This is a genomic window from Nitratireductor aquimarinus (genome assembly GCF_017255295.1).
Lineage (GTDB): Bacteria > Pseudomonadota > Alphaproteobacteria > Rhizobiales > Rhizobiaceae > Nitratireductor > Nitratireductor aquimarinus.
In genome coordinates, this window is the sequence record NZ_JAFKDE010000005.1 from 54,923 (window position 1) to 111,128 (window position 56,206).

Here is a 56,206-nt window from a genome sequence, read left to right on the forward strand (position 1 = left end):
CTCAGGCAGGCGAGGATGCGCCATTCCGGCACGCGCAGCCCCTGCTCGCGCACATGGGCATGAAAGTCCGTGCTGGCCGCATCGCTGGCGGCAGCGAGCAGATAGAGCAGGTAGTCGCCGACAAACCCGGCATTGCGGTCGATCTCGATTCTGTCTTCGTCTTTCGCCATCATCTCTTCCGGTCACATGGAATTGGGTATCAGAAGCGCCATCGCCGGCAGCGCGATCAGAAGCGCGAGCCGCAACACATCCATGGCCACGAAAGGCAGGATGCCGGCGAAGATGCGCTCCAGCGGAATGTCGGGGGCCACCGTGCGCATGACGAAAACATTCATGCCGATGGGCGGCGTGATGAAGCTCAGCTCGGTCGCGATCACCACGAAGATGCCGAACCAGATCGGATCGAAGCCAAGGCCCGTCACGATCGGGAACAGGATCGGCACGGTCAGCGTGATCATCGAGATGCTCTCGAGCAGGCAGCCCAGCACCAGATAGATCAGCACGATCATGAAGATGACCTGGTACGGGCCGGCACCAAGCGCATTGATCCATGTGCGCAGGTCGCCCGTCAGGCCGGAGAAATTCACATAGTTCAGGAAATAGAGCGCCCCGAACAGAATGAAGAACATCACCGCCGTCGTCTTCGCCGTGTCGAACAGCGTGGACAGCGTGGCGCGCAGGGTCAGCCGACCGCGCATGAAGGTCAGAAGGAACGCACCGCCCGCGCCCATGCCAGCCGCCTCGGTGGCGGTGAAGACACCCATATAAATGCCGCCCAGAACGAACACGAACAGCGCCAGCGCCCAGACCACGCCACGCAGCGCCCGCACACGGTCGATCAGCGGCAGTTTGGGCTGCGTCTCCAGATGTTCGCGATAGACGACGAGCGACAGGCGCACGGCGATGATGTAGCCGATAACGCCGATCAGCCCCGGCAGAAGGCCGGCCAGAAACAGCTTGCCGATGTTCTGCTGTGTCAGGATGCCATAGATGACGAGAATGACCGATGGTGGAATGAGAATGCCGAGCGTTCCGCCCGCCGCAATGGACGAAGCGGCCAGCCGGTCGGAATAGCCATATTTGCGCATGGCCGGCAGCGAGATGCGCGCCATGGTCGCCGTGGTGGCGAGCGACGAGCCGCATACCGACGAAAACCCGCCGCAGGCGACGATGGTGGCCATGGCGAGCCCGCCCTTGCGGTGACGCAGCCAGGCATTCGCCGCCGCATAAAGATCGCCGGCCACGCCGGATTGCACCACGAGATTGCCCATCAGCAGGAACAGCGGCACGACCGAAAGCGTATAGCTGCGGCCGCTGTCGAAGAAGACCTGCCCGAGCATGGCCAGCGCCGGGTGCCAGCCAACGATGGACACGACACCGACAAGCCCCACGGCCGTCATGGCGAAGGCGATGGGCACGCCGGCAAAGATCAGCGCCAGAAGCAGCGCCATTCCGATTGGCCAGGCCATTACACGCCCCCGCCATCGCTTTTGGGCAGTCTGAGCACCGCCATGACAAAGGTGATGATGGCGCTGATGCCGGCAATCACCGCCGTCGCCTTGGCGAACGGCCCGAGCGGCGTACGCAGGTAGACCGTCACCTCGTTATAGCTTTCAAGCTGGGCTCCGTGCTTCCACAGCTGCCAGGAAACGAGCCCCAGAACCACGGAAACCAGAAGCCGACCAAGGTTGAGCTGCACCTTCGCAGCCATGCCCTTGAGGCTCGCCGTAAGCAGATCGACGCTGATATGCCCGTCATCCAGACACACGGCCGGCAATCCCATGAACACAATCGCCATAAGCAGGATTTCGGTGTATTCGGCTGCGCCCGGAAGCGGCGACGAGAGGAGATAGCGGCCAATCACATCGGCCACCGTCACCAGTGTCAGCGCAACCAGAAACGCTCCGCAGAGCACGGCGGTCGCAAGTCGTAACCACCGCCGAGCCCGCATTGCGATCCGCTCGGAGGGGGCGGCCATTATTCAGCCGCCACCGCTTTGATTTCGTCCTTGAGCTTGCCCAGCACCACGTCGAAGTCGAGCGCCTTGGCCTCATAGGCCTTGGCGAGTTCGTCGAACATCGGCCCGGTCTTCTCACGCAGTTCGGTGAGTTCGTCCTCGGTGGCGTCATGGAACTCGACGGTCGACTGGATGACCTCCATGCCCGCCGCGTCGGCCGCGTCCCAGGCCTGACCGGCCATGCGCGAGAACGCCTCGCCGGAAACCTTCTCGATGGCCGCCTTGTCTTCATCCGACAGGCTGTCGAACTTCGCCTTGTTCATCACGAAGAAGAACGAGACATTGTAAAGCCCACCGGGAACCCTCAGCGCCTTGTCGACCAGAGATTCCAGCTTGAAGAAGGGCACGGATTCAACGGGGAAGAAGATGCCGTCGGCGATGCCGCCCGACAGGATTTCATAAGACTGTGGCGACGGGGCCTGGATCGACACCATGTCCATCGCTTCGGCAAGCTTGTTGGTGATATTGCCCGCAACGCGGATCTTCGCGCCCGACAGGTCCGACAGCGGCGAAACCGGCTTGCCCTTGGTGAACAGAAGCCCCGGCCCGTGCCCGAACACGCCCAGCACCTTGGTGCCGCGATGCTCATCGGCCTGCGCCAGATCGCTTTCGTACACCCGCCAGAAGGCAACCGAGAGGCTCTCGGACGTATCGGCCAGGAACGGCATTTCGGCGATTTCCGTCAGGGTGAAGCGGCCCGGCGTATAACCATGCACGCCGAATGTCAGGTCCACCGCGCCATTGGCAGCCAGATCGAAATGCGCCGGCGGCGGCCCGAGCGGCGCGTCGAGGATCTGCACTTCGATCCGTCCGTCACTCGCCTCTTTCAGCTGTTCCGCCCAGGGAACCATCATGTCCTTGACGATGGGGTGAGACGGCGGCAGCCAGTTGGACATGCGCAGAACCGTCTCCTGCGCCATGGCGCTCAGGCTCATGGCAGCCGAGAAAATAGATGCAGATACAAGCGTTTTAAAAATGCGCGTCATCGTTTTCCTCCCGTGACGGCCTCCTCCAACTACGAAGGCTTCCACAAGTTTCAACGCGCTTCAAGCTTAAAAAGATGAAATTTCACTTTTTGAGGCTTGAAGCTTGACAGGCAAAAATATGCGAATTCATATTATTCAGACACTGCGGATGACAGCTCGCCTGCCGATGAGCTGATGGAGGCGCCGCAGAGGGAGGAGATATCGGCGATGAGCGAACTGAAGCTCAGGGTGCGCGCCAGCGAGGCGCTGACCCCGAACATCCGCACACTCGAACTGGAGGCCGCGGACGGCTCGGCCCTGCCCGGCTTTTCCGCCGGTGCGCATATCCGCGTCGTCCTGCCCGATGGCAGCGACCGGCACTATTCGCTCGTTAACGCCGACACCGATCCCGGCGCCACCGACGCGCCCGATCATTACCGTCTCGGCGTGCGCCTCGAAGAGGACAGCAAGGGCGGCTCCCGCTTCATGCATGGGCTGAAAGCAGGCGACATCATCGAAACGTCAGCCCCGCGCAACGACTTCGCGCTGGTCGACGCGGAAGCCCCGGTGCTTCTCATCGCCGGCGGCATCGGCGTCACGCCGCTCATCTCCATGGCCGCCGAACGCAAGGCGAAAGACCGCCCCTTCTCGTTTCACTATGCCGGCCGGTCGCGCACGCTTCTGGCCTTCGTCGACGCGCTTGAGGCCATCGAGACCACCGCACTCACCATTCATTGTGACGACGAGCCCGAGACCTGCATCGACCTGAAGGCGTTGATCGGCAAGGCCCCGGCCGAAGGCCACATCTATGTGTGCGGCCCGCGCGGCATGATCGAGGCAGTGCGCGAAATCGCCCATGCCCGCGGCATCGCGAAAGACCATGTGCACTTCGAACTCTTCGAGGCCCATGAAGCCGAAGCGGGCGACAAATCCTTCGAGGTCGAGATCAGCTCCACGGGACAGGTCTTCACCATCCCGCCGGGCAAGTCCATCATCGAGGTGCTCGAGGAAGAAGGCGTCGACCTGATCTATGATTGCCAGCGCGGCGATTGCGGCATCTGCCAGACCAGCGTTCTGTCCGGCATTCCCGACCACCGCGACGTCATCCTCACCGATGACGAACGCGCAGCAAACGACGTCATGCAGATCTGCGTGTCACGCGCAAAATCCGACCGGCTCGTCCTCGACCTGTAGGAGGCAGGGCGGCGGCCAGCAAGGGAGTAGCAAGCCATGAGCCGTTACGCGAACAACCCGCAAGCCATCAGCAACCTGATCCGGCCAACGGAAGTCCACCGCGACGTTTACATCGATCAGGAAGTGTTCGAGCTGGAGATGAAACATCTCTTCGCCAACACCTGGGTCTTTGTCGGCCACGAAAGCCAGACGCCCAACAAGGGCGACTACTTCACCACCGAGATCGGCACGAAGCCGGTCATCATGGTGCGCCACTCCGACAACGAGATCTACGTCCTGCACAATCGCTGCCCGCACAAGGGCACGAAGATCGCCATCGACCGTTCGGGCAACACCGGCAAGTTCTTCCGCTGCCCCTATCACGCCTGGTCGTTCAAGACGAATGGCTGCCTGCTCGCGATCCCGCTGCGCAAAGGCTACAAGGATACCGGCCTCGAAGAGAGCGAATCCGTGCACGGCCTCGCCTCTGTCGGCGCGGTGAAAAACTATCGCGGCTTCATCTTCGCCCGCCTCAATGCGGAAGGGCCGGACTTCGAGAGCTTCTTCGGCGAGGCGCTGAGTTCCTTCGACAACATGGTCGACCGCTCGCCCGAGGGCCGTCTGGAAGTGGCCGGTCCGCCGCTGCGCTACATGCATCGCTGCAACTGGAAAATGCTGGTCGAGAACCAGACCGACACCTGCCATCCCATGGTCGCGCATGAAAGCTCCGCCGGCACGGCCATCGATCTGTGGGAGAAGATGGACAAGCCCGAGGGCACGCAAAAGCCCATGGCCATGGAAGTGATCGCCCCCTTCATGAGCCCCTATGAGTTCTTCGAGAACATGGGCATCCGCACCTGGCCGAACGGCCACGGCCACACCGGCGTGCATCACTCGATCCACTCCGACTATTCGGCCATCCCCGGTTATTACGAGCAGATGGTCGAGGCCTATGGCGAGGAGCGCGCAAAGGCCATCCTCGGCGAGAACCGGCACAACACGGTCTATTTCCCCAACATCATGATCAAGGGGCCGATCCAGCAATTGCGGCTGTTCACCCCGATCGCCGCCGACAAAACCCTGGTCGAAAGCTACATTTACCGGCTGGTGGGCGCGCCCGACATGCTTCTGGAGCGCACCGCCATGTACAACCGCATGATCAACGCACCCACGTCCATGGTCGGCCATGACGATCTGGAAATGTATGAGCGCGCGCAGGAAGGCCTGCACTCCGATGGCCTCGAATGGGTCAACGTCCAGCGCCTTTATCAGGAAGGCGAGAATTTCGACGAGATCGCCGTCGAGAACGGCACCACGGAACGGCAGATGCGCAACCAGTTCCACGCGTGGGAAAAATACATGACGATGACGATGGAAGGAGACGCGTGATGAAGGCCCCCACCCGCGATGACCTGATCGATTTCGTCTATGAAGAAGCCCGCATGCTGGACGATGGCCGGTTCGACGAGTGGCTCGATCTGTGGACCCATGACAGCTTCTACTGGATGCCGCTCGACTACAATCAGCAGGACGAGAAACACGTTACCTCGCTGCTGCATGAAGACGCCTTCATGCGCAAGCTGCGCGTCGAGCGCTTCAAGGGCGAGCGCACCTTTTCGCAGAAGCCGAAGACCCGCTGCCACCACGTTCTGAACCGCCCCTTCATCGACCTCATGGACGAGGAGAAAGGCGAATACGCGACCCACACCGCGTTTCACTATGTGGAGACGCGGCTCGACGACCAGATCCTGCTCGCCGCCACCGCGCGCCACGAGCTGAAGCTCATCGACGGCAGGCTGAAGATCACCCACAAGCGCGTCGATCTGCTCAATTCCGACGCCGCCTTCGGCAATATCCAGATGTTCCTTTAAAGGCGCAGCAGATGAAATCGCAGATCCCGCCGTTCGACACCGTGTTCGCGGCCTTTGCCGACACCGCCGGGCGCTGGCCGGACCGCCCGTTCCTGCACGTGCTGGAGGAAACGGCCACGGTCTACGACATTCCCGCCGGCGAACTCTCCTATGGCGCAGCCCTCGCCGGGATCGAGCGGTTGAGGAACGCCTATGCTGCCGGGGGCTATCGCGCCGGCATGCGCGTCATGCTCCTGATGGAAAACCGGCCGGGCTTCTTCCTGCACTGGTTCGCCCTCAATGCGCTCGGGCTCTCGGTCGTGCCGGTCAATCCCGACCTGCAATCGGCTGAACTGGAATACATGGCCGGGCACGCGCGCCCGGTTCTGGCCGTGGCCATCGCGAGCCGCGTGGCGGATCTCGAACAGGCGGCTGCCGCCTCCGGCGTCGGCTTTCCGGTCGTCACGCCCGAGGCGGACACCCCGCCGCTCGATCCACGCTTTGCCGGCATGGAGACGCCGCAGGGCGCATCGCTCACCCGCGAAGCGGCGATGCTCTACACCTCCGGCACCACGGGCAAGCCCAAGGGCTGCGTCCTGTCGAACCTCTATTTCCTGCATTCGGGCCGCTGGTACGCGAAGTCGGGCGGGCTCTGCGCCATGAACGAAGATTGCGAGCGCATGATCACGCCGCTGCCGATCTTCCACATGAACGCCATGGCCTATTCGCTGATGGCGATGGTCACGGTCGGCGGCTGCCTCATCGCGCTCGACCGTTTTCACCCGCGCAGCTGGTGGCAGAGCGTGCGTGACAGCCGCGCCACCTGCCTGCATTATCTGGGCGTCATGCCGTCCATTCTGATGAAGGCCGAACCCACGGAACAGGACAGGGCGCACAATGTGCGCTTCGGTTTCGGCGCGGGCATCGATCCCAAGCTGCACGGCCCGTTCGAGGAGCGCTTCGGCATTCCCCTGATCGAGGGCTGGGCGATGACGGAGACGGGGGCCGGCGCGGTCATCGTCGCCAATCACGAGCCCCGCAAGCGCGGCACAAACTGCCTCGGCCAGCCCGGCCCGGACATCGAGGCCCGCGTGGTCGCAGACGATGGCAGCGAGGCAGCCCCCGGCGCGCCCGGCGAACTTCTGGTGCGCCATGCGGGCGAGGATTCGCGTTTCGGCTTCTTCTCCGAATATTACGCCAACCCAGAGGCCACCGCCGAAGCGTGGGAAGGCGGCTGGTTCCACACCGGCGACATCGTCATGCGCGATGCCGATGGCGATTTCTTCTTCGTCGACCGCAAGAAGAACGTGATCCGCCGTTCCGGCGAGAACATCGCCGCCGTGGAAGTGGAATCCTTCCTCATGCAGCATCCCGACATCAAGGCGGCAGCGGTTGCCGCAGCACCTGACGAACTGCGCGGCGACGAGGTCTTCGCCTGTCTCGTGGTCGAGAGCGGCGCGCGCGATGAGGCCCGCGCCCGCGAGATCGCCGAATGGTGTCTGGATCGCGTGGCCTATTACAAGGTTCCCGGCTACATCGCCTTTGTCGACGCCCTGCCCCTGACCTCGACGCAGAAGATCCAGCGCGGCGAACTGAAAACACTGGTCGCCCGGCTTCTCACCGATCCTGGAACGGTCGACACACGCTCCATGAAGAAAAGGCGCGCGGCCTGATGGCGGGCCGCACCTCAAGGCGGATGGGCTATGAGGGCGTGGTGCTCGCCGCGCCCGCCACCGCGCCCTATCAGCGTTTCTCCAAGGAAACGGCGCATTGGTGGATCGCCCGCGCGCTGCGCCAGTCGCTTCAAAGCGCCGGCCTCAGCCCCCGCGATGTCGACGGCTTCTCGGTGGCAAGCTTCACGCTCTTTCCCGATACGGCGGTGGGCCTGACCCAGCATCTCGGCCTCACCCCGCGCTGGCTCGACCACATCCCCATGGGCGGGGCAAGCGGCGTCGTGGCGCTCAGGCGTGCAGCCCGCGCGGTGCAGGCGGGCGACGCCGACATCGTCGCCTGCGTTGCCGGCGACACCAACCATGTGGACAGTTTCCGGCGCATGCTCTCAAGCTTCAGCCGCTTCGCGCAGGACGCCTCATACCCTTACGGAGCAGGCGGACCGAATGCCTGTTTCGCGCTCCTGACCGACCACTATATGAGCGCGTATGGCGCGATCCGCGAGGATTTCGGCCGCATCTGCGTCGCCCAGCGCGACAATGCGCTCCGGAACCCGCATGCGGTGATGAAGAAGCCGCTCACCATGGATCAGTATCTCGGCGCGCGCATGATCTCCGATCCCATCGCGCTGTTCGATTGCGTCATGCCCGTCAGCGGCGCAGAAGCGTTTCTCGTGATGCGTGAGGAGGACGCCCGCGCCGCCGGCCTTCCTTACGCACATATTCGCGGCAGCATCGAACGCCACAACGCCTTCCCCGAAAACCCGATCCAGATGCGCGGCGGCTGGGCCATGGATATCGACGAGCTTTACGCCATGGCAGACGCCAGGCCCGACGACATGGACCTGTTGCAGACCTATGACGACTACCCGGTCATCTCCATGATGCAGTTCGAGGATCTGGGGTTCTGCGGGAAAGGCGAGGGCCCGGCCTTCGTGCGCGAGCGCGATCTCACCATTGCCGGCGACTTTCCGCACAACACGTCGGGCGGTCAGCTTTCAGCCGGACAGGCAGGAGCCGCCGGCGGCTTCATCGGCATGGTCGAGGCCATCCGCCAGGTCACCGGCACCGCCGGCCCCACACAGGTGAAAGGGGCGGCGACTGCCATGGTCTCGGGCTTCGGCATGATCAATTACGACCGTGGCGTCTGCTCCAGCGCCGCCATCATTTCGGGAGCGGGCACATGACCGACGCCATCCTGCCACCGCCGAAGAAAGACCCGCAGAAGCGCACCCGCACACAGACACTGCCTTCGGGCCTCAGGAGCCGCGCGGCGCTGGGGCTCACGGCGGCTGCCGCCGAGGGGCGCTTCATGCTGCAGGTCTGCGGCGAATGCGGCGCGCTGCAATACCCGCCGCGCGACGCCTGCTCCACCTGCCTGTCGACCGACCTGCCATGGCGCGACATCGACCCGGCGGGCGAACTCATCGCCGAAACGACCGTGCGCACCAGCACCAACACCTATTTCCGCGAACGCACCCCATGGCGTGTCGGCACCGTCCGGCTCGACGCCGGCCCCTCCGTCATGTGCCATGTCCATGGCGACGCGCCACGCGGCGGCCGGGTGCGCATCATCAACCGGCTCGACAAGTCGGGCCAGGGCGTTCTCTACGCCCTGCCTCCCGAAGGGACGCCCAACATGGAAGACGATCCGCAACTGCGCGAAATCACCGCCGATCCGAAATTCCGCCGCGTGCTCATCACCGACGCACGCAGCGAAAGCACACCGGCGCTGGCCGAGGCCTTCGCGAAGGCCGGCGCGTCGATCATCTTCATCGGCGAGCCCGAAGGCTGGCGGCCCTATCCGCACCGCACCGCGCTCGAAGCGATCCCCAATGTCCAGATCGTGCCGCTCGACGTCACCGACACCGCGTCGGTCGCCGAGCTTGCCGGCGAGATCGGCGGCAAGACGGACATTCTCGTCAACAATGCTCGCTTCGTGCGCCCCGGCGGCATCATGGACCGTGGAGACACCGTGTTCGCCCGCGACGAGATGGAAGTGAATTATCTCGGCCTGATGCGGCTTGCCCAGTCCTTCGGCCCGGCCATGCGCGGGCGCGGCGCAGACGGCGACAACAGCGCCGCCGCCTGGGTCAACATCCTGTCGGTCTACGCTTATTCCAACATGCCGGCCTTTGGCGCGTTCTCCGCGTCCAATGCCGCCGCCTACTCGCTGTCGCAGTGCCTGCGCGCGGAGATGCGGCCCGGCGGCGTGCGCGTGATGAACGTCTATACGGGCCCGACGGACGACGCCTGGCACCAGCCCCTGCCGCCACCCAAGGTCGCGCCCGCAGCACTTGCCCGGGCCATCGTCTCCGGCCTCAAAGACGGGCTGGAAGACGTGTTCGTCGGCGATGTGGCGAAGGACCTGATCGAGCGCTGGCGCGCCGGCGCAAAAGTGCTGGAGCGCGAGATGAGCGAAACCGACGGAGGCGGCGCATGAACGTCCACGCAACCGACCCATCCGCCCTTCTGGGCAATCTCGCGGAGGCGCTCGCCACCGGCGCCATCGAGGTGGTGGACCTCACCCACACGCTCGATCAGGATTTTCCGGTCATCGTGCTGCCGCCCGAGTTCGGCCAGTGCGCCCGCTTCCGCATGGAAGAAGTGTCCGCCTATGACCATCGCGGCCCGGCGTGGAAATGGCACAACTTCACCTGCAGCGAGCACACCGGCACCCATTTCGATGCGCCCTCGCACTGGATCTCCGGCCGCGACGTGCCCAATGGCAGCGTCGACGAGATTGCCGCCGAGCGCTTTATCGGCCCGGTCTGCGTGATCGACTGTTCTGACGGCGCTGCCGCCGATGAGGATTTCGAACTCACGCCGGAAATCATCGAGGCGTGGGAGGCCGAGCACGGCCGCATTCCCGCCGAGAGCTGGGTTCTGATGCGCACCGACTGGTCGAAGCGCCGCGGCGCGGCCTATCTCAACATGCGCGAGGACGGCGCACATTCCCCCGGCCCCACACCGGCGGCGATTCGGCTTCTGGTGGAGAAACGCGGCATTCGTGGTTTCGGCACAGAAACGGTCGGCACCGATGCCGGTCAGGGATCGCACTACACGCCGCCCTACCCGGCCCATTTTTATCTTCACGGCGCAGGCCGCTACGGGCTGCAATGCCTCAACAATCTCGACCGGCTGCCGCCCACCGGGGCCATGCTGATCGCAACCCCGCTCAAGATCAAGAACGGCACCGGCAGCCCGCTGCGCGTGGTGGCGCTCGTGCCCGGCAGGAACTGACACGATGGACAAAGAGCTGACAGCCGTCATCACCGGCGGCAACAAGGGCATCGGCGCGGACCTCGCCCGGACCATGCTGGATGCGGGCTACCGCGTCGTCTCGGTTGCGCGCCGCGCGCCGGAGTTCTCGCATGAACGTCTGAGCTCGGTCGAAGCCGACCTGCTGGACGACACAGCCGTCAGCGCAGCCGCAGCCGAGATCGCCGGCAGGCACGACGTCACCCATTTCGTGCAGAATGCAGGCCTCATCTGGCCGAACCTCATCGAAGACGCCAGCGCCGAAGACATCACCGGCCTCGCCCAGCTTCACCTGGGTTCCGCCCTCACGCTTTTGAAGGCCTTCCTGCCTGCCATGAAGGAACGCCGCTTCGGCCGTGTTCTCTTCAATGGTTCGCGCGCAGCACTGGGCGCACAGACCCGCACCGCCTATGGCGCATCCAAGGCCGGTATGGTGGGCATGGCGCGCACCTGGGCGCTGGAGCTCGCCCCCCACGGCATCACCGTCAATGTGGTGGCGCCCGGCCCGATCCAGACCGACAATTTCTGGGGCATCATCCCGAAGGGCAGCGAGCGGGAAGCAGAGCTTGCCAAGCGCATTCCCGTTGGCCGGCTCGGCGCGGTGGAAGACGTCACCAACGCCTTCATGTTCTTCGCCGATCCGAAGGCAAGCTTCGTCACCGGGCAGACGCTCTATGTGTGCGGCGGCGCAAGCGTTGGCAGCATGCAGCTCTGACGCACCCTGTCGTCAGAGCGCGGCGGTGACGATGGCATTGGCCGCGCGCAGAAGCGGGTCGTCCACGCGCTCCCCGAGGCAGGCGAAAAGAAGCCGCGTCGCAGCCAGAGCCTCGCAGATCAGCTCCACCTCGCCAGCCGCCTCGGCCTCGCGCGCGGCGTCCGCATGCAGGAGCCCGACCCCCACCCCGCCGGCGATCAGCGTCCGCGTGACCTGCTCCCGGTCAACGCTGATGATGCGCTCGGGGCGAAAATTGTGCCGGCAAAAGAGCGCTTCCGCCGCCTCGCCGCAACATGTGTCCGGGGCCGGGCAGATCCACGGAAAATCCGCCAGCCTGCGCCAGTCGGGACTGTCTTTCGCCACCGCCATTCCCGGCGGGCCCGCAAGATAGATGGCGAACCGCGAAATCTCGACAACGCTCAGATCTTCTTCCGGCTCACCCGTCTCATTGTAGAACCCGGCATCGAGGCTGCCATTGCGAACGCCCTCGGCAATCGAGCGCGATGTGCCGTGCCGCAGCACCACATCCACCTGCGGATAGCGCTCGGCAAACCCCGTCATCAGATGGCCAAGCGCTTCCGTGCCGGAATTGCACCCCATGCCAAGCCGCAGACGTCCGGTCAGGGTGCTCTTGATCCGCGCCGCCTCCTCGAGAAGCGCACGATGCGCGGCCAGCGTCTGCTCGGCCCTTTCCAGCAGGCGTTCGCCGTCGCGCGTCAGATCCATGCCGCGCGGGGTCCGCTCGAACAGCGCAAGCCCCAGCGTATCCTCCATCGCCTTGATGTGAGCGCTGACGGCGGGCTGGCTGAGATGAACCCGCTCCGAGGCGCGCGTGATGCTCCCCTCGCGCGCAACGGCGACAAATGTTCTCAGCTGCTGGATGTCCATCACCGCGCCCCGCACCAGATTGGTCTGCATTCATTCCTATACCAGCCCGAGCACATGCCACCACACAAGATCAAGCGGCAGGAGCACGACAAGGCCGATGACGAACAGGGCAAGACACAGGCGCGCGACGCCCCCCACCGGCAGATTGCCCAGCTGCATCGCCATGACAAGCGGCGGCGCCTGATAGGGCAGGAACACATTGGAGAAGGCGAGAACCTGCGTCATCAGAACCGTTGTCAGCGGCAGTCCCGTCAGCACGGCCAGTTTCTCCGCCATCGGCGTCATGACAGCGGGAACGCCCGGCAGATTGGTGATCATCGCCACCACCGTCGAGATGCCGGTGAGCATCACCACATTCCAGACCGGCCGGTCGACCGAGAAATCCGCATGCCCGCTCAGCCCCGCCACCACCGCCTCGCCAAGCCCGGTGGACGAGATCACCGCGCCAAGTCCCAGAATGCCGGCAACGAAGAAGAGCGATGCGTAATTCACCTCTTCATTGATGCACTTTTTCGATGTCAGCCCTGAAGCAGGCCACAGGCAATAAAGCGCCGCCGCCAGCGCAATCCAGCCCGGCGATATCTGATGAAGCGCATCCGTCAGCCACAGCGCGAGGCACAGCGCCAAAACCAGCGCAAGCCGCTTTTCCGCAGGCGTCATGGCCGTCGCCCGGTCATGCGCCGCCGGCTGGCGTTGCGGATCGCCATCGGGAAACATCTTCAGGATCAGCACCACCAGCACCCCGGTCTTGAGCAGGCCAAGCACGGGAAAATGCGCCAGCAGATAGCCCCAATAGGAAAAGCGCGCGCCATAAAGCGTTTCCGCCATGCCGGCCATGATCATGTTCGGCGCGTTTGCAGGCAGGATCGTGAAGGCCGGCAGAAACGTGCCGAAGGCCGCAGCCGCAATCATCCCCGTGCGCCCGTTCGCGCCCGCGCCATAGCCCATGTGATCGGCAAGCCCGATGACGATGGGCAGAAGCAGCACGATCCGGCCAATGGAAGACGGCATCACGAAGGCCAGCGCCAGGCTGAACGCCGTCACCCCCATGATCACCGTGGAATAGCGCGTTCCAAGCATGCCCGAGAGCGCCGCCGCCATGCGCGCGCCAAGCCCCGTGTAACGGATCGAAGCGCCCAGAATGATCCCGCCGAACAGCAGCCAGAAGGTCGATGAATAAAACCCGGAAAACACCGTCCGGGGCGGCGCGACGCCCGACAGCACCGCCACCAGAAAGAACACAAGCGCGGTCCAGTATTCCGGCGCAGCCGCCGTCGCCCACATGCCGATGCAGAAGACGGCGAGCGCCGCCGCAAGCGCCATCGGAACCGGCAGGGAAGAAGCGGCCAGCAGTCCCACAGCGCCTGCCGCAACCGCGATGCCGATTGATTTCAGCGTATTCCGCGCGGGTCCCCCACCCGGCTGCGCCGCTGCGGGTGATCGCCCGCTCGCCCGCGATAAAGTCTGCTCCGACATGAAATGAACGCGCCTCGTGAAAATACAACGCGGCGACACTGCTCATTTCCGGCCCGCTCAATCCAATTGATTGTTCAGAGGGCCGCCCTCAAGAAAACCGAACGCCCGGTCTCAGCCTATCCGGCAACCCACCGCATCAGCGTCTCCACCGGCCCGCGTTTGAAGGCGCGCGACCAGACAAAGGCGAACACCGCCGAGGCCGCGCAGAAGATCAGCGCCGCCAGAACCGCCGCCCCCGGCGTCTGCCCGCCCAGCATGCCAAGCGCCTCCAGCACACCCATGCCCACCACGATATGCGCGATGTAGAGCGTCAGCGTCTGCCGACCCGCAGGCACCACCGCCCGCATCACCGGAGCCATTGCCGGCCGCTCGGCCAGCGAGAGGCAAAGCCCGATGACCAGGGACGCCACGCCCATCCCCGCCAGCGTGTAGAGCGGCATGGGCGGCACCGGCCCCGTTGCGACCAGATAGGCAAGCTCCGGGTCGATTGCGCCCAGAAGCGGCTGAAGCCGCGCCGCCAGCACTTCCGCCAGAAGAAACGCCGCCAGCCCGCCCAGCGCAAGCGCATTGCGGACGCGCCTTTCGCCAAGATCAAGCCGGCTCAGGATCACGCCGAACAGCAGAAAACCAAGCCACGGAATGACCGGATGCCAGCCATTGAAGAAGAGGTTTCGTACAAAGCCCGCCGGCGTCCAGAAATCGGCATAGCTGTAATCCACCCAGTCGCGCCCGGTATCGTAATCCAGCACAAAGTTCATCCCCACAAAGGCGATGTTGAGCGCCACGATCACCCAGACCAGCGTCCATGTGCGCAATGGAAGAAGGAAGACGCCGAACAGGAAGTAGAACGCGTAGTAATGCAGAATGTCCGCATCGAAGATGAGGCTGTTCAAGAGGCCGACGACCAGCAGAAACAGCGCCCGCCTGATCGTGTCGGAAACCGTGCGCTCCATGCCCCGCGATGCGGCGAGCCCCAGTCCCAGCCCGGCGAGCACCACGAAGGTCGCCGCCGCCCGCCCTTCCAGCAGCAGCGTCATTCCGGCCAGAAGCCCGCCACCGCCTTCAACACCGGCCTCAGCCCCAACCCCAGTCTCGGCCCCCATCACAATCGTGAAATTCACGATCACCATGCCGACAAAGGCCAGAAAGCGCGCAAGGTCGAGCCCTTCGAAACGGGCGCGCGACCGCACATTCCCCACCACAACTGCGTCAGCCATGCCCCGCCACCCCTGCGCCCTGCCGCCACAAACCCATAAGATCCATCACCGCTTTCTCCAGCCTGCCTGAAACCGATGCACTGCCGGAATCCTGTGGCTATCGCCCCGGGTCCCTTGCCTCGCCCACCGCCATTCACCAATATATGAACGGTCGTTCGTTCATTTAGAGATCAAAAGCCGGGACTGCAAGATGGCCGAGAAGACAAAACCCGCCGCACATCCGCGCAGGCTGCAGATCGTGGAGGCCGCGCTGGCCTGCTTTCTGGAAGCCGGCTATCACCAGACAGGCGTGCGCGACATTGCCCGCCGCGCGGGCATCAGCCTTGGCAATCTCTACAATCACTTTTCGGGAAAAGAGGCCGTTCTGGCCGAGATCGCGCGGCTCGAAGCCGATGAGCTTCGGCCATTCTGCACGATTTTGACCGAAGGGCGCGATCCGCACGCAACGCTCAGGCGCTTCGTCAGCGACTACGCCGCCTATGCGTCACGCCCGGAGAATGCGGTGCTTGGTCTGGAAATACTGTCGGAAGCCATCCGCGCGCCCCGGATCGCCGCTCTTTTCTCCGACAATCGCGCAGCGCTTGTGACGGCCCTGGCCGACCTGCTCGCCCGCGGCTCCAAGAGCGGCGCGTTCCGCCCCTTCGACACCCCAAAAGAAACCGCCCGCCTCCTTCTGGATGTCATCGAAGGCCGCGCACTCAGAACCCTGCTGGAAGAAAAACCCCAAGCCGGCAAGGACGCTCTCTGGAGTTTTGTCGAGGGGGCGGTGGGCGTTTAGGCGGGCGGGTAAGCACCTTCAGCGCCCGCCATTCAGCCTGATATCGCAGGACTTGGAGATTCCGAGACAAGACGCATTGTCGCTATGGACGCACCCCGATGCCTTCAACGACGATACGAATGATGTGCCGGATTTCGCCCTCGGCGAACCTCCCTCCGTTGAGGACTGAAAGCATGGACTGCCCGTAGATTCCAAGAAGAACCAGCGCCATGAAATTGGGGTCATCATCCTGGCGAATGACACACTGCTTTTGGCCAAGCATCAGAATATCTCTGACAAGCCGCTGGAATGATGGTCGGTCGGGAGGCGGCTCAAGGGACGGCCGCTCAGCAGGAGCAAGGACCAGCTTCGCAAGCGAAGGATTTGCCAAACACCAATGAGCGCTGTCGAGAAAGACGCTTTCGAGCAAGAGTAACACATCGTCGCCGGCCTCTATTCGATCGCGATACGGCGCATCGTTTGCCTCCACGCGAGCTATGAGCTGCGAGGCGATATCGCCCTTTGACGCGAACAGGTTGTAGACGGTCTTGCGGGTCAAGCCCGCCCGCATTGCAATCTCCTCAACGGAGGTGCTGGAGAAACCCTTTTCCCGAAACGCCGCGTCAGCAGCATCAAGGATGAGGTTTCGGGATCGATCGGTTCGCTTTGGGATTGCCATATTTATACAATTGTATAAATTTATACTCATGTAAACCCTAACGGAGCAGCTGTCATGCTAAAGGGGTTCGGCCCGAATATCTGGATTGCGGACGGCCCAACTGTCACGGCGGCTGCCGGTTTTCGCTATCCCACGCGCATGGTCGTCATCAGGTTGAGCAATAGCGAGCTGCTCCTTTGGTCGCCAACCGCGGCCACCAAAGACCTTCGCACTGCGGTCGAAGCATTGGGCACGGTGCGCTATCTGATCTCTCCCAATTCCCTCCATCACACTTTTCTCGGTGACTGGCAGCAGGCATATCCTGACGCCACTGTCTATGCACCGCCCGGCTTGCGGGAGAAGCGCAAGGATATCAGGCCCGACGCTGCTATTGGCAACACCCCAATCGCGGCGTGGGCAGGTGAGATTGACCACGCGATCATGTGGGGCAATCGGATCACAACGGAAGTTGTTTTCTTTCACCGCCAGAGCGGGACCGCCATTTTCACAGACCTGATCCAACAATTCCCGCGCGGGTGGTTTGAGGGCTGGCGGGCGCTTGTTGCCCGACTGGACCTCATGACAGCCGCCGAACCTACGGTGCCCCGAAAATTTCGAGTCGCCTGGACTGATCGACACGCCGCGCGTGAATCTCTCCGGCGCATTCTCGCGTGGCCCACGGAAAAAGTGATCATAGCCCACGGCCCGCCGGTCACTGATGACGGGCAAGCGTTCCTGCGTCGGGCGTTTCGCTGGTTAGCTGACTAGGGAAAGCCGTCCCTAGGGCTCTATGGCGGAGAGGGAGGGATTCGAACCCCCGATACCCTTGCGAGTATGCCGCATTTCGAGTGCGGTGCTTTCAACCACTCAGCCACCTCTCCGCGAGATGCTGGTCTGCTGTTGCCAGCGCGGCGCACTAGATAACCGGTCATCGCCTCCGACACAAGGGCCAATCTGCGGCATTTTCAACCCGTCAACTTGACCTTGTGGCAAGCTTCCGTTATGGACACGCGTCCTGCGACGTGGGAAAGCCCTGCGCCGCATGGCGTTTAACCCTCAGGACTGACAAAAAGACGGCAGGCCACAAAGTCGTGGACCAAAGCCGGACCGGACACCGAAAGGAAAAAAGATGTTCGCAGTCATTAAAACCGGCGGCAAGCAGTACCGCGTTTCCGCCAATGACCTGCTTCAGGTCGAACTCATCGCCGGCGAGCCCGGTGAGATCATTCAGTTTGCAGACGTTCTCGCCGTTGGCGAGGGCGAAGACGTGGCGTTCGGCGCGCCGCTCGTTGAAGGCGCCAGCGTGGCTGCCGAAGTGGTCGAGCAGGGCCGCGGCAAGAAGGTCATCGCGTTCAAGAAGCGTCGCCGCCAGAATTCGCGCCGCAAGCGCGGTCATCGTCAGCTTCTGACCACCGTGCGGATCTCCGAGATCCTGACGGGCGGTGCGAAGCCGTCGAAGAAGGCAGCCGCCAAGAAGGAAGCCGCGCCGAAGAAGGCCGAAGCAAAGACGGAAGCGCCCGCAGCGGCAGCGCCGCTCTTCACCGCTCCGGCAGGCGAGCCCGACGATCTGACGAAGATCAAGGGCATCGGCCCGGTCGCAGCCGGCCAGCTCGCCGAGCAGGGCATCACCACCTACGCTCAGGTGGCCGCCCTGACCGACGAGGACGTGGTGCGCATCGATGAGGCCATGCCGTTCAGCGCCGACCAGATCAAGGACTGGCGCGAGCAGGCCGCAGAACTGGCGAAATAATCGCCGCAGGGTTGAAATCGGGCGCCTGACGGCGCAATAGGAATACGAGCGCTCTCAAGGGCGCAAAGGAGCAAGCGAAATGGCACACAAAAAAGCTGGTGGTTCGTCGCGCAACGGTCGCGATTCCGAGTCCAAACGCCTTGGTGTGAAGAAGTTCGGCGGCGAGCAGGTTCGCGCCGGCAACATCATCATCCGTCAGCGCGGCACGAAATGGCATCCCGGCACCAATGTCGGCATGGGCAAAGATCATACGATTTTTGCGCTTGAGGCTGGTTCCGTGTCCTTTGCCAAGAAGGCAAACGGCCGAACGTACGTATCTGTAAACCCAATTCTGGAAGCCGCGGAATAGCCGGTCCGCGCACCAAACACCGGCGACCCATCTCGGGGACCGGTGTCTGGACATTCCGGAAATAGGTTCAAAAAGGGGAGATGGGTCGCCATCTCCCCTTTTCTATTGTCCGGAGGAAAAAATGGTCGCCGAAAGTGAAGACATCGAGGGTGAAAGTCCCAGCGTCAGCATAGATTGTCCCGTTCTGGTCACGGAACGCCTCGTCCTGCGCATCCCGCGCGATGACGATGTGACCGAGCTGGTGGAACTCGCCAACAACCGGCATCTGGCCGAAATGCTCGGCCGTCTGCCCAATCCCTATCGCGTTGCCGACGCACACAGTTTTCTGTCCAGCATCCGCGCCGGCGCGATCAGCGGCTGCACCTATGCCATCACCCTGTCCGAAAGCGGCGCCTTCATCGGCTGCGCGGGGCTGGAAAACCGCGCCCACGGTCTTGAGATGGGATACTGGATCGGCGAACCCTACTGGGGGCGCGGCTACGCAACGGAAGCGGCCCACGCCCTGGTGGACCTCGCCTTCCGCGCCACGGATATCGACCGGCTCAATGTTTCCTGCCGCGTCACCAACACCGCCTCGCGCCGCGTCATTCACAAATGCGGTTTCCAGTTTGCCGGTCAGGGCATGATGGATTCCGTGGTGGCCGGCCGGGTGCCCGTCGAGCGCTACCAGCTCGACCGCCGCACCTGGGTCAGCCTCAGGAGCTGGGGCGCATAAGAAATTGAGACGAGAGCAGGCAGGCACGCGCGCCCTGTCTGCTCTCGCACTTCGGCGCGCAATGCTGTAGACGGTTCAGCGCAACGTTACGGAAAGACGGTCCAAAACCATGAAATTTCTCGATCAGGCCAAAGTCTATATCCGCTCCGGCGATGGCGGCGCGGGTTCCGTTTCGTTCCGACGCGAGAAATATATCGAGTTCGGCGGTCCCGATGGCGGCGATGGCGGGCGTGGCGGCGATGTCTGGGTGGAGGCCGTTCAGGGTCTCAACACGCTCATCGACTATCGCTACCAGCAGCATTTCAAGGCCCAGACCGGCGTGCACGGCATGGGCCGCAACCGCACCGGCGCGAAGGGCGGCGACGCCATCCTCAAAGTGCCGGCCGGCACCCAGGTCTTCGAGGAAGACAATGAAACGCTGATCTGCGATCTGACCGAGATCGGCCAGCGCTTCAGGCTGGCCAGCGGCGGCAATGGCGGCTTCGGCAACCAGCACTTCAAATCCTCCACCAACCAGGCGCCGCGCCGGGCCAATCCCGGCCTGCCGGGTGAGGAAGCGTGGATCTGGCTGCGTCTCAAGCTCATCGCCGATGCCGGGCTCGTCGGCCTGCCCAATGCCGGCAAGTCCACCTTCCTGGCCACCGTCACGGCAGCCAAACCGAAGATCGCCGACTATCCGTTCACGACGCTGCACCCCAATCTCGGCGTGGTGCGCATCGACGCGCGCGAATTCGTCATGGCCGACATCCCCGGCCTGATCGAGGGCGCGCATGCGGGCGTCGGCATTGGCGACCGCTTCCTCGGCCATGTGGAGCGCACCCGCGTTCTGCTGCATCTCGTTTCCGCACGCGAGGAAGACCCGGCCGCCGTCTACAAGACCATTCGCGGCGAGCTTTCCGCCTATGGCCACGGCCTCACTGACAAGACCGAGGTGGTCGCGCTCAGCCAGGTGGATCTTCTGGATGAAGACGCCCGCGCCGAGAAGCAGGCCGCCCTTGCAGAGGCCTGCGGAAAGACGCCCCTCCTCCTGTCTTCCGCCACCGGCGAAGGCGTGCAGGAGGTGCTGCGCGCCCTGATGAAGATCATCCAGGACGCCCGCGCCGAAGAAGAAAACGCCGATGCGGTTGATGAGCGCTGGCAGAAATAGGCAGACCATGACCCGCCCCGCGCTCAACAGTCACCGTCGCATCACGGTCAAAATCGGCTCCGCCCTTCTGGTGGACCGCAAAAAGGGTTTGAAGCGCGAATGGCTCTCCGCGCTTGTCGATGACATCGCCAATCTCAATGCCGATGGCGTTGAGGTTCTGGTCGTGTCGTCCGGCGCCATCGCGCTTGGCCGCACCATCCTCGGCATTGAGCGGCGCACGCTGAAGCTGGAAGAAAGCCAGGCTGCGGCTTCCGTGGGACAGATCGCGCTCGCCGGCGCATGGGACGAGGAGCTGCGCAAGCGCGGGCTCAAATCGGGCCAGATCCTCGTCACGCTCGGCGACACGGAAGAGCGCCGCCGCTATCTCAATGTGCGCGCCACCGTCTCCACCCTTCTCAAGATGGGCGTCGTGCCCGTCATCAACGAAAACGACACGGTCGCCACCAGCGAGATCCGCTATGGCGACAATGATCGCCTGGCCGCGCGCGTCGCCACCATGCTTGGCGCTGACCTTCTGGTTCTGCTCTCCGATGTGGACGGGCTCTACACCGCGCCGCCGGCCAGCGATCCCGATGCGCAGTTCATCCCCGTGGTCGACGCCATCACGCCGCAGATCGAGGCCATGGCGGGCGCTGCTGCTTCCGAGCTTTCGCGCGGCGGCATGCGCACCAAGCTCGATGCCGGGCGCATCGCCACGGCGGCTGGCACCTCCATGATCATCGCCTCGGGCACGCGGCTCAATCCGCTGGCCGCGATCGACAGCGACGCCCGCTCCACCCTGTTCAGGGCAAGCACGACACCCGTGCGCGCCTACAAGACATGGATCGCCGGTCAGCTCGAGCCCGCCGGCACAATCGGCGTGGATGCCGGCGCGGTTCTGGCGCTTGCTGCCGGAAACTCGCTTCTACCGGCTGGCGTCACACAGGTTTCGGGCAGTTTCGCCCGTGGCGACACGGTTGCCATTCACGGCCCCGACGGGCGCGAGGTCGCCCGTGGACTGGTTGCCTATGATGCCGCCGATGCCGTAAAAATCGCCGGTCTGAAAAGCGGCGACATTGCCGAGGTGCTCGGATACGAAGCGCGCACCGCCATGGTGCATCGCGATGACCTGGTCACGACGCCGCATGTGCGCCAGAGCCAGCCAGACATGATTGAAAAAGCGGAGGGTTGAATGCTGATGGAAAACAGGCAGGACAGTGCGGACATCGCCGCGCTGATGAACGATCTCGGTGCGCGCGCCCGCGCCGCCGCCGGCCCGTTGTCCATCGCCACGTCAGACCAAAAGAACGCCGCACTGGAAGCCATGGCCGATGCGCTCACGCGCAATGAGGCGGCGATCCTTGAGGCCAACCGCGAAGACATGGCGCGCGGCGAGAAAGCATGCCTGTCGCCGGCCCTCCTCGACCGGCTGAAGCTGGATCCCGCGCGCATCGCCGCCATTGCAGAGGGCATGCGCGCCATCGCCGCACTGAAAGACCCGGTCGGGAGCGTAATCGCCGCATGGGATCGCCCCAACGGTCTCCAGATCGAGCGCGTGCGCACGCCGCTCGGCGTCATCGGCGTCATCTATGAAAGCCGCCCCAACGTGACCGCCGATGCCGGCGCGCTGTGCCTCAAGGCCGGCAATGCGGTGATCCTGCGCGGCGGTTCCGATTCCGCGCGCTCGTCCGCCGCCATCCATGCCTGCCTCGTCGAAGGACTTGAGAAGGCCGGCCTGCCCGCCGACGCCATCCAGCGCGTGCCGGTCACCGACCGCGCCGCCGTTGGCGAAATGCTGAAAGGCCTCGGCGGCAATGTCGACGTCATCGTGCCCCGCGGCGGGCGCAGCCTCGTCGAGCGCGTGCAGAGCGATGCGCGTGTCCCCGTGTTCTCGCATCTGGAAGGCATCTGCCACCTTTACCTCGACCGCTCGGCCGACACCGACATGGCCGTCTCCATCGCCGTCAACGCCAAGATGCGGCGCACCGGCATCTGCGGCGCGGCTGAAACGCTGCTGGTGGATCGCGCTGCGGCCGACCGCCTTCTCACGCCCGTTCTGACCGCGCTGCAAGAAGCCGGTTGCGCCATTCGCGGCGATGAAGAGGTCTGCGCCCGCTTTGCTTCGGCAACACCCGCGACCGAAGAGGACTGGGGCACGGAATATCTCGACGCCATCATTTCGGTGAAGCTGGTCGACGGGGTCGATGAAGCGATCCGCCATATCGGCACATGGTCCTCGCACCACACCGAGGCCATCATCGCGGAAGATGCGGCAGCCGTTGAGCGCTTCTTCAACGAGATCGACTCCGCCATTCTGCTGCACAACGCCTCGACCCAGTTCGCCGATGGCGGCGAGTTCGGCATGGGCGCGGAAATCGGCATTGCCACCGGCAAGATGCATGCGCGCGGACCGGTGGGTGTCGAACAGCTCACCTCGTTCAAATATCGCGTTCGCGGCTCCGGCCAGACCCGGCCCTGAGCGGCCGCTTCGCGATGCAGCAGTCCGACGAGAACAGCACGATCAGCACGCCGACGCCATCGGTGCCGGCGCGCTATCTGCGCATGCCGCATGTGGAACGCGGCATGGCTGTCGGCCTGTTTGGCGGCTCGTTCAACCCGCCCCATGCCGGTCATGCGTTGGTGGCGGAAATCGCCATGCGGCGGTTACGGCTCGACCAGCTCTGGTGGATCGTCACCCCCGGCAATCCGCTGAAGAGCCATCGCGAACTCGCACCTCTTGCCGAACGGATCGCCCTTTCGGAGAAATGCACCACCGACCCGCGCGTGAAGGTCACCGCATTCGAGGCCGGCCACCGCGTCCGCTTCACGGCGGATACGATCAAGCTGGTTCAGGCGCGCAATCACGGCGTGAACTTCGTCTGGATCATGGGGGCGGACAGCCTGCGCGACTTCCATCGCTGGGAGCGCTGGCGCGATATCGCGCAGTCCATGCCCATCGCCGTGATCGACCGTCCGGGCGCAACGCTCGCCTTTCTCTCATCCACCATGGCGAAGACATTCGACCATGCCCGCATAGACGAGGACGACGCGCCGATCCTCGCCAGAAGCAAGCCGCCGGCCTGGACATTCATCCACGGTCCGCGCTCCCCGCTCTCCTCGACCGCAATCAGAAATGCGGCAAAAGGGGCGCAATAACCGCCAAAGCTCGCAAAACATGTGATCGGCGGATGTCTTGAAACTGTAAGGAGACTCTGCCTATCTATTGGATACCGTAGGACATGCGTCCACGGTGAGCTTGTTCTTATTGGAAAGGAAAGACACTGAGAACAGCAACCACGAAGAAGGTCGACACCGTGCCTTCGCCGGCCGAGGCCAGCCGAAACCTGGTTTCCCAGGCCGTTGAAACAGCCCTCACGAGTCTTGAAGACTCGAAGGCGGAAAACATCGTCTCCATCGACATCCAGGGCAAGTCCCCGCTCGCCGATCACATGATCATCGCGTCGGGACGGTCGCATCGACACGTCGCTGCGGTCGCGGATCACCTGATCCGTGCCTTGAAGGAAGCCGGCTGCGGCAATGCAAAGGTCGAAGGCCTTGCAAGCGCCGACTGGGTTCTGGTCGATACGGGCGACATCGTCGTTCATGTCTTCCGTCCGGAAGTTCGGGAATTCTACAACATCGAAAAGATGTGGCAGACGCCCGATCTGGAGCCCGGTCTTGAGCCCGGTCTTGAGGATGAAACGGTTCACTGACCGCCGTCTTTTTTGACGGCGTTTGTGGGCTCCTCCGCCCACCGGGCAGAGAGGCTGGAATGCATATTGGGATTTGCGCCGTGGGCCGGATGAAAGCCGGCCCCGAGAGGGATCTGGCGGACCGTTATCTGGACCGCTTCTCCAAGGGCGGCCCGGCCATCGGGCTTGAATTCTCCGGCGTCAGCGAGATCGCTGAAAGCCGCGCCAAATCCACCGACGAAAGACGGCGCGAAGAGAGCCGCAAGATCGCGCAGATGCGCCCGGAAGGCTCGGCGCTCTTCCTGCTCGACGAACGCGGCAAGAACCTCACCTCCCGGGAACTGAGCCAGGCCATCGCGGATCTGCGTGATGAAGGCCGGCGGCATCTTTCCATCGTCATTGGCGGGCCGGACGGGCACGATCCCGAGTTGCGGCGCATGGCAGACCGGACCATCGCGTTCGGCGCGCAGACATGGCCGCACCAGATCGTTCGGGTGATGCTGGCCGAACAGATCTACCGTGTTTCCACCATTCTTTCAGGCCATCCCTATCATCGGGACTGAACGGCTCCACGAACAATTCGGTGCGCCCGGATGGGCGCTCAGACGGACGCACGGCGATCAGGTAGGCCGGCGCAACCCGCCTGCATTGACAATGGGGAAAACACAACCAAAAATTGTGCGGCAATTCCCGTATGGTTGATGCTTCCTTAAGAAAGCGACGCCTATACTGCCCGAATGCGATTTCCCGACCGCGCGAAAACAGCAGACCAAGGATGATGAAAGCGCACATGCCGCGCCCGCCCTTTTCCAGGATCAGGACAGCAGCAGCCGCTGCGACCTGCCTTTGCGTCCTGACCGCCTACGCCGCGGCGCAGGACGGCATAGAGGTTCTGGAAACGCAGCATGGCAAGACGCAGACCGAATTTCAGGACATCAACCGCGAGATGGCGCTGACCGAGCAGCGCCTCGCCGAAATCGCATCCGAGATCGACGCCATCAAGGATGACAATGCGGCCATCACCGCAGCCCTCATCCAGGCCGCCAAGACCGAGCGCAAGCTCAGCGAAGACATCGACGCCATTTCGCTGCGTCTCACGGAACTGCGCCATCAGGAAGGCTATCTGCGCGAATCGCTGCAATCGCGCCGCGGCGTTCTGGCCGAGGTTCTCGCAGCGCTCCAGCGCATGGGCCTGAACCCGCCACCGGCAATTCTCGTGCGCCCGGAAGATGCGCTCGCCTCCGTGCGCAGCGCCATTCTGCTCGGCGCGGTCGTGCCGGAGCTGCGGGTCGAGACGGAAATCCTCATCGGCGACCTGAAAGACCTCTCGCGCATCGTCACATCCATCGAAAGCGAGCGCGACAAACTTCAAAAAACCGTGACCGAACAGGTCGAGGAAAAGAAACGCCTCTCGCTTCTGCTCGATGAAAAGAAGCGCCTGCAGCAGGATGCCGAAAGCCGCATGGCCACCGAGCAGCGCGAAGCCGAGGCGCTGGCCGCCCGCGCCACCAGCCTGCAGGAGCTGATCGGCTCGCTGGAAACCGAGATCGCATCGCTGCGCAAGGCCGAGGCAGAGCGCGCAAGGCGCCTTAATCAGCCGACTTCGCCGGAACACCGGCTAAGTGCCGGCGCATCCTTTGCCAAGCGCACGGGCGGCGTGGCCCTGCCCGTGTCCGGCCAGTTCGGAGCGCGATTCGGTGAAGATGACGACACCGGGGCGCGCCTTCAGGGCGACATTCTAAGAACACAATCGGGCGCAATCGTTACCGCGCCTGCGGGGGCGACGGTTCTGTACGCGGGACCGTTCCGTTCCTATGGTCAGCTATTGATACTCAACGCCGGCGACGGTTATCATATCGTGCTTGCCGGCTTAGAGAAGGTAAGCGTGACGCTGGGGCAATCCGTTTTGGCGGGCGAACCAATCGGCATGATGGGGGATGCTCGCCTGGCAAGCATCGCAGGACCGGGGACTGAGAACGTCACACCGGAGCTGTATGTGGAGTTCAGGAAGAACGGAAAACCGATCAATCCTAAACCCTGGTGGGCTCCGGGACACTCTGGAAGGACAGGAAATGAAACGTAACTTGTCGCTATTGTTTGCCGGCGCCCTGATGGGCGCATCTGCGGTCTCGCTCCTTCACGGTACGAGTGGCTTCTCTGCGAACGCCGCCGGTTCCGAGACCTACCGGCAGCTCGCGATCTTCGGCGACATCTTCGAGCGTGTGCGCGCCCAGTATGTGACCCCGCCGGATGACAAGAAGCTGGTGGAGAGCGCCATCAACGGCATGCTCACCTCGCTCGACCCGCATTCGTCCTATCTCGACGCGGACGCCGCCAAGGACATGCGCGTGCAGACCAAGGGCGAGTTCGGCGGCCTCGGCATCGAAGTCACCATGGACAGCGAGCTGGTCAAGGTGGTTGCGCCCATCGACGACACGCCCGCCGCACGCGCCGGCGTTCTGGCCGGTGACCTGATCTCCGCCATCGATGGCGAGGAAGTGCGCGGCATGTCGCTCAACGACGCCGTCGACAAGATGCGCGGCGCGGTCAACACGCCCATCGAACTCACCATCATTCGCGAAGGTGCGGACAAGCCCATCGATCTCACCATCGTGCGCGACATCATCAAGGTGAAGGCGGTCAAGTACCGCGTCGAAGAGGATGTCGGCTATCTGAAGATCACCTCCTTCACGGAGAAGACCTTCGATGACCTGATGACCGCCATCGACACGATCAGCGAAGAAGTGCCGGACGATCAGCTCAAGGGCTATGTGCTCGACCTGCGCCTCAATCCGGGCGGCCTGCTTGATCAGGCAGTCAGCGTCTCCGACGCCTTCCTGGATCGCGGCGAGATCGTCTCCACCCGCGGCCGCGAGGCCAATGAGATTGCCCGCTTCGATTCGCGGCCCGGCGATGTTCTGAATGGCAAACCGGTCATCGTGCTCATCAATGGCGGCTCGGCCAGTGCTTCGGAAATCGTTGCCGGCGCGCTGCAGGACCACCGCCGTGCGACGGTTCTGGGTACCCAGTCCTTCGGCAAGGGCTCGGTCCAGACGATCATCCCGCTCGGCGAGAACGGCGCTCTGCGCCTCACCACCGCGCTCTACTACACGCCGTCCGGCGAATCGATCCAGGGCAAGGGCATCACGCCCGACATCAAGGTCGATCAGCCCCTGCCCGAGGAATTACAGGGCCGGGATCTGCGCCGGGGCGAGTCCGACCTGCGCGGTCACATCAAGGGTGAGGAAGAAAGCGACGAGGGTTCCGGCTCCATCGCCTATGTGCCGCCGGAGCCTAAGGACGACATGCAGCTCAAGGCAGCCCTGGAACTGCTGCGCGGCGAGAAAACCGATCCCGCTTTCCCGCCAAATCCCGACAAGGCGGTCATGAACCGCTAGAGCCATCCCTGGAAAAGGGGAAACCGGATTCCACTTTTCGGTCCGATGCTCTAAACATCTTTTGTCACCGCCGGTTTCTCGCAAACCGGCGGTGACATTCTGGCGACACAGACCGCCAGTAACACGAATTTCGCGCATGGCTGCCTTCCGGCCGCCCTACGTTTGGAAAGACAGAATTTTGACGCCGCGTCCGCCTTCTTAGAAGACGAGGACCGGTCTGGTTTCTGGCCTCGGCCATCGTGACGGGTGGGTATGACTTCCGGGAAAAAAGACATCGATCGCCCGCTGGGCCACGACAAGCGCCCGAACAAGCGCCCAGACAAGCCTAAGCGCCAGGGCGCCTTCACCACCGGCCGTATCGTCACCGCTCTCGCCGCCATTGCGGTTCTCGGCACGTCCACGGCTGTCGCATTGCGAGACCGCCCCTTCCGCAGCCCTTCTCCTGTCGCCGTCACGTCACCCGTGGAAGAGACCGTCGCGCGGTCCTCCGGGTCTGACACAGCAACGGCCACGCCCGCATCCGGCGCGCCCGATGCGTCGATCACCCGTCTCCAGCCGGAAGACCCGTCCGAAAACGGCGTCATCATCATTCGCGATCCTTCGGCCATGGGCCAGCATCCGCGTCTGGCGCATCTGCCCGACCGGGCGCTGATCGAGGAGTCCGAGACAGGCCCCCTGCCCGTGCGCGATGCCGGCGGCCGGCGGCCCTTCGATGTTTATGCCCGCTCCTGGTCGGGCACGCGGGGCGCGCGCATCGCCATCATCATCGGCGGGCTGGGCCTTTCGCAGACAACCACGGAATACGCCATCGAGACGCTCCGCCCGGAGATCACCCTGGCGTTCGCACCGGCGGGCAACAGCCTGTCACGCTGGATGCAGCAGGCCCGCAAGGAAGGCCATGAGGTCATTCTGCAGGTGCCCATGGAGCCCTTCGGTTATCCGACGCAGAACCCGGGCCGCAACACGCTCACGCTTGATGCATCCCCCGGCCAGAACATGTCGCGCATGCGCTGGGCGCTTTCCCGCCTCACCAACTATACGGGCGTGATGAACTATATGGGCGGACGCTTCACGGCCGATGACGAAGCCATGGGCGATGTCATGGCGGAGCTTGGCCAGCGCGGTCTGATGTATATCGATGATGGCACATCCGCGCGCAGCGTCGCACAGGATCTCGCCCTTCAGGAGGGCGTGCCTTTTGCCGCGTCCGACGCGCTCATCGATCCGACCGGCAAGAACCGTCGCCCCGAGCGCGCCGAAATCCTCAAGAAACTTGATGAACTCGAGCGCATCGCACGCGCCAGAGGCTACGCCATCGGCACAGGCTCTGCATTCGACGAGACCATCGACGCCGTAGCGTCATGGTCCAATGAAGTCACCGGACGCGGAATCGAGCTCGTTCCCGTCTCGGCCGTCGCCGCCGATCCTCAACCACGATAGAAACGGAAATCGTCCGCATGGCCGAGAAGACAAAGAACGCAGCCGATCTGCCCTATCGCCCCTGCGTGGGCATCATGGTGCTCAACGACAGGGGCCTTGCCTGGGCGGGCCGCCGCATCGTTCAGCCCGACACGGACGAGTTATCCGGCGCAACGCAGCTCTGGCAGATGCCCCAGGGCGGCGTCGACAAAGGCGAAGAGCCTCGCGAGGCGGCCTATCGCGAACTCTATGAAGAGACCGGCATGAAGTCCGTTTCGCTTCTCGCCGAGACGCCCGACTGGATCACCTACGAACTGCCCGAACATCTCCTTGGCATTGCCCTCAAGGGAAAGTATCGCGGGCAGAAGCAGAAGTGGTTTGCCTTCCGCTTTGAAGGCCCCGATTCGGAGATCGCGATCAACCCGCCGCCCGGCGGACATGAAGCCGAGTTCGACATGTGGGAATGGAAGCCGATGACCGATCTGCCCGGTCTGATCGTTCCCTTCAAGCGCAGGGTCTATGAGAGCGTCGTCTCCGCCTTCCGCCACCTCGCACCCTGAGGCGTCCCGGCACTTTCGCCGGCTATTTCAGGATATCTTCAACGGCGATCACGGTCTGCCCGCGGACCGGTTCGCCGCGCAGCTTCAATGCTCCATTGGCGCGATAGTTCTGAAACTGCGCCGGCAAACCCTTTCCCGCACCCAATTCCGGTGTCGTCTGCATATGCACGTGAAGGTGGGGCTCTGACGAGTTCCCGCTGTTGCCGCAGCGGCCAATCTCCTGCCCCTCATCGACATGCTGCCCACCGCTCACGGCAACCGAGCCGTTGCGCAGATGCGCAAGGAAGATGAACTCTTCATTGCCCAGGTCGAGCACCACATGGTTGCCCGCCGGCCGGTCTGCATCCATCTCGCCCAGAGGCTGGTCCGGCAGCCCGTCAACACGGGCAACGACCGTGCCCTCTGCCGGTGCCAGAATGGGCTCGTCCCAGCAGTAATAGTCCGTGAGCGCCGTACCATCCCCCGTGTGGGTTTTGCCCGCGCGCTGGATTACGAAGTCATAGGCAAAGCGCTGGCCCGCATCTGCGGCATGGTAGTTTTCTTCCACCGAGCGCCCACCCCAGAAGACCTTCCAGTAGCCGGCGAAGGGCAGACGCAGCGCAGCCTGTGTCTGATAGTCGAGATAGGCGGAATCCGCCTCCACGGGCACACGCCGCACGTAAAAGCCCTCGATCCCGTCATCCTGACCGAAGCTCCATTGCCAGATGAGATCCGAACCGTTCTCGTGCCCGGCACGGCGGCGGTAGGTCCGCAGTCCGTCTTTCTCTTCCGTCAGCTCTTCATGAACCGACACTTCGGGGCCATAGGCGCTGTTGATGGACGCCTGAAACCCTTTCAGATGATAGAGATCGCCAAGCGCCGACTGCATTCGCTCCGACATGTGCTGCCAGACCTCTTCAGCGGACCCTTTCTGGAAGATGTCGGTAAATTGCCGGCCAAGCGTGGCCGTTTTCGGATCAAGTTCCTCCGCCACGCCCGGGCTCGCAGCCACAACGACCATGAGCCAGCAAAGAAACCGCGCCACCCTGCGCAATGCCATGAAGTATACCCCTGCCTTTCACAATAGAAAGCAGGCTAACAAAAAAGCCGGGCATTGGCCCGGCTGTTTTCGCACCATATACGCCTGCCGATCAGGCAGGCAGAATGGCACCCTCAAGGGTCGTCAGCTGATGCAGGAAGTCTTCGGCACGCAGACGCGCCTCGTGATCCCCCGCATCTTCCAGATCCTCGCGGGCCTCCTGAATGCGGCGCGCGATATCTTCGCGGTTGATGTCATCCACATGCACAGCCGATTCGGCGAGAACCGTGCAGCCATCGGGCAGAATGTCGGCAAAGCCGCCAAACACCACATAGCGTTCGGTCTTGCCGCCAGCCGTCACTGCAACGACGCCCGGCTTGATGCTGGTCATTGTCGGCGCATGTGTGGCCATCACGGTCAGTTCGCCCTCAGTGCCGGGAATGACAACCGATTCGACGTCCTGGGAAACCAGGAGCCGCTCGGGCGAGACCAGATCGAATTTGAAGGATTGAGCCATCGTGTCCTACCGGTTTGGCATGAAGGCGGGAGGCCCGAACGGACCTCCCGGTCATTGCCTTGATCAGGCCGCTTCGGCGGCCAGCTTCTGGGCCTTCTCGACGGCCTGCTCGATGGTGCCAACCATGTAGAAGGCAGCTTCCGGCAGGTGATCGTACTCACCGTCACACAGACCCTTGAACGAGCGGATCGTGTCTTCCAGGTCCACGAACAGACCCGGCGCGCCGGTGAAGACCTCGGCCACGTGGAAGGGCTGCGACAGGAAGCGCTCGATCTTACGGGCGCGGGCAACCGTGAGCTTGTCCTCTTCGGAAAGCTCGTCCATGCCGAGAATGGCGATGATGTCCTGAAGCGACTTGTAGCGCTGGAGGATCTCCTGGACCTGACGGGCCACGCGGTAGTGCTCCTCACCGACGATCATCGGGTCAAGCATGCGCGAGGTGGAGTCCAGCGGATCCACGGCCGGGTAGATACCCTTTTCCGAAATGGCGCGGTTCAACACGGTCGTTGCGTCCAGGTGGGCGAACGAAGCTGCCGGCGCCGGGTCGGTCAAGTCATCGGCGGGCACGTAAATGGCCTGCACCGAGGTAATCGAGCCCTTGGTGGTCGTGGTGATGCGTTCCTGCAGGGCGCCCATGTCGGTCGCCAGCGTCGGCTGGTAACCCACAGCCGAAGGAATACGGCCGAGAAGAGCCGACACCTCGGAGCCCGCCTGCGTGAAGCGGAAGATGTTGTCCACGAAGAACAGAACGTCCTGGCCCTGGTCGCGGAAATGCTCGGCAACCGTCAGACCGGTCAGAGCAACACGGGCGCGTGCACCGGGCGGCTCGTTCATCTGGCCGAACACGAGGGCGCACTTGGAGCCTTCGGTGGAGCCGTTGTTCTTTGCCGGGTCCTGGTTCACGCCGGACTCGATCATCTCGTGGTAGAGATCGTTGCCCTCACGGGTACGCTCGCCAACGCCTGCGAACACGGAGTAACCGCCGTGCGCCTTTGCGACGTTGTTGATCAGTTCCTGAATGAGAACGGTCTTGCCAACACCGGCGCCGCCGAACAGGCCGATCTTGCCGCCCTTCGCGTACGGTGCGAGCAGGTCAACGACCTTGATGCCCGTGACCAGGATCTCGGCTTCCGTGGACTGATCCACATATTCCGGAGCCGGCTGGTGAATTGCGCGAACGCCGTCGCCCTTGACCGGGCCGGCTTCGTCGATGTCTTCGCCAACCACGTTCATGATGCGGCCGAGCGTTGCGTCGCCAACCGGCACCGAGATCGGGCTGCCCGTGTCACGGACTTCCATGCCGCGCACCAGACCCTCGGTGGAGTCCATGGCGATGCAGCGAACCGTGTTCTCGCCGAGATGCTGAGCCACCTCAAGCACGAGGCGCGTGCCGTTGTTCTCGGTCTCAATTGCGTTCAGGATCGCCGGCAGGTGATCTTCGAACTGCACGTCGACGACGGCGCCGATAACCTGGCGGATCGTGCCGGCCGAGCCGGTTGCTTTCGTTGCTGCGCTGGACGATGCCGAGCGGGTGGAAGCCGCCTTGCGCGCCGGGGCCGCCTTCTTGGCGGCGGTCGCGGACGCCGTCTTCGGGGTCGCTGCTTTGGCCATTTTCGTTTAACCTCTTCGGTCCGTTAGAGCGCTTCCGCGCCCGAAATGATTTCGATGAGTTCCTTGGTGATCTGCGCCTGGCGCTGGCGGTTGTAGGTGATCGAAAGCTTGTCGATCATCTCGCCTGCGTTGCGCGTCGCGCTGTCCATGGCGGTCATCTTGGCACCCATCTCGCCGGCCGCGTTCTCCAGGAGCGCGCGGAAGATCTGAACCGCGATATTGCGCGGGATCAGATCGGCAAGAATGGCGGGCGCGTCAGGCTCGTACTCGTAGACTGCGTCAGAACCCTGGCCCTCGTCCCCGGCGGGAACGGCAGCCGGGATGATCTGCAGTGCGGTCGGCACCTGCGACATCACCGATACGAACTCGGAATAGAACAGCGTGCAGACGTCGAACTCGCCCTTTTCGAACAGGCCGATGACCTGACGGGCGACGTCGTTCGCGTTGTCGAAACCGATCTTCTTGACCTCGCGGAGATCCACGCGGTCCATGATCAGATCGCCATGATCGCGACGCAGGACATCATAGCCCTTCTTGCCGACGCACAGCACTTTCACCGTCTTGCCTTCGCCAAGCAGCGCGCGGATATGCTCGCGCGCCTTCTTGGCGATCTGGCTGTTAAAGCCACCGCAAAGACCACGCTCGGCGGTGCAGACCACCAGAAGATGCGTTTCGTCCTTGCCGGTACCTGCCATCAGCGGCGGCGCGTCGTTGCCCGACACGGCGCCGGCGATGTTGGTGAGCACGGCCCCCATGCGTTCCGCATAGGGCCGCGCAGCCTCGGCCGCCTCCTGGGCGCGCTTCAGTTTCGCCGCGGCGACCATCTGCATCGCCTTGGTGATTTTCTGCGTCGCCTTGACCGAGGCGATTCGGTTGCGAAGTTCCTTAAGGGAAGCCATGCTCGCTTAGCCTCAGGCGAAGTTCTTGGCGAATGCGTCGATCTGTGCCTTGAGCTTCTCACGCAGATCGTCGGAAAGCGCCTTTTCCTTGCGGATCGCATCAAGCACGTCCTTGCCGTCCGCACGCATGTGCGAAAGCAGGCCCTGCTCGAAACGGGTGACATCGGCAAGCGGAAGCTTGTCGAGGTAGCCATTCACACCGGCAAAGATCACGGCAACCTGCTCTTCCGTCTTCAGCGGCGAGAACTGCGGCTGCTTCAGGAGTTCGGTCAGGCGTGCACCGCGGTTGAGCAGGCGCTGGGTCGAGGCGTCGAGGTCAGAACCGAACTGCGCGAACGCAGCCATTTCACGGTACTGGGCGAGCTCACCCTTAATGGAGCCGGCAACCTGCTTCATCGCCTTGATCTGGGCTGCGGAGCCGACGCGCGACACCGACAGACCGACGTTCACAGCCGGGCGGATGCCCTGGAAGAACAGGTTGGTCTCGAGGAAGATCTGACCGTCGGTGATCGAGATCACGTTGGTCGGAATGTAGGCCGACACGTCGTTCGCCTGCGTCTCGATGACCGGCAGAGCCGTGAGCGAGCCGGAGCCCTGCTCGTCGTTCATCTTCGCCGCGCGCTCGAGCAGGCGGGAGTGCAGGTAGAAAACGTCGCCCGGGTAAGCTTCACGGCCCGGCGGGCGGCGCAGCAGGAGCGACATCTGACGGTAAGCAACGGCCTGCTTGGACAGATCGTCATAGGCGATCACGGCGTGCTTGCCGTTGTCGCGGAAGTACTCGCCCATGGCGCAGCCGGCGAACGGAGCCAGGAACTGCATCGGAGCGGCGTCGGAAGCGGTGGCGGCGACGATGATCGAGTATTCGAGCGCGCCGCGCTCTTCCAGAACCTTCACCAGCTGAGCAACCGTGGAGCGCTTCTGGCCAACGGCAACATAGACGCAGTAGAGCTTCTGGCTCTCGTCGTCACCGTCGTTGAGCGGCTTCTGGTTGAGGAAGGTGTCGAGAACGATGGCGGTCTTGCCGGTCTGGCGGTCGCCAATGATCAGCTCGCGCTGGCCGCGGCCAATCGGGATCAGGGCGTCAACGGACTTCAGACCGGTCGACATCGGCTCGTGAACCGACTTGCGGGGAATGATGCCCGGCGCCTTCACGTCAACGCGGGCGCGCGCTTTTGTCTTGATCGGGCCCTTGCCGTCGATCGGGTTGCCAAGCGCGTCAACAACGCGGCCGAGCAGCTCCGGACCGACCGGAACGTCCACGATGGCGCCCGTGCGCTTCACCGTGTCGCCTTCTTTAATGTCACGGTCGCTACCGAAGATAACGACGCCGACATTGTCGACTTCCAGGTTGAGCGCCATGCCGCGGATGCCGCCTGGGAACTCCACCATCTCACCGGCCTGGACATTGTCCAGACCATAGACGCGGGCAATGCCGTCGCCCACGGAGAGCACCTGGCCAACTTCTGAAACTTCGGCTTCCTTGCCGAAGTTCTTTATCTGATCCTTCAGAATTGCGGAAATTTCCGCCGCACGGATGTCCATCAGCCGACCTCTTTCAGTGCAAGCTTGAGCGAATTAAGTTTGGTTTTGAGCGATGTGTCGATCTGGCGCGAGCCCATCTTGACCACCAGCCCGCCGAGAATGGAGGGATCAACGGAAACGTTGATCGAAACGTCCTTGCCAGCCACTGCCTTGAGGGCGGCCTTCAGTTCCTTCTCCTGCGTCGCGTTGAGCGCGTGCGCCGCAACCACGTCCGCCGTCGTCTCACCGCGATCTTCTGCGGCGATATGGCGGAATGCGCGGATCATCTGCGGAACGGCGAACAAACGCCGGTTCTGCGCAACGACACGCAGGAAATTGCCGACCAGGCCCGAAATCCCGGCCTTGTCGAGAACGGCGCTGATCGCCTTCAGCTGGTCGTCAGCCGAGAACACGGGGCTCTCGACGAGACGCTGCAGGTCGTCGCTGCCTTCAAGAAGTTTCTCGAAGCGGTCGAGGTCAGCCTCGACTGTGGAAATCGCCTTGGCTTCCTTCGCCAGTTCAAAAAGCGAACCAGCGTAGCGCCCTGCCATTCCGGAAATCATGGAGCCAGATTGTGCCACGGGATGGTCTTCTCTCACGCCTAGAAGGCCACAAGATTTTATGCTGGAGCTACCTGCTCGGGCTAAATCTCTGACCTGATTGAATTTTTCCCCTCGCAAAAAGACATAGGACATGCCTTCCTGCTGAAAGCCGATTGCCGTCTAGCACAGGCTTCCGAGAGTCGCAACACGCATAGACCCCGCCATAACGGTTGCTTTGTCGCAGTTTCGACGCATTTTTATTCCGTCAGGCCACGAATCCCATGACAAATGCCAGCGGAAGCACCGCCAGAACGAGCGACAGAACAAGAAACACCCAGCTGTAGAGAGCCTTCGCTCCATCCGACAGCATCGAGATCACGCAGCCGAAGACCGACACGGTCCAGGCCGCACCAAGCGCCAGATAGATGAAGGGCTGCGCCAGCATCATCGCCGCCAGTCCGAAGCCGATATAGAAACCGCCAATGATGGCGCGCGGCACCACAAGCATCTCGGTGCGTTCCGCCGCCGGCTGCAGCCTGAAAAGCTTCAGCGCCAGCCGCGGCATGAACATCACGAACAGGCCGATGAGAATCGTCACCGCCGCTGCAGACCATGCCAGCCATTCGCCCTGGGTTACCGGCCAGGGAAAGGACAACGCCATCAGAACCTCCTTGGTTGTGTTGCAGGCAAACATGCCCGCGTCGCGCTTTCGGCCCTCTTAAACCGTATTGCGGTCACAGCGGCATAGCAGCGATGCCACACTTCACAGGAAACTCTGCGGATCGATGTCCACCTGCACACGCACGGAGCCGCGCGGCTTCGGGCCGGCCTTCAAAAGGTCGCGCAGAAAACCCTGAATGTCCGAGCGGCGCGCGCCATGCACAAGAAGCCGGAACCGATGCCGCCCCGCCACCACGGCAAGCGGCGCTTCGGCCGGTCCCAGCACATCGATTTCCGGGGCCTGTGGCGCTGCGCGGCGCAGGCCGCGCGCGTGGCCTTCGGCCTCCATGCGCGTTGCCGCACTCACGATGATGGCGGCCAGACGCCCGAAAGGCGGCAGGCCCGCGCGCTCGCGCTCGGCGGTCTCGCGGTCGTAAAACGCCTCCGCATCCCCCGTCACGATGGCCCGCATCACCGGGTGTTCCGGCTGATAGGTCTGGAGAAGGCCAAGGCTCTTTCGCCCCGTGCGCCCGGCGCGGCCGGTCACCTGCGCCAGAAGCTGGAATGTGCGCTCGGCCGCACGCGGATCGCCATTGGCAAGCCCCAGATCCGCATCCACCACGCCCACCAGCGTCATGCCGGGGAAGTTGTGTCCCTTGGCCACGAGCTGCGTGCCGATGATGATGTCCGCCTCGCCCTTCTCGATGGCCTCCAGTTCCAGCCGCAGCCGCTTCACGCCGCCCATCATGTCTGACGACAGCATGATGGTGCGCGCGTCCGGGAAAAGCCGGTCAACCTCTTCGGTGATGCGCTCCACGCCCGGCCCGCAGGCAACCAGATGATCGAGCGTTCCGCATTCCGGACAGGCTTCCGGGCGCGGTTCGTTATAGCCGCAGTGATGGCAGACGAGCTGCCCGCGAAAACGGTGCTCCACCAGCCAGCTCGAACAGTCGGGGCACTGGAAGCGATGGCCGCACACCCGGCAAAGCGTCAGCGGCGCATAACCGCGCCGGTTCAAAAACAGCAGGGACTGCTCGCCGCGCGCCAGCGTCTTCTTCATCTCCTCGATGAGAACCGGCGAGAGAAAGCCGCCACGCTCGGGCGCGGCCTTGCGCATGTCCACCGTGGCGAGGTCCGGCAGGGCCGCATCTGCAAAGCGCGACGACAGGACGATGCGCTCATAACGCCCCTGATTGGCGTTGACCCGGCTTTCCAGCGATGGCGTTGCCGAGGCCAGCACCACGGGAAACCCGCCGATATGGCCGCGCACCACGCCCATGTCGCGCGCATTGTAGAAGACCCGGTCTTCCTGCTTGTAGGCCGGGTCGTGCTCTTCATCGATCACGATCAGGCCGAGCTCGCGAAACGGCAGGAAAAGCGCCGAACGCGCCCCCGCCACCACCCGCAGCTGCCCTTCGGCCACCTGCCGCCAGACACGCTCGCGTTTCTTTGGCGCAAGGTCGGAGTGCCATTCGGCAGGCTTTGCGCCGAATCGGTTGTGGAAGCGCTCCAGAAAGGCCTGCGTAAGCGCGATCTCGGGAATGAGGATCAGCACCTGCTTGCCGCGCTCCAGCGCCGCCGCCACCGCCTCGAAATAGACTTCCGTCTTACCCGAGCCCGTCACACCGTCGATCAGCGTCACGCTGAAAGCGTCGGTCCCGGCCTTTTCCCGCAGGCGCGCGGCGGCTTCCGCCTGGCCATCGGTCAGGGTCGCGCGCCCGAAGGTCGGGTCGGGTGCAGCCACCAGCGGGCGCGGCGGGATCGAAACCGTCTCGAACACGCCCTGCGAACGCAAGCCTTCAATCACGCTGGAGGAAACGCCTGCCGCATGGGCAAGCCCGGCCCGCGTCCAGGCCTGGCCGTCGCCGGCCATTTCCATCACGCGTTCGCGCGCCGCCGTCAGCCGGTCAGGCCCCATCCCGTCGACGAGCCGCAGCCCCTCGGTCGGCGGCTCGGGGTCAAACGCCGCCGGCGCGCGCAACAGCATGCGCGCCACCATGCCGGGCGGCGAAAGCGTGTAGCTTGCCACCCAGTCGACGAAACGGCGCATCTCTTCGGAGATCGGCGGGCAGTCGAAAACCGCGCTGATGGCCCTCAGCCTCTTGGCGGCCACCGCCTCGCCCGGCCCATCCCACACGATGCCGGCCACCTCGCGCGGCCCCAGCGGCACGCGCACGATGGAGCCCGGCTCCACGCGCATGTCTTCCGGCACCGCATAGGAGTAAGGCCGCTCGGCGGGCATCGGCACCATGACCGGCACGACGGTGCTCATTGGCGAATCTTTTGTCATCGGGCGTGACCTTGCCCTGTTCTTGCATTAGAGCAAAGACCGAACATGTGGAGGATGTCGTCGCATCCTCTCAATCCCGGCCTTCCGACTGCCTTAAGGAGTTTGCCATGAAGTTCTTCGTCGACACCGCCGACGTAAACGAAATCCGTGAGTTGAGCGAAACGGGTCTGCTCGACGGCGTCACCACCAACCCGTCGCTGATCATGAAGTCGGGCCGCGACATCATGGAAGTGACCAAGGAAATCTGCGGCATCGTCGATGGTCCGGTTTCCGCCGAAGTCACCGCGACGGATTTCGAAGGCATGATGAAAGAGGCCGAAATCCTCTCCAAGATCGCAGACAATATCTGCATCAAGGTGCCGCTCACCATGGACGGCCTCAAGGCCTGTAAGGCGATCACCTCTTCGGGCCGCCTCGTCAATGTCACGCTCTGCTTCTCGGCAAACCAGGCGCTGCTCGCCGCCAAGGCCGGCGCAACCTTCATCTCGCCCTTCATCGGTCGTCTCGACGACATGGGCATCGATGGCATGGACCTGATCGCCGAGATCCGCACGATCTACGATAATTACGGCTTCAACACCGAGATCCTCGCTGCATCGATCCGCACCGTGAACCACGTGAAGCAGGCCGCCCTGATCGGCTCCGACGTGGCAACCGTGCCGCCGTCCGTTCTCAAGGCGCTGGTCAAGCACCCGCTCACCGACAAGGGCCTCGAAGCCTTCCTCGCCGACTGGGCGAAGACCGGCCAGAAGATCGGCTGAGGCTTCTCACGCTCAAAACATCGGTGCAGGAAAATCACCGGCATCGAAGCCCCTTCTCCCCGCAAGCGGGGAGAAGGTGAGGATGAGGGGCGAGCGCCAGCGCCAGCAGCAGGCGCGCCCTTCCTCTCCGAAAACTGATTTCTACCATCGCACGCCCCTCGGCATGCGTCTCGCCAACCGTGGCCGCTAACCTTCAAAGGTCGCGTGCGGGTCTTCGCGAAGCCGGTGCACGGTGTGCTCCTGAAGGCGCACGACCATATCCGCCGGCTCCCCCTCACCCAGCGCATCCGGCCCTTCTTGTTCAGAAGCTCATGGAACAGCGTCATGTCGCGCAGTTCGGTGGAATAGCGCGGCAGTAGATGGAACCTAAAGTACCCCCCGGTGCAAGTCTTGCACCGACACAGGCGCCCCCTTCTCCCCGCCCGCGGGGAGAAGGTGAGGATGAGGGGCCGGTGCCAGCGCCAGCAGCAGGCGCGCCCTTCCTCTCCGAAAACTGTTTTCTGGAGCATTTTGCAGTCAGGTGATCTCACCTGACGTCCGCACAAATGCGGAAAAAACGATAAATTGAGCAGAGCGACGTTTCCGTGAAACGGTGAACCGCTCGAACGTCGCACGCCCCTCATCCCCCTGCCGGGACCTTCTCCCCGTTCACGGGGAGAAGGGGGCTGTCACGATGTTCAGCACGCCCCTCGGCATGCGTCTCGCCAACCTTCGGCCACTAACCTTCAAAGGTCGCGTGCGGATCTTCGCGCAGCCGGTGCACCGTGTGCTCCTGAAGGCGCGCGGCCATATCCGCCGGCTCCCCCTCACCCAGCGCATCCGGCATGATCGGCTTGCCGATCACCATGTTGATCGCCCGGCCCTTCTTGTTCAGAAGCTCATGGAACAGCGTCATGTCGCGCAGTTCGGTGGAATAGCGCGACAGAAGATAGAACAGGCCCGAATTGCGCGCCGTCATGTTCATCGGCACAACCGGCACCTGATAGCGGCGCGCCAGCGCAACGACTGAAGGCTGCCACGGGCGCTCGGTGAGCTTGTCCCTGTTCCAGTAGGCAATGCGCCCGGACGGGAACAGAACGATGGCCTTGCCGCCGGTGAAGGCCTTGGCCGTCATCTCCAGCGTGTCACGGCTCTTGGCGTGGGATTTTTCGCCCGCGCGCCATTCCACCGGAATGATGAGATCGCGGAACCGCGTGTTGACCCGCAGCGCATCGCGGTTGGCGAAGATCGCGAGATCCGGCCGCACGCCCTTCATCAGATCATAGACGGCGATGCCGTCGGCGATGCCGGTCGGGTGATTCGGCGCGAGAATGAAACCGCCCTTTGCGGGGATGTTCTCCATCCCGCTCGCCGAAATCTCCAGCGACAGGAGCCTGCTGATGTAATCGAAGGATTCCCAGCCGGAGAGTTCCGCCACTTCGTCAGCCATCACCACCGCCTGGCGGTAGTGCAGGAAGCGGTAGAGGAATGGCTGCGCCAGCGGCCACAGCATGTTCTGCGAAAGATGGGTGGTGCGCTCGGCGATCAGCTGATCGACCACATGCGGGTCTTCGGGCGCGTGAACATCACGGCCCAGAACGCGGTTCCCCAGAACCGCGGCCACAGACGTCAGCGTCGTGTGCAGAGCCATGGACGAAGCGCTCCCTGAAGCATCTCGGTTCCTGTCATGACCGTCATCCCGCTCCTTCGTCTTACCCGAAGAGGATCTCTCACGGAAACTGGGCAACATTCAGAGATCACGCCTCGCAGGCTGTTTCACCGAATACTGTGACGACGCAATGACACGAACGCAAGAATGGGCTCCGTGGTTGCAACGATACCGCGAACATGCCGCCGGGTCGCGTTTACGATCCGGCCCCGGCGCGCGCCAGGTCCTGTCCGAGCGCCAGACGCAGCTGCTCGGCCAGCTCGCGGGCCGCACGGTCCTCGGCATTGCGCGCAGCGCGCAGTGCCGCAAACTCCTGACGCGGCACGTCATAGGCGGAAGAAATCTCACGCTTTCCGGTCGCGACAACCTTTCCGGTCTCGCCATCGGTCAGCTTGTAGACGGCGGTCATGGTGAGAAGGCTGGCGGTGGGCTCGTTGTCGGTGCGCACCTGAACGCGGGCCGCTGCAGAGCTCGAACGCGTGATCTTGAGATCAAGCGCGTAGCGCGCACTGGCCGGCTGCCCGGCTCCGCCGTTAAGCAGGAAAATCAGATGGTTGCGGACCTGCTGCCCGTAGCGCGTGTCCACCGGCGCGATGGCGATGGACGACATCGCCGGCGATGAGGCAACGCCGCTCGACGTTACGTCCGGCGTCGCCATAAGGGGGCGCACCGTGCAGCCAGACGCCACGGCTAAAGACAAAGCCAGGCCGGCCAGAAGCGAAACACGAAACGTCGGGTTCAAGGTTTCCCCCTGTTTTCCAAACAGCATAAATCCAGGCCCCGCAGCATCAGGCAACGATGTTGACGATGCGCTGCGGAACGACAATCACCTTGCGCGGCTGCGAACCGTTCAGCGCCTTCTTGACGAAATCGAGTTTGAGCGCCGCATCTTCGACCGCAGATTGATCTGCGTCGCGCGCAATTGTCAAATCACCGCGCTTCTTGCCGTTGATCTGCACGGGCAGAACGATTTCATTGTCCACGACCAGCGCCGGATCGAATTCCGGCCAGGCGCTCGCGGCAACCATGCCTTCGCCGCCAATCTGCGCCCAGCACTCTTCGGCCAGGTGCGGCATGAAGGGGGCAACCAGATGGATCAGGATGTCGACAGCCTCGCGCGCTGCGGCCTTCGCGGCCTCGTCGGCGCCGGCGTCAAGTGCGGAAAGCGGCTCCTGCAGATCGTTGACGAGCTGGTGGACACGCGCGATGGCGCGGTTGAAGGCCAGCTTCTCGATGTCCTCGCCCACGGCCTTGAGCGCCTTGTGCGCCGCCTTGGACGCAGCAAGAACCGGTCCGTCGGTTGCCGCCTTCGGCGTCACGCCGCGCACATGTTCCGCCGTTTCGCAGACCAGACGCCAGACGCGCTGCACGAAGCGGTGTGCGCCCGTCGCGCCGTCGTCGGTCCATTCCACGTCGCGCTCGGGCGGCGAATCCGACAGCATGAACCAGCGCGCCGTGTCCGCGCCGAAGGACTCGATGATGTCCTCGGGGCTCACCGTGTTCTTCTTGGACTTCGACATCTTTTCCAGCGCGCCGATCGTCGCCGGCTCGCCGGTCGAGATCTCGACAGCCGAACGCGCATCGCCCGAACCGGAGAATTCGATCTCGTTGGGAGCCAGCCAGCGGCCATCGGCGGCACGGTAGGTCTCGTGCACCACCATGCCCTGCGTGAACAGCCCCTTGAAGGGCTCCGCCAGGCTCAGATGACCGGTGTCGCGCATGGCGCGGGTGAAGAAGCGCGAATAGAGCAGATGCAGGATCGCATGCTCGATGCCGCCGATATACTGATCGACCGGCAGCCATTCATTGGCCGCTTCCGGGTTGGTCGGGTCATTCTCCCACGGCGCGGTGAAGCGCGCGAAGTACCAGGACGAATCGACGAACGTGTCCATCGTGTCCGTCTCGCGCCGCGCGTCCGAGCCGCATTTCGGGCATTTGACATGCTTCCAGGTCGGGTGACGGTCAAGCGGGTTGCCGGGACGGTCGAACTCGATGTCGTCGGGCAGCTTGACCGGCATGTCGGCCTTCGGCACCGGCACCACACCGCAATCGTCGCAGTGGATCATCGGGATCGGGCAGCCCCAGTAACGCTGGCGCGAAACGCCCCAGTCGCGCAGGCGGAAGTTCACCTTGCGCTCGCCCACCGGGCGGCCATTGATCGTCTCGGAGGAGAGGCGGTTGGCCACTTCCTCAAACGCCGCCTTCGGCTTCATGCCGTCGAGGAAGCGCGAGTTGATCATCACGCCATCATCGGTGAAGGCTTCCTCGGTGATCTGGAAAGTCGCGGCATCCGCGCCCTCCGGCATCACCACCGGCGTCACCGGCAGGCCGTATTTGTTGGCGAAGTCCAAATCGCGCTGGTCGCCCGACGGACAGCCGAAGATCGCGCCCGTGCCGTAGTCCATCAGCACGAAATTGGCGACATAAACCGGCAGCGTCCATTCCGGATCGAAGGGATGACGCACGCGCACGCCCGTGTCGAAGCCCTTCTTCTCGGCCGTTTCCAGCGCCGCTGCCGAAGTGCCCATGCGGCGGCACTCTTCGCAGAATGCGGCGAGCTCGGCATTGTCGGCGGAAAGCGTCTTTGCAAGCGGGTGATCGGCAGCAATCGCCATGAAGGATGCGCCAAACAGCGTGTCGGGCCGGGTCGTGTAGACCTCCAGCTCGTTCGTGCCCTCGTTCATGCCCCCGGGCGCGCTCTCTTCCGTCAGCGCCCAGCGGACCAGCATGCCCTCGGAACGGCCGATCCAGTTGCGCTGCATCAGGCGCACCTTCTCCGGCCACTGGTCCAGATCGTCGATGGCGTCGACCAGATCCTGCGCGTAATCGGTGATCTTGAAGAACCACTGCGCCAGCTCGCGCTGCTCGACTTCCGCGCCCGAACGCCAGCCGCGACCGTCGATCACCTGCTCATTGGCGAGCACGGTCTGATCCACCGGGTCCCAGTTGACCTTGGAGGTCTTGCGCATCACCAGGCCCTTTTCGAAGAAGTCGACGAACAGCATCTGCTGGCGGTGGTAGTAGTCCACGTCGCAGGTGGCGAACTCACGGCTCCAGTCCAGCGACAGGCCGAAGGTCTTGAGCTGATCGCGCATCACCGCAATGTTCTGATAGGTCCACTCCTTGGGGTGCACCTTGTTCTGCATCGCGGCGTTTTCCGCCGGCATGCCGAAGGCGTCCCAGCCCATCGGGTGCAGAACATTGTAGCCCTTGGCGCGCTTGTAGCGCGCAACCACGTCGCCCATCGTGTAGTTGCGGGTATGACCGATGTGAATGCGGCCCGAGGGATAGGGAAACATCTCGAGCACGTAGTATTTCGGACGCCCGTCATCATTGCTGGCCTCGAACAGCTTGGCCTCGTCCCAGGCCTTCTGCCAGCGGGGTTCTGCTACGCGGGGGTTATAACGTTCGGTTGCCATGGCCGGATTTTCACAAGATAAGAGCGGAAATTATGTTGGCGGACCTTCACCATGGTTTCGGCGAACCGTCAACTCCAAGAGGCCTTTTTGAAAGAGGGATCAGCGACAGGATGAGCCACGCCGTCGAAAATCTGCAGGACGTCAAAGCGAAGATCGCCGCCGCCGAAAAGGCCGCAGACCGCGCTCCGGGCGCGGTCACGCTGGTCGCCGTTTCCAAGACTTTCGAGGCCGATCAGGTGCGTCCGGTCATCGAAGCCGGCCAGCGCGTTTTCGGCGAAAACCGTGTTCAGGAAGCCCAGGGCAAATGGCCCGCGCTGAAGGAAGCCTTCCCCGACATCGAGCTTCGCCTGATCGGCCCGCTCCAGTCCAACAAGGCCGCCGACGCCGTCGCCCTGTTCGATGTGATCGAGAGCGTCGATCGCGAAAAGATCGCCCGCGCGCTTGCCGCCGAGATCAAGAAGCAGGGCAAAGCCCCGCGTCTTTATGTCCAGGTCAATACGGGGCTTGAAGAACAGAAGGCCGGCATAGATCCACGCCAGACCGTCACCTTCGTCAAACATTGCCGCGAGGAATACGGCCTCGCCATCGAAGGGCTCATGTGCATTCCGCCCTTTGACGAGCACCCCGGCCCGCATTTCGCGCTGCTCAGGAAGCTCGCAGCCGAAGCCGGCGTCGAGAAATGCTCCATGGGCATGTCCGGCGATTACGAGAAGGCCGTTGCCTTCGGCGCGACCAGCGTGCGCGTGGGATCGGCGATCTTCGGCGCACGCTAAAGCAATTCCAGGAAAAGTGGGAACCGGTTTTCCGTCCGGAATTGCGCAAGAACAGTGAACTGGAACGTTCTCGCAATTCCAGGAAAAGTGAGAACGCTCTAGACCTGCGTCTTCCGCCCATCACCCGCCGGAGGTCGCACGGCCCGTCGAGCGCGCCACGATTATCAGGAACAGAAGCGCGGAAAGCAGAACGAGGGTCGCGCCTGCCTTGGCGAGGCCTTCGCCGGCATTCATGATCGCCATCGCAATGCCCGGCACCATGATGATCACGCCCACTTCAGCGAGGATCACCTGCACCCCGGCCAGCCGGCTTTCGGCCGCCGTCGGCACGAGCGTGTAGAACGTTCCGTAAAGCGCGATGCTCGCCCAGCCCACCAGGTTGAGGTGCCCATGGGCCGGCGACAGGGTGTGATCCCCGGACGCCGCCATATAGATGCCGAAACTCATTCCGAGCACGGCGTAAAGAGCCGCCGTCACCCAGCAGATTCTTGCAAGTGTTTTCATGTCTTTGCCCAATCTGCGCAGGCCGCGACACTGTTCGCGCCCTGCGCGTTTCCCCCCGCGTTGTTTTTGCGGATCACAAATTTACGCCCCACGGGAGGTGGGTGAAAAGATCATCAAAAAGGCGTAGTTCCTACGGGCCCGGCACCTCAGCCATGGGCCTTACGCCTCAGTGCAGAACCAGCTCTCCCGCCAGGCTGCGCCATTCGCTCGGCGAAATCAGCTTCCTGTGCGTGTAGGTCACCGAGTGAAGCGGCCCGTCGAGGGTCTCGTTCCAGAAGTCGATGAACCGGTAGAGCGCGGGAAAGTCCGGCGCGGTGTCGTAGTGTTGCCAGATGAAACTCTGCAATATCGTCGGGTGGTCCGGCAGGTGGTAGAGAAACTCCGCCGTCGTCAGCCCATAGCCCCGGAGCATCAGCTCCATTTCGCCCGTTTGCTGCATGTGCTGCCTTTCCGAATCAGGTTCCGGATCAAAAAAGTGTCGGGCTAAAACCGGCGACCGTCCAGTTGAAAGCGCTCACGCAGACGTAAATTTATCGTGTTATTACATATTGTTAGCAGCCTTTCGGAATCGGTGCTAACGGCCTGGACCATGCGTTCTTTCGCCGCCGCACCCGTGCCGCCAAATGTCTAATGTTGTAGCAACAGGCAGAATGGTAATAATGCGCGCGAGCCAGGAGCCTCCGCGTCGCATGACGCGATTCCAGTCCCAGCAAGTGCCTACCCGGAGGAGGAAAAATGTCCGAAGTGCATGTTCACCGCGTCCAGCCAGCGTGGAAGGAAAACGCGCTCATCGACAATGAGACGTATCTCGAATGGTATGAGAACAGCATCAAGGACCCGGAGAAGTTCTGGGAAAAGCACGGCAAGCGCATCGACTGGTTCACGCCTTACACCAAGGTGAAGAACACCTCGTTCGAGGGCGACGTGTCGATCAAGTGGTTCGAGGATGGCGTCACCAACGTCTCCTACAACTGCATCGACCGCCATCTGGAAAAGCGCGGCGACCAGACCGCCATCATCTGGGAAGGCGACAACCCCTACGACGACAGGAAGATCACCTATCGCGAGCTGCACGACAGGGTCTGCCGGCTCGCCAATGTGATGAAGTCGAACGGCGTCAAGAAGGGTGACCGCGTCACCATCTACATGCCGATGATCCCGGAAGCGGCCTATGCGATGCTCGCCTGCACGCGCATCGGCGCGGTTCACTCGGTGGTGTTCGGCGGCTTCTCGCCCGATTCGCTCGCCGGCCGCATTGAGGACTGCAAGTCCGATTTCGTCATCACCGCCGATGAGGGCCTGCGCGGCGGCCGCAAGGTTCCGCTGAAGGAAAACACCGACAAGGCCATCGCGCTTGCCGAAGCAGCCGGAGCGAAGGTGCGTCACGTGCTGGTCGTGCAGCGCACCGCCGGCAAGATCAACTGGTTCGAGGGCCGCGACCTCTGGTACCACGAGGAAACCGCGAAGGCGGAGCCCGTGTGCGAACCGGAGAAGATGAACGCCGAAGATCCGCTGTTCATCCTCTACACCTCCGGCTCCACCGGCAAGCCGAAGGGCGTTCTGCACACCACGGGCGGCTATCTCGTCTACGCCTCGATGACGCATGAATATGTGTTCGACTATCACGAGGGCGACGTCTACTGGTGCACGGCCGATGTGGGCTGGGTCACGGGCCACAGCTACATCGTCTACGGTCCACTCGCCAACGGCGCCGTCACGCTGATGTTCGAGGGCGTGCCGAACTATCCGGACGCATCCCGCTTCTGGCAGGTGGTCGACAAGCACAACGTCAACATCTTCTACACCGCCCCCACCGCGATCCGCGCGCTGATGGGCGCCGGCGACGACTTTGTCACCCGCACCTCGCGCAGCTCCCTGCGCATTCTCGGTTCGGTCGGCGAGCCGATCAATCCGGAAGCATGGGAGTGGTATTACAACGTGGTCGGCGAGAAGAAGTCGCCCATCGTCGATACCTGGTGGCAGACGGAGACCGGCGGCATTCTCATCACGCCGCTGCCCGGCGCAACGGATCTCAAGCCCGGCTCGGCCACCCGCCCCTTCTTCGGCGTGCAGCCGCAGCTCGTCGATGGCGAGGGCAAGGTGCTCGAAGGCGCGACCAGCGGCAATCTGTGCATCACGGATTCCTGGCCCGGCCAGATGCGCTCGGTCTATGGCGATCATGAGCGCTTCATCCAGACCTACTTCTCCACCTACAAGGGCAAGTATTTCACGGGTGACGGCTGCCGCCGCGACGAGGACGGCTTTTACTGGATCACCGGCCGCGTCGATGACGTGATCAACGTGTCCGGCCACCGCATGGGCACGGCCGAGGTCGAATCCGCGCTGGTCAGCCACGACAAGGTGTCGGAAGCCGCCGTCGTCGGTTACCCGCACGATGTGAAGGGTCAGGGCATCTACTGCTACATCACGCTGATGGCCGGCGAAGAGGGTTCCGAGGAGCTCAAGAAAGAGCTGGTTGCGCATGTACGCAGCGAGATCGGCCCGATCGCCTCGCCGGACAAGATCCAGTTCTCGCCGGGCCTGCCGAAGACCCGCTCGGGCAAGATCATGCGCCGCATCCTGCGCAAGATCGCCGAGGACGATTACGGCGCGCTGGGCGACACCTCGACGCTCGCCGATCCGGCCGTGGTCGACGATCTGATCGACAACCGTCAGAACAAGAAGGGCTGACGCCCTGCCCGGAGCCGGAAGCGGCTCCCGGGCGCATACAAACGGACTTTGGGCAGAACGCCGCGCATTCACCCGAATGCGCGGCGTTTTCTTTGCCCCTTGCACGAGGCGGCATCCATCTCCACATTGTGTGTATCGTCAACGAACCGAAAGGGGGTGATCCAATGTCGAGTGATTTCCGTTCAAACGTGGTCTCGATGGATTGCCTTCACGGGGAGCAGACTTCCCGCTGAAGCGCATGAAACGCGGACGGCCTGCTTCGGCAGCCTGACCATGACCGCGTGCGAATTCGAAAACACGGGGCCGTTCCTTCGGGAGCGGCCTTTTGTTTTTTGGGTATGGGTTCCCTGTCTGAAAGGAAGGCGCTCGCCCCTCATCCCCCTGCCGGGACCTTCTCCCCGCCAGCGGGGAGAAGGACGCCATGCTCGAGCGTCGAACCCGAATCGGCCTTAAACTCCAAGTTTGAATCAGGTCCTTTGTGCCTCCACATGAACGCACAACGACCCAGGAAGAAGACGCAGGCTTAAACGCCCCCTTCTCCCCGTGCACGGGGAGAAGGTGAGGATGAGGGGCGAGCGCCGACGCTTCAAAACCCGCCCCATCAGCAGACAAACGAAACCCGCCGGCCACCGCCATAGGCAGCCACCAGCTGCGCATCGAGCAGCCGCGCGGCCACATCGCCACCCGGCTCCGTCGCGACATCGGCCAGAACCCGCCCGTAATATTTGCCGCCGCTGATGGCGCTGATCCACACCGTTCCGCCATCCAGAAGCACTTGAAGCGCAGCCTTCGCCTGGCGGGCCGCCGCCTTCTCGGCGGCGCATCGGCTGCGAAGCTCCGGCGCGTCGACGCCGCGAATGCGCACACTCACCGTGATGCGCTGCCCCGGCCATATATGCGCCTCGGCGATGAAGGTGTCGCCGTCAACAACGCGCAGAACGCTCGCCCGCACGGGGCCGGGTATCGCCTCTCTGCGCCCGGCAAGCGCAGCCGTCTGCCCGCTCCAGAAGAGCGCGAGCAAGACAATGACCATGCATTTCAGGCGAGACCGGATCATGGAAGGAATATATTCCTTCATTAGGATCCGGGCAACCCTGTCAGAAATCGGTGGCGATGCCCTTCACTTCCCAGTCGCCGTAGCGCGCCGGGTCATGGCCGCCGCGCCCGCCCAGCTCCTTCGGAGCCTTTGCGGCAGCAGCCTCGATGTTCTTCCGGCGCGCCTCGGCTTCCGCCAGCGCGCGCTCGGCTGCCGGCGAGAGAACCTTTGCCGACGCATCTTCTTTTCGGTCCGTTTCGTCTTTCACCGCAACTTCCTCTCGAAAACCGGATTATTGAATACACGAAGCGCGTTCCCCATCATATAAGCGATTGGTCGCGCGGTCGAAAATGCCCGGCGCGGCCTGTTTCTGGAGCTTGGACAACAATGAACACGATACGCACCGCGATGCTCTTGGCCTTCATGACGGCCCTTTTCATGGGCGTGGGCTATCTGATCGGAGGCAGTGGCGGCATGATGATCGCCTTCCTGTTTGCCGCCGGCATGAATCTGTTCAGCTACTGGAATTCCGACAAGATGGTGCTCAAAATGCACCACGCCGTCGAAGTGGACGAGCGCAACGCCCCGGAATATTACGCCATCGTGCGCGATCTGGCGGCCCGCGCCGACCTTCCCATGCCGCGCGTCTACCTGATCAAGAACGACCAGCCCAACGCGTTTGCCACCGGCCGCAACCCGCAGAATGCCGCTGTCGCAGCCACCACCGGCCTGCTCGACCGGCTGAGCTATGAAGAGGTCGCCGGCGTGATGGCGCACGAGCTCGCCCATGTGCAGAACCGCGACACGCTGACCATGACGATCACGGCGACGCTGGCCGGCGCGATCTCCATGCTCGGCAATTTCGCCTTCTTCTTCGGCGGCAACCGCGACAACAACAATCCGCTCGGCTTCATTGGCGTGCTCGTTGCAATGATCGTCGCTCCGCTCGCCGCCATGATGGTGCAGATGGCCATCAGCCGCACCCGCGAATATTCGGCCGACCGGCGCGGCGCGGAGATCTGCGGCAACCCGCTGTGGCTCGCCTCCGCGCTCGACAAGATCGCCCGGCGCACCAAACAGGTGGTCAATCAGGACGCCGAGCGCAATCCCGCCACCGCACACATGTTCATCATCAACCCGCTGTCGGGCGAGCGCATGGACAATCTGTTCTCCACCCACCCCGACACGGACAACCGCATCGCGGCCCTCTACGCCATGGCGGAGGAACCCCGTGGCGGCGGGCGGCAGGCCTGGCCTTCCGCCCCACAGCGCGATCCCGCACCTGAAGAGGATGCGAACCACGGCCCGTGGGGGGCAAGACCGGGGGCGAGACCGGACGCACGGCCAGACGAACCGCCTCAGCGACCAAAGCCCGCCCCAAAGCCCCAGCAGAAATGGGGCCGTGACGCCGATGGATCGAAAGGCCCCTGGTCGTGAGCCGCCCGAACGCACGCCGCACGGCCGGGAAGAAGCCCGCCGGTCAGAACCGCCCAGTAAACCAAGAGCCTGATAAGCCCGGCCTTGAAACGCGCCGCGTGGCGACAAAGCTGCTCGCCGCCGTCGTGGATGCCCACGCCTCGCTCGACGGGCTTACCGACCCGGCCCATGGCCAGCCCAATTTCCGCGCGCTTGATGCGCGCGACCGCTCGCTGGTGCGCGCCATCCTGATGAGCGCCCTGCGCCATCGCAGCACCATCGAGGCCCTGCTCGCGCGCCGTCTGGAGCGCCCCCTGCCGGCCAATGCCCGCGCGCTCTCTCACGCGCTGCATGTGGCGGCAGCACAGATCCTGTTTCTCGACGTGCCCGACAGCGCCGCCGTCGACCTCGCCGTCACCCAGGCGAAGAGCGACCCGCGCCTTGCCCGCTTTGCCGGTCTCGTCAATGGCGTGCTGCGTAATCTGATCCGCGTGAAGGCGCGCGCACTGCCCGCCGCCCTCGACCAGACGCGTGAAGCGCCGGACTGGTTTGCCGGGCGGCTGGAAGCGGCCTATGGCGCGGAGACCACCGCCGCCATTCTCGCCATGCATCGCGTTGAGCCGCCGGTGGACTTTACCGTCAAGGAAGACCCGCAGCGCTGGGCCGAGGCGCTGGGCGGCATCGTGCTGCCCACGGGCACCGTGCGGATCGCCCGGCTCGAGGCCGGCGTCGACACGCTTCCGGGCTTCGAGGAGGGCGCGTGGTGGGTGCAGGACACGGCTGCCAGCCTGCCCGCAAAGCTGCTCGGCGACATCGCCGGCGCGCGCGTGGCGGATCTCTGCGCCGCCCCCGGCGGCAAGACCGCGCAGCTCATCCATGCCGGCGCAGACGTCACCGCCGTCGACCTGTCGAAGAGCCGCCTGAAGCGGCTTGCCGAGAACCTGACGCGGCTTCGCCTCGATGCTGAGATCGTCGAGTCCGACATCCGCAAGTTCCAGCCGGACACGCCCTTCGACGCCATCCTCATCGACGCCCCCTGCTCGTCCACCGGCACGGTGCGCCGCCACCCGGATGTGCCGTGGACCAAGTCGCCTGAAGACATCGAGAAGCTCGCCGCCCTGCAGCGCGCCCTGCTCGACCATGCCGTGACGCTGGTGAAACCCGGCGGGCGGATCGTGTTTTCCAACTGCTCGCTCGACCGGGCCGAAGGCGAGGACATGCTTGAAGCCTTCCTGGCCGAAACGCCGGACGTGGCGCTCGATCCCATCCAGCCTGACGAAGCGCCCGGCATCGCCGCCTTCGTCACGCCCGAAGGCTTCCTGCGCACCACGCCCGCCGACACGCTCGGCGAGGATCCGCTGGCGCGGGGGCTCGACGGCTTCTTCGCTGCGCGCCTCATTCGCCAGCGCTGAGCCGGCCCTGCCATCTGTGCGTCCTGATATATTTCAACTTCGCACAAATCTTTGAATCATTTAGACTCTCGCCTGATTTGGGGTCACAGAAAGAAAACTCGGTCGTTGGATCAAGCACGAGGACATTCCCCCCACGAGCTGTGGGGCCTTGTTGCGCGGCAGGCGTGGGCGCGCCTGCGCCGCCGCTTGCGCGCGGGTCCGACCTATCGCTGGCGCTATTCCGGCCGCACGCCCGAGCGGGTGCTGATCGCCCCGCCTGATCTGCGCATCGCAGACCCGCAGGTGGCGCGCGACATCTATCACGGCCAGTTCCTGCTCGCCGGCCAGCTGGTCGAAACACGCGGCCAGTCGCCGTTCCGCGTTCCCGTCACCGACCGCCCCTGGCAGGAGGCCCTGCACAGCTTCCGCTGGCTGCGCCACATGCGCGCCGCCCAGAGCGAGCTGGCCTCTGCCAATGCCCGCGCGCTGGTGGAAGAGTGGATGACGCTCTACGGCAAACGCATCTCCGGCACACCATGGGAGCCCGGCACCACGGCCAAGCGTCTCATCGCCTGGCTACAGCATTCCTCGGTGGTGCTGCAGGGAGCGGAGCTGCCCTTCTATCGCCAGTTCCTGAAAATGCTCGCCGTGCAGATGCGCTATCTGCGCACCAACACCCGCGAGATGCCCGATGGCGAAGACCGGCTGCGCGCCCGCATCGCGCTCGCCTTCTGCGCCCTTTCGCTGCCGGCCCCCGCCGCCGCGGTCAAGACAGCCAGCCGCAATCTCGCCCAGGAGCTCGAACGCCAGATCCTCGCCGATGGTGGCCATGTATCGCGCAATCCGCGCGCCATCATGGAGCTTCTGACCGACCTGTTGCCGCTCCGGCAAACCTACACCAATCAGGCCGAGCAGCCGCCGCAGGCGCTCATCGACGCCGTGGAGCGCATGCTGCCGGCGCTGCGCTTCTTTCGCCACCGTGACGGCTCGCTCGCCCGTTTCAACGGCATGGGCATCACCCAGCACGACAGCGTCGCCGCCATCCTGCGCTATGACGACACCGGCGGCGCGCCGCTCCTGCATGCACCCCATTCGGGCTATGAGCGGCTGGCGCTCGGCGCCACCACGGTTATCGCCGACACGGCCGCTCCGCCACCGGCAGACCTCTCCCATTTCGCCCATGCGGGCTGCCTCTCCTTCGAGATGTCGTCGGGCCGGCATCAGTTCGTGGTCAACAGCGGCATCGACAATTACGGCGATGACAGCTACCGCCCGCTTGCCCGCACCACGGCGGCCCATTCCACCGTCACGCTCAACGACACATCGCAGGCCCGCTTCAGCCTCTCCTCGCGCTGGAGCGAGCTGATCGGCACGCCGCTCATCGGCGGCCCGCGCAAGGTCGAATGCCAGCGCGACGACGCCAATGGCGTCCACCGCTTCACCGCCAGCCACAATGGCTATGTCTCGCGCTTCGGCCTCCTGCATGAGCGCGCCCTCTCCCTTTCCGAAGACGGCGCATTTCTCGAAGGCGTCGACCGCGTCATGCGCCCGGACGGCTCGCCGTCCACGGCTGTCGGAAACGATGCCGTGGCCGTGCGCTTCCACATCCACCCCGACATCGACATCTACCGCGATCCCGAAGGCCGCCACATCCTCGCCGGCGAGGCGACCGACACCTGGCTCTTCACGGTCGAGAACATCGTTCCCGTGGTCGAGGAATCGATCTTCTTCGCCGGCCTTGGCGGCCCCCGCAAGAGCCGCCAGATCGTGCTCTACACCGCGGCTTCCGAGAACCCGGAAATCCGCTGGCAACTGCGCAAGACACACGCCATCAACGGCAACAGCTAGATCAGGCCGGCTCAAAGCCCGGCAAACGCCGCGATCTCCTCGACAATCGCCTCGTGAACCGCCGCCCGGTCTGCGCCGTCCGGGTCGTCACACACCGGGTCGTCCTTCTCCTCGGCCAGCATTGCCGCCCCTTCCGGCTTGCACTTCGCGAGGAAGGTGAAGTGATGCGCCGGCGCAATCGTCTTCAACACGGCAGAGGGCAGCTTTCCGGCAAGATCGCTCCCGTCCGGCCCCACATCCGCAGCCTTGAACAGATGGGCCTCACCAAGATTGATGAGCAGCACCGGCATGTCGGTCCCCGCAATGCTCTCAGGCGTCGCCGCATAGGTCATGCCCGGATCGATGGCGATGGCCCGTCCGATGCGCTCATCACGCAGCTGCGCGCCAAAGCCCTCCGGCAGTGCATTCAGATCGACACCGCCTTTGGAGAAGAACACACAGTCCTGACCACCATCACCAATCCAGGCGCAATAGTCGGCAAACGCATCAGGATCGAAGCGCAGCCCGGCAAGGTTCAGCGCCGTAGCCCCGCCCAGCGAAAAACCCAGCGATGCGATGCGGGACCGGTCCACGTGATCAACAAAAGCCGGCTCATCAAACAGCGCATCCAGCGCGGCGCTCAGATCGGCCGCCCGCTCATCGAGCCGCACCGAGCGGCGTGGCGAGGAATCGCCCGACGTGCTGCCCGGGTGGTTCACCGCCAGCACCATCGCGCCGCGCAGGGCAAGCGCTGAGGAAAGCCACGAGATGGCGTCCATATTGCCGCCCGAGCCATGGGACAGCACGAACAGCGGAAACCGCCCTTCCGCCACCCCCGCACCCACATAGGCGGACGTGCCCTGAAACACGGCATTGTCGCCCACCAGCCCGCGATAGGTCGGCGTGCCCGCCGGATACCACACCGAAGCCGCCAGAACCGACGGGCGGTGATCCGCCTTCACGGTCAGTCGATCATAGCCGGCAAACGGCTGGGCCAAGGCCGCGCCCGTCAGACCCATGCCAATGAGAAAAGCAGAAAGCAGTTTTTTCATATCCGTCATCCTTTCATCTGGATGACGCCAATCTGCCCGGGCCACCGGCAATCCGCGTCCTTGAACCGGTTTCAGGTCGCGCCAAACCGAATTTCGCACCATGGGTTCTGGATGCCGTGCGTGGTTCGACAAGCTCACCATGAGGGATGGCATTGGTTGTGCCCCCCTCAACGGAAGCTCTTTGCAAAGCACCACTTCCCTCATGGTGAGCTTGTCGAACCACGCACAACGTCAACGCAGTGGAAACCCGGAGACCACTTTTTGATCCGATGCTTCGGCGGATATTGCCACCGGCCGGTGGCGATGCCACAACCCAAGCCCTTGCAGGAAACATGCAGACACCGCCCATGCTGGTTCTTCCCATTCCGATGATCGTCGCGCTCGTGCTCGGTGCGCTCCTCATCCGGATCGCCATTTCCGGCGAGCGCCCGCCATTCCTGATGGCGCTTCTTGCGGCCTGCGCACTGCAGAGCCTCATCGTTTCGCTGCGCCAGCATTACGGCATAGACGCACTCCTGCCCCTTCAGCCCGTCACCGCCACCTTCGTGCCGCCGCTCACATGGCTGGCATTCCAGACGGCCTCGTTCCGGCCATTCTCGCTGCCGCGCGATCTCGTGCATCTGACGGCGCCGGCCTTCGCCGCCTTCTGCGTCATCTTTGCGCCCGGCACGCTGGACGTTGTGGTGCCGGGCGTCTTCGTTCTTTACGGGGTCGCCATTCTGGTGAAGCTGCGCCGCAGTGGCGACGACCTGCCTCTGGCGCGGCTTGAGGCCGGTCGCCTGCCGGCCCGGCTCTGGGGCGGCATCGGCCTCGCTCTCATCCTGTCCGCGCTCAGCGACGCGCTCATTGCGCTCGCCGTCATGACCGGCCAGAGCTGGCTGCCGCCGCTCATCATCAGCGTCTTCTCGTCAGCCGCCCTGCTCGCCATCGGCCTGTTGAGCGTGTCGCCCAGCGCCACCGGCGAGCCAGAGCCG

At 63.7% G+C, this 56,206-nt stretch carries 54 protein-coding genes and 1 tRNA gene (2 of these 55 cut by a window edge); 30 read left to right on the top strand and 25 right to left on the bottom strand.

Annotated elements, in window-relative coordinates; genetic code table 11:
* The 4 genes in view from JYP46_RS09465 to JYP46_RS09480 are tightly spaced (at most 26 nt apart) and all read right to left on the bottom strand, a layout consistent with a single transcriptional unit that may run on beyond the window.
* A protein-coding gene (locus tag JYP46_RS09465; protein ID WP_222474053.1) for a MarR family winged helix-turn-helix transcriptional regulator crosses the window boundary here: on the bottom strand, nt 1-170 show its 5' portion. 355 nt of this gene lie to the left of the window's left edge; the window shows 170 of its 525 coding nt (coding positions 1-170); the start codon lies at nt 168-170; its stop codon lies beyond the left edge, outside the window.
* A 12-nt stretch (nt 171-182) separates the two neighbouring features.
* A complete protein-coding gene (locus tag JYP46_RS09470; RefSeq protein ID WP_113153401.1) occupies nt 183-1,469 on the bottom strand; it encodes a TRAP transporter large permease in 1,287 nt (428 codons plus the stop codon).
* Nucleotides 1,469-1,951: a TRAP transporter small permease gene (locus JYP46_RS09475; protein WP_222474034.1), complete on the bottom strand. Its 483-nt coding sequence runs from the start codon at nt 1,949-1,951 to the stop codon at nt 1,469-1,471. Before JYP46_RS09475 ends, JYP46_RS09470 begins: the two co-directional genes overlap by 1 nt.
* A 26-nt stretch (nt 1,952-1,977) precedes the next feature.
* Nucleotides 1,978-3,003, bottom strand: coding sequence for a TRAP transporter substrate-binding protein (locus JYP46_RS09480; RefSeq protein ID WP_206545727.1), 1,026 nt, complete (start codon nt 3,001-3,003; stop codon nt 1,978-1,980).
* A 207-nt stretch (nt 3,004-3,210) separates the two neighbouring features.
* Here JYP46_RS09480 and JYP46_RS09485 point away from each other — a divergent pair, with 207 nt between their 5' ends.
* From JYP46_RS09485 to JYP46_RS09520, 8 genes are read left to right on the top strand one after another with little or no spacing between them, the layout of a single operon-like run.
* Nucleotides 3,211-4,176: a PDR/VanB family oxidoreductase gene (locus tag JYP46_RS09485; RefSeq protein WP_206545726.1), complete on the top strand. Its 966-nt coding sequence runs from the start codon at nt 3,211-3,213 to the stop codon at nt 4,174-4,176.
* Between the two features lie 36 nt (nt 4,177-4,212).
* Nucleotides 4,213-5,544, top strand: coding sequence for an aromatic ring-hydroxylating dioxygenase subunit alpha (locus JYP46_RS09490; RefSeq protein ID WP_206547975.1), 1,332 nt, complete (start codon nt 4,213-4,215; stop codon nt 5,542-5,544).
* On the top strand, nt 5,544-6,026 hold the full coding sequence (locus tag JYP46_RS09495; RefSeq protein ID WP_206545725.1) for an aromatic-ring-hydroxylating dioxygenase subunit beta: 483 nt from the start codon (nt 5,544-5,546) through the stop codon (nt 6,024-6,026). Before JYP46_RS09490 ends, JYP46_RS09495 begins: the two co-directional genes overlap by 1 nt.
* Before the next feature lie 11 nt (nt 6,027-6,037).
* Nucleotides 6,038-7,678 (top strand): AMP-binding protein, encoded by a 1,641-nt coding sequence (locus JYP46_RS09500; RefSeq protein WP_206547976.1) that lies wholly within the window; start codon nt 6,038-6,040, stop codon nt 7,676-7,678.
* Entirely contained in the window at nt 7,678-8,862 is a 1,185-nt protein-coding gene (locus JYP46_RS09505; protein ID WP_206547977.1) for a thiolase family protein, read from the top strand. Before JYP46_RS09500 ends, JYP46_RS09505 begins: the two co-directional genes overlap by 1 nt.
* Nucleotides 8,859-10,118 carry an SDR family NAD(P)-dependent oxidoreductase gene (locus tag JYP46_RS09510; RefSeq protein WP_206547978.1) on the top strand — a complete coding sequence of 420 codons (1,260 nt, stop codon included), beginning with the start codon at nt 8,859-8,861 and terminating at the stop codon, nt 10,116-10,118. Before JYP46_RS09505 ends, JYP46_RS09510 begins: the two co-directional genes overlap by 4 nt.
* The gene (locus JYP46_RS09515; RefSeq protein ID WP_206547979.1) at nt 10,115-10,918 is read left to right on the top strand and encodes a cyclase family protein; all 804 of its coding nucleotides are present in this window, start codon (nt 10,115-10,117) and stop codon (nt 10,916-10,918) included. Before JYP46_RS09510 ends, JYP46_RS09515 begins: the two co-directional genes overlap by 4 nt.
* Nucleotides 10,919-10,922: 4 nt before the next feature.
* Nucleotides 10,923-11,651 carry an SDR family NAD(P)-dependent oxidoreductase gene (locus tag JYP46_RS09520; protein WP_113153410.1) on the top strand — a complete coding sequence of 243 codons (729 nt, stop codon included), beginning with the start codon at nt 10,923-10,925 and terminating at the stop codon, nt 11,649-11,651.
* A 12-nt stretch (nt 11,652-11,663) separates the two neighbouring features.
* Here the strand turns inward: JYP46_RS09520 and JYP46_RS09525 are convergent, their stop codons facing one another.
* The 3 genes from JYP46_RS09525 to JYP46_RS09535 all read right to left on the bottom strand — a co-directional run bounded on the left by JYP46_RS09525 (nt 11,664) and on the right by JYP46_RS09535 (nt 15,232).
* Nucleotides 11,664-12,569, bottom strand: coding sequence for a LysR family transcriptional regulator (locus tag JYP46_RS09525; RefSeq protein ID WP_236042155.1), 906 nt, complete (start codon nt 12,567-12,569; stop codon nt 11,664-11,666).
* 6 nt (nt 12,570-12,575) lie between these two features.
* Complete coding sequence (locus JYP46_RS09530; protein WP_206547980.1) at nt 12,576-14,015, bottom strand: SLC13 family permease; 1,440 nt, start codon at nt 14,013-14,015, stop codon at nt 12,576-12,578.
* Between the two features lie 116 nt (nt 14,016-14,131).
* Nucleotides 14,132-15,232, bottom strand: coding sequence for a DUF418 domain-containing protein (locus tag JYP46_RS09535; protein WP_206547981.1), 1,101 nt, complete (start codon nt 15,230-15,232; stop codon nt 14,132-14,134).
* Between the two features lie 190 nt (nt 15,233-15,422).
* On the opposite strand from JYP46_RS09535, the gene JYP46_RS09540 reads away from it, so the two are divergent.
* A complete protein-coding gene (locus tag JYP46_RS09540; RefSeq protein ID WP_206547982.1) occupies nt 15,423-16,010 on the top strand; it encodes a TetR/AcrR family transcriptional regulator in 588 nt (195 codons plus the stop codon).
* Nucleotides 16,011-16,092: 82 nt separating this feature from the next.
* Here JYP46_RS09540 and JYP46_RS09545 read toward each other — a convergent pair whose 3' ends face one another.
* Nucleotides 16,093-16,698, bottom strand: a complete 606-nt coding sequence (locus JYP46_RS09545) for a TetR/AcrR family transcriptional regulator (RefSeq protein ID WP_328850308.1) — start codon at nt 16,696-16,698, stop codon at nt 16,093-16,095.
* A gap of 24 nt (nt 16,699-16,722) precedes the next feature.
* On the opposite strand from JYP46_RS09545, the gene JYP46_RS09550 reads away from it, so the two are divergent.
* On the top strand, nt 16,723-17,415 hold the full coding sequence (locus tag JYP46_RS09550; RefSeq protein WP_206547984.1) for a DUF4336 domain-containing protein: 693 nt from the start codon (nt 16,723-16,725) through the stop codon (nt 17,413-17,415).
* 23 nt (nt 17,416-17,438) lie between these two features.
* On the opposite strand, the gene JYP46_RS09555 is transcribed toward JYP46_RS09550, so the two are convergent.
* Nucleotides 17,439-17,528, bottom strand: a tRNA-Ser gene (locus JYP46_RS09555).
* 248 nt (nt 17,529-17,776) lie between these two features.
* Between JYP46_RS09555 and rplU the strand changes: the two genes are divergently transcribed.
* The 13 genes from rplU (at nt 17,777) to JYP46_RS09620 (ending at nt 29,656) form a co-directional block, all read left to right on the top strand.
* Complete coding sequence (rplU, locus tag JYP46_RS09560; protein ID WP_113153416.1) at nt 17,777-18,397, top strand: 50S ribosomal protein L21; 621 nt, start codon at nt 17,777-17,779, stop codon at nt 18,395-18,397.
* Nucleotides 18,398-18,476: 79 nt separating this feature from the next.
* The gene (gene rpmA, locus JYP46_RS09565; RefSeq protein ID WP_113153417.1) at nt 18,477-18,746 is read left to right on the top strand and encodes a 50S ribosomal protein L27; all 270 of its coding nucleotides are present in this window, start codon (nt 18,477-18,479) and stop codon (nt 18,744-18,746) included.
* Nucleotides 18,747-18,867: 121 nt separating this feature from the next.
* Nucleotides 18,868-19,461, top strand: a complete 594-nt coding sequence (locus JYP46_RS09570) for a GNAT family N-acetyltransferase (RefSeq protein ID WP_206545716.1) — start codon at nt 18,868-18,870, stop codon at nt 19,459-19,461.
* Nucleotides 19,462-19,570: 109 nt separating this feature from the next.
* Entirely contained in the window at nt 19,571-20,608 is a 1,038-nt protein-coding gene (obgE, locus tag JYP46_RS09575; protein WP_206545715.1) for a GTPase ObgE, read from the top strand.
* A 7-nt stretch (nt 20,609-20,615) separates the two neighbouring features.
* Nucleotides 20,616-21,779 carry a glutamate 5-kinase gene (gene proB / locus JYP46_RS09580; RefSeq protein WP_206547985.1) on the top strand — a complete coding sequence of 388 codons (1,164 nt, stop codon included), beginning with the start codon at nt 20,616-20,618 and terminating at the stop codon, nt 21,777-21,779.
* On the top strand, nt 21,780-23,066 hold the full coding sequence (locus JYP46_RS09585) for a glutamate-5-semialdehyde dehydrogenase (protein ID WP_206547986.1): 1,287 nt from the start codon (nt 21,780-21,782) through the stop codon (nt 23,064-23,066). It abuts the gene before it with no gap.
* Nucleotides 23,067-23,149: 83 nt separating this feature from the next.
* Entirely contained in the window at nt 23,150-23,743 is a 594-nt protein-coding gene (locus JYP46_RS09590) for a nicotinate-nucleotide adenylyltransferase (protein ID WP_206545763.1), read from the top strand.
* Nucleotides 23,744-23,901: 158 nt separating this feature from the next.
* Nucleotides 23,902-24,300 (top strand): ribosome silencing factor, encoded by a 399-nt coding sequence (gene rsfS / locus JYP46_RS09595; RefSeq protein WP_206545711.1) that lies wholly within the window; start codon nt 23,902-23,904, stop codon nt 24,298-24,300.
* A 59-nt stretch (nt 24,301-24,359) separates the two neighbouring features.
* The gene (gene rlmH / locus JYP46_RS09600) at nt 24,360-24,842 is read left to right on the top strand and encodes a 23S rRNA (pseudouridine(1915)-N(3))-methyltransferase RlmH (RefSeq protein WP_113153423.1); all 483 of its coding nucleotides are present in this window, start codon (nt 24,360-24,362) and stop codon (nt 24,840-24,842) included.
* 212 nt (nt 24,843-25,054) lie between these two features.
* Entirely contained in the window at nt 25,055-26,362 is a 1,308-nt protein-coding gene (locus JYP46_RS09605; protein WP_206545709.1) for a murein hydrolase activator EnvC family protein, read from the top strand.
* On the top strand, nt 26,352-27,677 hold the full coding sequence (locus JYP46_RS09610) for a S41 family peptidase (protein ID WP_113153425.1): 1,326 nt from the start codon (nt 26,352-26,354) through the stop codon (nt 27,675-27,677). The genes JYP46_RS09605 and JYP46_RS09610 overlap by 11 nt, the downstream gene beginning before the upstream one ends.
* Nucleotides 27,678-27,929: 252 nt before the next feature.
* A complete protein-coding gene (locus tag JYP46_RS09615; protein WP_206547987.1) occupies nt 27,930-29,117 on the top strand; it encodes a divergent polysaccharide deacetylase family protein in 1,188 nt (395 codons plus the stop codon).
* 17 nt (nt 29,118-29,134) lie between these two features.
* Nucleotides 29,135-29,656, top strand: coding sequence for an RNA pyrophosphohydrolase (locus JYP46_RS09620; protein ID WP_206547988.1), 522 nt, complete (start codon nt 29,135-29,137; stop codon nt 29,654-29,656).
* A 22-nt stretch (nt 29,657-29,678) separates the two neighbouring features.
* On the opposite strand, the gene JYP46_RS09625 is transcribed toward JYP46_RS09620, so the two are convergent.
* The 8 genes from JYP46_RS09625 to JYP46_RS09660 all read right to left on the bottom strand — a co-directional run bounded on the left by JYP46_RS09625 (nt 29,679) and on the right by JYP46_RS09660 (nt 38,714).
* On the bottom strand, nt 29,679-30,695 hold the full coding sequence (locus JYP46_RS09625; protein ID WP_206547989.1) for a M23 family metallopeptidase: 1,017 nt from the start codon (nt 30,693-30,695) through the stop codon (nt 29,679-29,681).
* A gap of 91 nt (nt 30,696-30,786) precedes the next feature.
* Complete coding sequence (locus JYP46_RS09630; RefSeq protein ID WP_113153429.1) at nt 30,787-31,191, bottom strand: F0F1 ATP synthase subunit epsilon; 405 nt, start codon at nt 31,189-31,191, stop codon at nt 30,787-30,789.
* 63 nt (nt 31,192-31,254) lie between these two features.
* Entirely contained in the window at nt 31,255-32,802 is a 1,548-nt protein-coding gene (gene atpD, locus JYP46_RS09635; RefSeq protein WP_113153430.1) for a F0F1 ATP synthase subunit beta, read from the bottom strand.
* Between the two features lie 23 nt (nt 32,803-32,825).
* Nucleotides 32,826-33,701 (bottom strand): F0F1 ATP synthase subunit gamma, encoded by an 876-nt coding sequence (locus tag JYP46_RS09640; RefSeq protein ID WP_113153431.1) that lies wholly within the window; start codon nt 33,699-33,701, stop codon nt 32,826-32,828.
* A gap of 12 nt (nt 33,702-33,713) precedes the next feature.
* Nucleotides 33,714-35,243, bottom strand: coding sequence for a F0F1 ATP synthase subunit alpha (atpA, locus tag JYP46_RS09645; RefSeq protein ID WP_113153432.1), 1,530 nt, complete (start codon nt 35,241-35,243; stop codon nt 33,714-33,716).
* Nucleotides 35,243-35,803: a F0F1 ATP synthase subunit delta gene (locus JYP46_RS09650; protein WP_113153433.1), complete on the bottom strand. Its 561-nt coding sequence runs from the start codon at nt 35,801-35,803 to the stop codon at nt 35,243-35,245. Before JYP46_RS09650 ends, atpA begins: the two co-directional genes overlap by 1 nt.
* A 226-nt stretch (nt 35,804-36,029) precedes the next feature.
* Nucleotides 36,030-36,425 (bottom strand): AGROH133_08824 family phage infection protein, encoded by a 396-nt coding sequence (locus JYP46_RS09655; RefSeq protein WP_113156064.1) that lies wholly within the window; start codon nt 36,423-36,425, stop codon nt 36,030-36,032.
* A gap of 102 nt (nt 36,426-36,527) precedes the next feature.
* The gene (locus JYP46_RS09660; RefSeq protein ID WP_206547990.1) at nt 36,528-38,714 is read right to left on the bottom strand and encodes a primosomal protein N'; all 2,187 of its coding nucleotides are present in this window, start codon (nt 38,712-38,714) and stop codon (nt 36,528-36,530) included.
* Nucleotides 38,715-38,821: 107 nt separating this feature from the next.
* On the opposite strand from JYP46_RS09660, the gene fsa reads away from it, so the two are divergent.
* A complete protein-coding gene (fsa, locus tag JYP46_RS09665; RefSeq protein ID WP_206547991.1) occupies nt 38,822-39,475 on the top strand; it encodes a fructose-6-phosphate aldolase in 654 nt (217 codons plus the stop codon).
* Nucleotides 39,476-40,193: 718 nt separating this feature from the next.
* On the opposite strand, the gene JYP46_RS09670 is transcribed toward fsa, so the two are convergent.
* The 3 genes from JYP46_RS09670 to leuS all read right to left on the bottom strand — a co-directional run bounded on the left by JYP46_RS09670 (nt 40,194) and on the right by leuS (nt 44,542).
* Nucleotides 40,194-41,105, bottom strand: a complete 912-nt coding sequence (locus tag JYP46_RS09670) for a 1-acyl-sn-glycerol-3-phosphate acyltransferase (RefSeq protein WP_206547992.1) — start codon at nt 41,103-41,105, stop codon at nt 40,194-40,196.
* Between the two features lie 214 nt (nt 41,106-41,319).
* Entirely contained in the window at nt 41,320-41,865 is a 546-nt protein-coding gene (lptE, locus tag JYP46_RS09675) for an LPS assembly lipoprotein LptE (RefSeq protein WP_222474035.1), read from the bottom strand.
* A gap of 46 nt (nt 41,866-41,911) precedes the next feature.
* The gene (gene leuS, locus JYP46_RS09680; RefSeq protein WP_206547993.1) at nt 41,912-44,542 is read right to left on the bottom strand and encodes a leucine--tRNA ligase; all 2,631 of its coding nucleotides are present in this window, start codon (nt 44,540-44,542) and stop codon (nt 41,912-41,914) included.
* 110 nt (nt 44,543-44,652) lie between these two features.
* Between leuS and JYP46_RS09685 the strand changes: the two genes are divergently transcribed.
* A complete protein-coding gene (locus tag JYP46_RS09685; protein ID WP_206545699.1) occupies nt 44,653-45,315 on the top strand; it encodes a YggS family pyridoxal phosphate-dependent enzyme in 663 nt (220 codons plus the stop codon).
* Nucleotides 45,316-45,435: 120 nt separating this feature from the next.
* Here JYP46_RS09685 and JYP46_RS09690 read toward each other — a convergent pair whose 3' ends face one another.
* Both JYP46_RS09690 and JYP46_RS09695 read right to left on the bottom strand, forming a co-directional pair.
* Nucleotides 45,436-45,819, bottom strand: coding sequence for a hypothetical protein (locus JYP46_RS09690; protein ID WP_113153440.1), 384 nt, complete (start codon nt 45,817-45,819; stop codon nt 45,436-45,438).
* Nucleotides 45,820-45,985: 166 nt separating this feature from the next.
* Nucleotides 45,986-46,258: an usg protein gene (locus JYP46_RS09695; protein WP_113153441.1), complete on the bottom strand. Its 273-nt coding sequence runs from the start codon at nt 46,256-46,258 to the stop codon at nt 45,986-45,988.
* A 296-nt stretch (nt 46,259-46,554) separates the two neighbouring features.
* Between JYP46_RS09695 and acs the strand changes: the two genes are divergently transcribed.
* The gene (acs, locus tag JYP46_RS09700) at nt 46,555-48,510 is read left to right on the top strand and encodes an acetate--CoA ligase (protein ID WP_113153442.1); all 1,956 of its coding nucleotides are present in this window, start codon (nt 46,555-46,557) and stop codon (nt 48,508-48,510) included.
* 601 nt (nt 48,511-49,111) lie between these two features.
* On the opposite strand, the gene JYP46_RS09705 is transcribed toward acs, so the two are convergent.
* Nucleotides 49,112-49,567 carry a thermonuclease family protein gene (locus tag JYP46_RS09705; protein ID WP_206547994.1) on the bottom strand — a complete coding sequence of 152 codons (456 nt, stop codon included), beginning with the start codon at nt 49,565-49,567 and terminating at the stop codon, nt 49,112-49,114.
* Between the two features lie 40 nt (nt 49,568-49,607).
* On the bottom strand, nt 49,608-49,814 hold the full coding sequence (locus JYP46_RS09710) for a DUF1674 domain-containing protein (protein WP_206547995.1): 207 nt from the start codon (nt 49,812-49,814) through the stop codon (nt 49,608-49,610).
* Between the two features lie 119 nt (nt 49,815-49,933).
* Here JYP46_RS09710 and htpX point away from each other — a divergent pair, with 119 nt between their 5' ends.
* The 3 genes from htpX to JYP46_RS09725 all read left to right on the top strand — a co-directional run bounded on the left by htpX (nt 49,934) and on the right by JYP46_RS09725 (nt 54,201).
* Nucleotides 49,934-50,983: a zinc metalloprotease HtpX gene (htpX, locus tag JYP46_RS09715; protein ID WP_206547996.1), complete on the top strand. Its 1,050-nt coding sequence runs from the start codon at nt 49,934-49,936 to the stop codon at nt 50,981-50,983.
* Nucleotides 50,974-52,374, top strand: coding sequence for an RsmB/NOP family class I SAM-dependent RNA methyltransferase (locus JYP46_RS09720; protein WP_206548106.1), 1,401 nt, complete (start codon nt 50,974-50,976; stop codon nt 52,372-52,374). Before htpX ends, JYP46_RS09720 begins: the two co-directional genes overlap by 10 nt.
* Nucleotides 52,375-52,479: 105 nt before the next feature.
* Nucleotides 52,480-54,201 (top strand): heparinase II/III family protein, encoded by a 1,722-nt coding sequence (locus JYP46_RS09725; RefSeq protein ID WP_206547997.1) that lies wholly within the window; start codon nt 52,480-52,482, stop codon nt 54,199-54,201.
* Nucleotides 54,202-54,212: 11 nt separating this feature from the next.
* On the opposite strand, the gene JYP46_RS09730 is transcribed toward JYP46_RS09725, so the two are convergent.
* The gene (locus JYP46_RS09730) at nt 54,213-55,232 is read right to left on the bottom strand and encodes an alpha/beta hydrolase family protein (RefSeq protein WP_206547998.1); all 1,020 of its coding nucleotides are present in this window, start codon (nt 55,230-55,232) and stop codon (nt 54,213-54,215) included.
* Between the two features lie 332 nt (nt 55,233-55,564).
* On the opposite strand from JYP46_RS09730, the gene JYP46_RS09735 reads away from it, so the two are divergent.
* Nucleotides 55,565-56,206, top strand: the 5' portion of a protein-coding gene (locus tag JYP46_RS09735) for a helix-turn-helix domain-containing protein (protein ID WP_236042158.1). 372 nt of this gene lie beyond the right edge of the window; 642 of the gene's 1,014 nt are visible here — the first part of the coding sequence; its start codon is at nt 55,565-55,567; its stop codon lies off the right edge, out of view.

Excerpts from the sequence above, each read along its gene's own strand:
- JYP46_RS09470 (WP_113153401.1), bottom strand. The coding sequence starts at position 1,469 with ATGGCCTGGCCAATCGGAATGGCGCTGCTTCTGGCGCTGATCTTTGCC.
- JYP46_RS09475 (WP_222474034.1), bottom strand. The coding sequence starts at position 1,951 with ATGCGGGCTCGGCGGTGGTTACGACTTGCGACCGCCGTGCTCTGCGGA.
- JYP46_RS09480 (WP_206545727.1), bottom strand. The coding sequence starts at position 3,003 with ATGACGCGCATTTTTAAAACGCTTGTATCTGCATCTATTTTCTCGGCT.
- JYP46_RS09485 (WP_206545726.1), top strand. The coding sequence starts at position 3,211 with ATGAGCGAACTGAAGCTCAGGGTGCGCGCCAGCGAGGCGCTGACCCCG.
- JYP46_RS09490 (WP_206547975.1), top strand. The coding sequence starts at position 4,213 with ATGAGCCGTTACGCGAACAACCCGCAAGCCATCAGCAACCTGATCCGG.
- JYP46_RS09495 (WP_206545725.1), top strand. The coding sequence starts at position 5,544 with ATGAAGGCCCCCACCCGCGATGACCTGATCGATTTCGTCTATGAAGAA.
- JYP46_RS09500 (WP_206547976.1), top strand. The coding sequence starts at position 6,038 with ATGAAATCGCAGATCCCGCCGTTCGACACCGTGTTCGCGGCCTTTGCC.
- JYP46_RS09505 (WP_206547977.1), top strand. The coding sequence starts at position 7,678 with ATGGCGGGCCGCACCTCAAGGCGGATGGGCTATGAGGGCGTGGTGCTC.
- JYP46_RS09510 (WP_206547978.1), top strand. The coding sequence starts at position 8,859 with ATGACCGACGCCATCCTGCCACCGCCGAAGAAAGACCCGCAGAAGCGC.
- JYP46_RS09515 (WP_206547979.1), top strand. The coding sequence starts at position 10,115 with ATGAACGTCCACGCAACCGACCCATCCGCCCTTCTGGGCAATCTCGCG.
- JYP46_RS09520 (WP_113153410.1), top strand. The coding sequence starts at position 10,923 with ATGGACAAAGAGCTGACAGCCGTCATCACCGGCGGCAACAAGGGCATC.
- JYP46_RS09525 (WP_236042155.1), bottom strand. The coding sequence starts at position 12,569 with ATGCAGACCAATCTGGTGCGGGGCGCGGTGATGGACATCCAGCAGCTG.
- JYP46_RS09530 (WP_206547980.1), bottom strand. The coding sequence starts at position 14,015 with ATGTCGGAGCAGACTTTATCGCGGGCGAGCGGGCGATCACCCGCAGCG.
- JYP46_RS09535 (WP_206547981.1), bottom strand. The coding sequence starts at position 15,232 with ATGGCTGACGCAGTTGTGGTGGGGAATGTGCGGTCGCGCGCCCGTTTC.
- JYP46_RS09540 (WP_206547982.1), top strand. The coding sequence starts at position 15,423 with ATGGCCGAGAAGACAAAACCCGCCGCACATCCGCGCAGGCTGCAGATC.
- JYP46_RS09545 (WP_328850308.1), bottom strand. The coding sequence starts at position 16,698 with ATGAGTATAAATTTATACAATTGTATAAATATGGCAATCCCAAAGCGA.
- JYP46_RS09550 (WP_206547984.1), top strand. The coding sequence starts at position 16,723 with ATGCTAAAGGGGTTCGGCCCGAATATCTGGATTGCGGACGGCCCAACT.
- rplU (WP_113153416.1), top strand. The coding sequence starts at position 17,777 with ATGTTCGCAGTCATTAAAACCGGCGGCAAGCAGTACCGCGTTTCCGCC.
- rpmA (WP_113153417.1), top strand. The coding sequence starts at position 18,477 with ATGGCACACAAAAAAGCTGGTGGTTCGTCGCGCAACGGTCGCGATTCC.
- JYP46_RS09570 (WP_206545716.1), top strand. The coding sequence starts at position 18,868 with ATGGTCGCCGAAAGTGAAGACATCGAGGGTGAAAGTCCCAGCGTCAGC.
- obgE (WP_206545715.1), top strand. The coding sequence starts at position 19,571 with ATGAAATTTCTCGATCAGGCCAAAGTCTATATCCGCTCCGGCGATGGC.
- proB (WP_206547985.1), top strand. The coding sequence starts at position 20,616 with ATGACCCGCCCCGCGCTCAACAGTCACCGTCGCATCACGGTCAAAATC.
- JYP46_RS09585 (WP_206547986.1), top strand. The coding sequence starts at position 21,780 with ATGCTGATGGAAAACAGGCAGGACAGTGCGGACATCGCCGCGCTGATG.
- JYP46_RS09590 (WP_206545763.1), top strand. The coding sequence starts at position 23,150 with ATGCCGCATGTGGAACGCGGCATGGCTGTCGGCCTGTTTGGCGGCTCG.
- rlmH (WP_113153423.1), top strand. The coding sequence starts at position 24,360 with ATGCATATTGGGATTTGCGCCGTGGGCCGGATGAAAGCCGGCCCCGAG.
- JYP46_RS09605 (WP_206545709.1), top strand. The coding sequence starts at position 25,055 with ATGATGAAAGCGCACATGCCGCGCCCGCCCTTTTCCAGGATCAGGACA.
- JYP46_RS09610 (WP_113153425.1), top strand. The coding sequence starts at position 26,352 with ATGAAACGTAACTTGTCGCTATTGTTTGCCGGCGCCCTGATGGGCGCA.
- JYP46_RS09615 (WP_206547987.1), top strand. The coding sequence starts at position 27,930 with ATGACTTCCGGGAAAAAAGACATCGATCGCCCGCTGGGCCACGACAAG.
- JYP46_RS09620 (WP_206547988.1), top strand. The coding sequence starts at position 29,135 with ATGGCCGAGAAGACAAAGAACGCAGCCGATCTGCCCTATCGCCCCTGC.
- JYP46_RS09625 (WP_206547989.1), bottom strand. The coding sequence starts at position 30,695 with ATGGCATTGCGCAGGGTGGCGCGGTTTCTTTGCTGGCTCATGGTCGTT.
- JYP46_RS09630 (WP_113153429.1), bottom strand. The coding sequence starts at position 31,191 with ATGGCTCAATCCTTCAAATTCGATCTGGTCTCGCCCGAGCGGCTCCTG.
- atpD (WP_113153430.1), bottom strand. The coding sequence starts at position 32,802 with ATGGCCAAAGCAGCGACCCCGAAGACGGCGTCCGCGACCGCCGCCAAG.
- JYP46_RS09640 (WP_113153431.1), bottom strand. The coding sequence starts at position 33,701 with ATGGCTTCCCTTAAGGAACTTCGCAACCGAATCGCCTCGGTCAAGGCG.
- atpA (WP_113153432.1), bottom strand. The coding sequence starts at position 35,243 with ATGGACATCCGTGCGGCGGAAATTTCCGCAATTCTGAAGGATCAGATA.
- JYP46_RS09655 (WP_113156064.1), bottom strand. The coding sequence starts at position 36,425 with ATGGCGTTGTCCTTTCCCTGGCCGGTAACCCAGGGCGAATGGCTGGCA.
- JYP46_RS09660 (WP_206547990.1), bottom strand. The coding sequence starts at position 38,714 with ATGACAAAAGATTCGCCAATGAGCACCGTCGTGCCGGTCATGGTGCCG.
- fsa (WP_206547991.1), top strand. The coding sequence starts at position 38,822 with ATGAAGTTCTTCGTCGACACCGCCGACGTAAACGAAATCCGTGAGTTG.
- JYP46_RS09670 (WP_206547992.1), bottom strand. The coding sequence starts at position 41,105 with ATGGCTCTGCACACGACGCTGACGTCTGTGGCCGCGGTTCTGGGGAAC.
- leuS (WP_206547993.1), bottom strand. The coding sequence starts at position 44,542 with ATGGCAACCGAACGTTATAACCCCCGCGTAGCAGAACCCCGCTGGCAG.
- JYP46_RS09685 (WP_206545699.1), top strand. The coding sequence starts at position 44,653 with ATGAGCCACGCCGTCGAAAATCTGCAGGACGTCAAAGCGAAGATCGCC.
- JYP46_RS09690 (WP_113153440.1), bottom strand. The coding sequence starts at position 45,819 with ATGAAAACACTTGCAAGAATCTGCTGGGTGACGGCGGCTCTTTACGCC.
- JYP46_RS09695 (WP_113153441.1), bottom strand. The coding sequence starts at position 46,258 with ATGCAGCAAACGGGCGAAATGGAGCTGATGCTCCGGGGCTATGGGCTG.
- acs (WP_113153442.1), top strand. The coding sequence starts at position 46,555 with ATGTCCGAAGTGCATGTTCACCGCGTCCAGCCAGCGTGGAAGGAAAAC.
- JYP46_RS09705 (WP_206547994.1), bottom strand. The coding sequence starts at position 49,567 with ATGATCCGGTCTCGCCTGAAATGCATGGTCATTGTCTTGCTCGCGCTC.
- htpX (WP_206547996.1), top strand. The coding sequence starts at position 49,934 with ATGAACACGATACGCACCGCGATGCTCTTGGCCTTCATGACGGCCCTT.
- JYP46_RS09730 (WP_206547998.1), bottom strand. The coding sequence starts at position 55,232 with ATGAAAAAACTGCTTTCTGCTTTTCTCATTGGCATGGGTCTGACGGGC.